The sequence below is a fragment of the Gammaproteobacteria bacterium genome (assembly GCA_015709615.1).
Lineage (GTDB): Bacteria > Pseudomonadota > Gammaproteobacteria > Burkholderiales > Nitrosomonadaceae > Nitrosomonas.
Genome location: CP054179.1, coordinates 1,604,027 through 1,661,697, shown reverse-complemented (window position 1 = coordinate 1,661,697; position 57,671 = coordinate 1,604,027). Strand labels below are relative to the sequence as shown.

General features: G+C 50.6%; 50 protein-coding genes and 1 pseudogene (2 of these 51 running past the window's edge). 32 read left to right on the top strand and 19 right to left on the bottom strand.

All coding sequences use genetic code 11. The features are described 5' to 3' along the window. A protein-coding gene (gene cphA / locus HRU77_08050; GenBank protein ID QOJ20651.1) for a cyanophycin synthetase crosses the window boundary here: on the top strand, positions 1-2,143 show its 3' portion. Its footprint begins 431 nt before the window's first position; the window shows 2,143 of its 2,574 coding nt (coding positions 432-2,574); its start codon lies beyond the left edge, outside the window; its stop codon occupies positions 2,141-2,143. Between the two features lie 263 nt (positions 2,144-2,406). Here cphA and zapD read toward each other — a convergent pair whose 3' ends face one another. The 5 genes from zapD to HRU77_08025 all read right to left on the bottom strand — a co-directional run bounded on the left by zapD (position 2,407) and on the right by HRU77_08025 (position 7,079). Beyond that, positions 2,407-3,162 carry a cell division protein ZapD gene (zapD, locus tag HRU77_08045; GenBank protein ID QOJ20650.1) on the bottom strand — a complete coding sequence of 252 codons (756 nt, stop codon included), beginning with the start codon at positions 3,160-3,162 and terminating at the stop codon, positions 2,407-2,409. Between the two features lie 97 nt (positions 3,163-3,259). Next, positions 3,260-3,880: a dephospho-CoA kinase gene (locus HRU77_08040; protein QOJ20649.1), complete on the bottom strand. Its 621-nt coding sequence runs from the start codon at positions 3,878-3,880 to the stop codon at positions 3,260-3,262. Between the two features lie 3 nt (positions 3,881-3,883). Next, a complete protein-coding gene (locus HRU77_08035) occupies positions 3,884-4,744 on the bottom strand; it encodes a prepilin peptidase (GenBank protein ID QOJ20648.1) in 861 nt (286 codons plus the stop codon). Between the two features lie 20 nt (positions 4,745-4,764). Continuing rightward, complete coding sequence (locus HRU77_08030) at positions 4,765-5,874, bottom strand: type II secretion system F family protein (protein ID QOJ22105.1); 1,110 nt, start codon at positions 5,872-5,874, stop codon at positions 4,765-4,767. 308 nt (positions 5,875-6,182) lie between these two features. Continuing rightward, a complete protein-coding gene (locus HRU77_08025; protein QOJ20647.1) occupies positions 6,183-7,079 on the bottom strand; it encodes an SDR family oxidoreductase in 897 nt (298 codons plus the stop codon). Between the two features lie 42 nt (positions 7,080-7,121). Between HRU77_08025 and HRU77_08020 the strand changes: the two genes are divergently transcribed. The 6 genes from HRU77_08020 (at position 7,122) to HRU77_07995 (ending at position 16,254) form a co-directional block, all read left to right on the top strand. Next, positions 7,122-8,168, top strand: coding sequence for a CDP-6-deoxy-delta-3,4-glucoseen reductase (locus tag HRU77_08020; protein QOJ20646.1), 1,047 nt, complete (start codon positions 7,122-7,124; stop codon positions 8,166-8,168). Positions 8,169-8,264: 96 nt separating this feature from the next. After that, a complete protein-coding gene (locus tag HRU77_08015; GenBank protein ID QOJ20645.1) occupies positions 8,265-10,727 on the top strand; it encodes a hypothetical protein in 2,463 nt (820 codons plus the stop codon). Positions 10,728-10,743: 16 nt separating this feature from the next. After that, the gene (locus tag HRU77_08010) at positions 10,744-13,740 is read left to right on the top strand and encodes a formate acetyltransferase (GenBank protein QOJ20644.1); all 2,997 of its coding nucleotides are present in this window, start codon (positions 10,744-10,746) and stop codon (positions 13,738-13,740) included. A gap of 2 nt (positions 13,741-13,742) precedes the next feature. Beyond that, on the top strand, positions 13,743-14,387 hold the full coding sequence (locus HRU77_08005; GenBank protein QOJ20643.1) for a hypothetical protein: 645 nt from the start codon (positions 13,743-13,745) through the stop codon (positions 14,385-14,387). Next, a complete protein-coding gene (locus tag HRU77_08000) occupies positions 14,384-15,136 on the top strand; it encodes a radical SAM protein (protein QOJ20642.1) in 753 nt (250 codons plus the stop codon). Before HRU77_08005 ends, HRU77_08000 begins: the two co-directional genes overlap by 4 nt. Before the next feature lie 23 nt (positions 15,137-15,159). Then, positions 15,160-16,254, top strand: a complete 1,095-nt coding sequence (locus HRU77_07995; GenBank protein QOJ20641.1) for a hypothetical protein — start codon at positions 15,160-15,162, stop codon at positions 16,252-16,254. Between the two features lie 33 nt (positions 16,255-16,287). On the opposite strand, the gene HRU77_07990 is transcribed toward HRU77_07995, so the two are convergent. After that, positions 16,288-16,791, bottom strand: a complete 504-nt coding sequence (locus HRU77_07990; GenBank protein QOJ20640.1) for a septal ring lytic transglycosylase RlpA family protein — start codon at positions 16,789-16,791, stop codon at positions 16,288-16,290. Positions 16,792-16,984: 193 nt separating this feature from the next. Between HRU77_07990 and speB the strand changes: the two genes are divergently transcribed. Beyond that, entirely contained in the window at positions 16,985-17,962 is a 978-nt protein-coding gene (gene speB, locus HRU77_07985; protein ID QOJ20639.1) for an agmatinase, read from the top strand. Between the two features lie 46 nt (positions 17,963-18,008). Here speB and HRU77_07980 read toward each other — a convergent pair whose 3' ends face one another. From HRU77_07980 to HRU77_07970, 3 genes are read right to left on the bottom strand one after another with little or no spacing between them, the layout of a single operon-like run. Beyond that, a complete protein-coding gene (locus tag HRU77_07980) occupies positions 18,009-19,301 on the bottom strand; it encodes a hypothetical protein (GenBank protein ID QOJ20638.1) in 1,293 nt (430 codons plus the stop codon). A 46-nt stretch (positions 19,302-19,347) separates the two neighbouring features. Beyond that, a complete protein-coding gene (locus HRU77_07975; GenBank protein ID QOJ20637.1) occupies positions 19,348-21,072 on the bottom strand; it encodes a hypothetical protein in 1,725 nt (574 codons plus the stop codon). Beyond that, complete coding sequence (locus tag HRU77_07970; protein QOJ20636.1) at positions 21,053-21,916, bottom strand: hypothetical protein; 864 nt, start codon at positions 21,914-21,916, stop codon at positions 21,053-21,055. The genes HRU77_07975 and HRU77_07970 overlap by 20 nt, the downstream gene beginning before the upstream one ends. A 211-nt stretch (positions 21,917-22,127) precedes the next feature. Here HRU77_07970 and HRU77_07965 point away from each other — a divergent pair, with 211 nt between their 5' ends. Together HRU77_07965 and HRU77_07960 are read left to right on the top strand one after the other, a co-directional pair. Next, on the top strand, positions 22,128-23,963 hold the full coding sequence (locus HRU77_07965) for a copper oxidase (GenBank protein QOJ20635.1): 1,836 nt from the start codon (positions 22,128-22,130) through the stop codon (positions 23,961-23,963). A 76-nt stretch (positions 23,964-24,039) separates the two neighbouring features. Continuing rightward, positions 24,040-24,690: a hypothetical protein gene (locus HRU77_07960; GenBank protein QOJ20634.1), complete on the top strand. Its 651-nt coding sequence runs from the start codon at positions 24,040-24,042 to the stop codon at positions 24,688-24,690. Between the two features lie 261 nt (positions 24,691-24,951). Here HRU77_07960 and HRU77_07955 read toward each other — a convergent pair. Both HRU77_07955 and HRU77_07950 read right to left on the bottom strand, forming a co-directional pair. Next, positions 24,952-25,271 (bottom strand): annotated as a pseudogene (locus HRU77_07955) (IS1595 family transposase). A gap of 93 nt (positions 25,272-25,364) precedes the next feature. After that, entirely contained in the window at positions 25,365-26,009 is a 645-nt protein-coding gene (locus HRU77_07950) for a PEP-CTERM sorting domain-containing protein (GenBank protein ID QOJ20633.1), read from the bottom strand. Between the two features lie 290 nt (positions 26,010-26,299). Between HRU77_07950 and cysK the strand changes: the two genes are divergently transcribed. Genes cysK through HRU77_07935 form a run of 3 tightly spaced genes read left to right on the top strand, consistent with a single transcriptional unit; the run spans position 26,300 to position 28,689 of the window. Further along, positions 26,300-27,280, top strand: a complete 981-nt coding sequence (gene cysK, locus HRU77_07945; GenBank protein QOJ20632.1) for a cysteine synthase A — start codon at positions 26,300-26,302, stop codon at positions 27,278-27,280. A 44-nt stretch (positions 27,281-27,324) separates the two neighbouring features. Further along, complete coding sequence (locus tag HRU77_07940) at positions 27,325-28,227, top strand: serine acetyltransferase (protein ID QOJ22104.1); 903 nt, start codon at positions 27,325-27,327, stop codon at positions 28,225-28,227. Positions 28,228-28,275: 48 nt separating this feature from the next. Beyond that, positions 28,276-28,689 (top strand): heme-binding protein, encoded by a 414-nt coding sequence (locus tag HRU77_07935; GenBank protein QOJ20631.1) that lies wholly within the window; start codon positions 28,276-28,278, stop codon positions 28,687-28,689. Positions 28,690-28,717: 28 nt separating this feature from the next. Here HRU77_07935 and HRU77_07930 read toward each other — a convergent pair whose 3' ends face one another. The 5 genes from HRU77_07930 to cysB form a co-directional block, all read right to left on the bottom strand. After that, entirely contained in the window at positions 28,718-29,212 is a 495-nt protein-coding gene (locus HRU77_07930) for a DUF2165 domain-containing protein (GenBank protein QOJ20630.1), read from the bottom strand. Between the two features lie 134 nt (positions 29,213-29,346). Then, positions 29,347-30,213 (bottom strand): Tim44 domain-containing protein, encoded by an 867-nt coding sequence (locus HRU77_07925; protein QOJ20629.1) that lies wholly within the window; start codon positions 30,211-30,213, stop codon positions 29,347-29,349. A 142-nt stretch (positions 30,214-30,355) separates the two neighbouring features. Next, on the bottom strand, positions 30,356-30,808 hold the full coding sequence (locus HRU77_07920; protein QOJ20628.1) for a DUF3293 domain-containing protein: 453 nt from the start codon (positions 30,806-30,808) through the stop codon (positions 30,356-30,358). Further along, a complete protein-coding gene (locus HRU77_07915) occupies positions 30,795-31,352 on the bottom strand; it encodes a cytochrome c (GenBank protein ID QOJ20627.1) in 558 nt (185 codons plus the stop codon). The genes HRU77_07920 and HRU77_07915 overlap by 14 nt, the downstream gene beginning before the upstream one ends. 86 nt (positions 31,353-31,438) lie before the next feature. After that, a complete protein-coding gene (cysB, locus tag HRU77_07910) occupies positions 31,439-32,389 on the bottom strand; it encodes an HTH-type transcriptional regulator CysB (protein QOJ20626.1) in 951 nt (316 codons plus the stop codon). Positions 32,390-32,827: 438 nt separating this feature from the next. Here cysB and HRU77_07905 point away from each other — a divergent pair, with 438 nt between their 5' ends. The 13 genes from HRU77_07905 to HRU77_07845 all read left to right on the top strand — a co-directional run bounded on the left by HRU77_07905 (position 32,828) and on the right by HRU77_07845 (position 47,551). Then, positions 32,828-33,058, top strand: coding sequence for a hypothetical protein (locus tag HRU77_07905; GenBank protein ID QOJ20625.1), 231 nt, complete (start codon positions 32,828-32,830; stop codon positions 33,056-33,058). Positions 33,059-33,107: 49 nt separating this feature from the next. Further along, on the top strand, positions 33,108-34,850 hold the full coding sequence (locus HRU77_07900; protein QOJ20624.1) for a nitrite/sulfite reductase: 1,743 nt from the start codon (positions 33,108-33,110) through the stop codon (positions 34,848-34,850). A 5-nt stretch (positions 34,851-34,855) separates the two neighbouring features. After that, positions 34,856-35,383: a DUF934 domain-containing protein gene (locus tag HRU77_07895; GenBank protein ID QOJ20623.1), complete on the top strand. Its 528-nt coding sequence runs from the start codon at positions 34,856-34,858 to the stop codon at positions 35,381-35,383. Next, a complete protein-coding gene (locus HRU77_07890) occupies positions 35,380-36,078 on the top strand; it encodes a phosphoadenylyl-sulfate reductase (GenBank protein QOJ20622.1) in 699 nt (232 codons plus the stop codon). The genes HRU77_07895 and HRU77_07890 overlap by 4 nt, the downstream gene beginning before the upstream one ends. 82 nt (positions 36,079-36,160) lie before the next feature. Next, on the top strand, positions 36,161-37,066 hold the full coding sequence (gene cysD / locus HRU77_07885) for a sulfate adenylyltransferase subunit CysD (GenBank protein ID QOJ20621.1): 906 nt from the start codon (positions 36,161-36,163) through the stop codon (positions 37,064-37,066). 109 nt (positions 37,067-37,175) lie between these two features. Beyond that, the gene (gene cysN, locus HRU77_07880) at positions 37,176-38,465 is read left to right on the top strand and encodes a sulfate adenylyltransferase subunit CysN (GenBank protein ID QOJ20620.1); all 1,290 of its coding nucleotides are present in this window, start codon (positions 37,176-37,178) and stop codon (positions 38,463-38,465) included. A 228-nt stretch (positions 38,466-38,693) separates the two neighbouring features. Beyond that, positions 38,694-39,134 (top strand): response regulator, encoded by a 441-nt coding sequence (locus HRU77_07875; GenBank protein QOJ20619.1) that lies wholly within the window; start codon positions 38,694-38,696, stop codon positions 39,132-39,134. A 58-nt stretch (positions 39,135-39,192) separates the two neighbouring features. Continuing rightward, the gene (locus tag HRU77_07870) at positions 39,193-40,407 is read left to right on the top strand and encodes an EAL domain-containing response regulator (protein ID QOJ20618.1); all 1,215 of its coding nucleotides are present in this window, start codon (positions 39,193-39,195) and stop codon (positions 40,405-40,407) included. Positions 40,408-40,508: 101 nt separating this feature from the next. Then, entirely contained in the window at positions 40,509-44,057 is a 3,549-nt protein-coding gene (locus HRU77_07865) for an FAD-dependent oxidoreductase (protein ID QOJ20617.1), read from the top strand. Positions 44,058-44,105: 48 nt separating this feature from the next. Continuing rightward, on the top strand, positions 44,106-44,438 hold the full coding sequence (locus tag HRU77_07860) for an Hpt domain-containing protein (protein ID QOJ22103.1): 333 nt from the start codon (positions 44,106-44,108) through the stop codon (positions 44,436-44,438). Positions 44,439-44,716: 278 nt separating this feature from the next. Then, positions 44,717-45,844 (top strand): Re/Si-specific NAD(P)(+) transhydrogenase subunit alpha, encoded by a 1,128-nt coding sequence (locus tag HRU77_07855; protein QOJ20616.1) that lies wholly within the window; start codon positions 44,717-44,719, stop codon positions 45,842-45,844. 15 nt (positions 45,845-45,859) lie between these two features. Further along, a complete protein-coding gene (locus HRU77_07850; protein QOJ20615.1) occupies positions 45,860-46,168 on the top strand; it encodes an NAD(P) transhydrogenase subunit alpha in 309 nt (102 codons plus the stop codon). Next, a complete protein-coding gene (locus HRU77_07845) occupies positions 46,169-47,551 on the top strand; it encodes an NAD(P)(+) transhydrogenase (Re/Si-specific) subunit beta (GenBank protein ID QOJ20614.1) in 1,383 nt (460 codons plus the stop codon). It begins immediately after the preceding gene. A gap of 86 nt (positions 47,552-47,637) precedes the next feature. On the opposite strand, the gene HRU77_07840 is transcribed toward HRU77_07845, so the two are convergent. Together HRU77_07840 and HRU77_07835 are read right to left on the bottom strand one after the other, a co-directional pair. After that, the gene (locus HRU77_07840; protein ID QOJ20613.1) at positions 47,638-49,152 is read right to left on the bottom strand and encodes an EAL domain-containing protein; all 1,515 of its coding nucleotides are present in this window, start codon (positions 49,150-49,152) and stop codon (positions 47,638-47,640) included. A gap of 91 nt (positions 49,153-49,243) precedes the next feature. After that, on the bottom strand, positions 49,244-50,287 hold the full coding sequence (locus HRU77_07835; protein QOJ20612.1) for a phosphoglycerate mutase: 1,044 nt from the start codon (positions 50,285-50,287) through the stop codon (positions 49,244-49,246). A gap of 257 nt (positions 50,288-50,544) precedes the next feature. Here HRU77_07835 and icd point away from each other — a divergent pair, with 257 nt between their 5' ends. Beyond that, positions 50,545-51,795, top strand: coding sequence for an NADP-dependent isocitrate dehydrogenase (gene icd / locus HRU77_07830; protein ID QOJ20611.1), 1,251 nt, complete (start codon positions 50,545-50,547; stop codon positions 51,793-51,795). A 98-nt stretch (positions 51,796-51,893) separates the two neighbouring features. On the opposite strand, the gene HRU77_07825 is transcribed toward icd, so the two are convergent. Beyond that, entirely contained in the window at positions 51,894-52,097 is a 204-nt protein-coding gene (locus HRU77_07825; protein ID QOJ20610.1) for a cold-shock protein, read from the bottom strand. Positions 52,098-52,386: 289 nt separating this feature from the next. Here HRU77_07825 and clpS point away from each other — a divergent pair, with 289 nt between their 5' ends. The 5 genes from clpS to ribD form a co-directional block, all read left to right on the top strand. Beyond that, complete coding sequence (gene clpS / locus HRU77_07820) at positions 52,387-52,695, top strand: ATP-dependent Clp protease adapter ClpS (protein ID QOJ20609.1); 309 nt, start codon at positions 52,387-52,389, stop codon at positions 52,693-52,695. Between the two features lies 1 nt (position 52,696). Further along, complete coding sequence (clpA, locus tag HRU77_07815) at positions 52,697-54,952, top strand: ATP-dependent Clp protease ATP-binding subunit ClpA (GenBank protein ID QOJ20608.1); 2,256 nt, start codon at positions 52,697-52,699, stop codon at positions 54,950-54,952. Positions 54,953-55,172: 220 nt separating this feature from the next. Then, complete coding sequence (locus tag HRU77_07810) at positions 55,173-56,420, top strand: serine hydroxymethyltransferase (protein ID QOJ20607.1); 1,248 nt, start codon at positions 55,173-55,175, stop codon at positions 56,418-56,420. A 65-nt stretch (positions 56,421-56,485) separates the two neighbouring features. Continuing rightward, on the top strand, positions 56,486-56,968 hold the full coding sequence (gene nrdR, locus HRU77_07805) for a transcriptional repressor NrdR (GenBank protein ID QOJ20606.1): 483 nt from the start codon (positions 56,486-56,488) through the stop codon (positions 56,966-56,968). A 77-nt stretch (positions 56,969-57,045) separates the two neighbouring features. Next, positions 57,046-57,671: the 5' portion of a bifunctional diaminohydroxyphosphoribosylaminopyrimidine deaminase/5-amino-6-(5-phosphoribosylamino)uracil reductase RibD gene (gene ribD / locus HRU77_07800; GenBank protein QOJ20605.1), read on the top strand. 466 nt of this gene lie beyond the right edge of the window; only the first 626 of its 1,092 coding nucleotides appear in the window; it begins with the start codon at positions 57,046-57,048; its stop codon lies beyond the right edge, outside the window.

Here is a 57,671-nt window from a genome sequence, read left to right as displayed (position 1 = left end):
AGATATCCGCTTGGGGCCGAGTACAGGGTCTATCGTTCAGGCGGCGATAGTGCGTGGTATTCCGTTTCGTCGCTTGACGGAAGGTAGTCTGGTGCAATTCGGCTGGGGCAGTAAACAGCGGCGTATTCGAGCATCTGAGAGCGATCGGACCAGCGCTGTTGCCGAATCGATCGTGCAAGACAAAGAATTAACGAAAACCTTGCTGCATGCAGCGGGTATACCGGTGCCTCAAGGCCGGGAAGTAACGAACGCCGATGATGCATGGGCGGCAGCCTGCGAAATTGGCGTTCCGGTCGTGATAAAACCGCAAGACAGTAATCAAGGTAAAGGGGTGACTGTCAATCTGATTACTGCCGAACAGGTAAAAGCGGCTTTTATGATCGCAGCTGAGATCAGCGATAACGTTTTAGTGGAACGTTATATTCCCGGGCATGATTATCGCTTGCTGGTCGTTGGCAATAAGCTGGTTGCCGCGGCACGGCGCGACCCTCCGCAAGTTATTGGTGACGGTGTGCATAGTATTTTTGAACTGGTGGAGCAAATCAATCGTGACCCGATGCGTGGCGAGGGGCATGTTTCTTCGTTGACAAAGATTCATCTGGATGAAATTTCTTTAGCGTACTTAGCGGCGCAAGGATTGACAGCCGAGTCGGTTCCCGTGAAAGGTATGCGCGTTGTATTGCGTAAAAATGCCAATTTATCAACGGGAGGCACAGCAACAGACGTGACCGATGATGTGCATCCCGAGCTGGCGGCGCGTGCGATTGCGGCTGCAAAAGTTGTGGGGCTGGATATCTGCGGTATCGATGTGGTCTGCGATAATGTTATGAACTCCCTGGAAGATCAGGGGGGGGGCATTATTGAAGTTAATGCGGCGCCCGGTTTGCGTATGCATTTGCAACCTTCGTATGGTAAAGGGCGCGCTGTGGGGGAAGCCATTATCGATTACATGTTTCCCCAAGGAGAAGATGCGCGTATTCCCGTGATAGCGGTTACCGGCACCAATGGTAAAACAACGACAACTCGTGTGATTGCCAACATTTTGCAAAAAGATCACAAACGTGTTGGTGTTGCTTGCACCGATGGCGTTTATGTCGACGGGCAGTGCATTGATACCGGCGATTGCAGTGGCCCGAAGAGCGCAAGGAACATCCTTTTCCATCCGGATGTCGATGCGGCCGTTTTAGAGACGGCGCGTGGCGGTCTGTTGCGTGAAGGTTTGGGGTTTGATCGCTGCCATGTTGCTGTCGTTACTAATATTGGCATGGGCGATCATCTCGGTATGGCCTATATCAATACGGCGGAAGAGTTAGCTGTGGTCAAGCGGGTTATTGTGCAAAATGTGACACCGGGCACCGGTTTTGCAGTGCTTAATGCGGCTGATCCGCTCGTGGCCAGCATGGCTGATCATTGCCCCGGTTCGGTCATATTCTTTGCCCATGACAAGCATCATCCGGTGCTGGCGATGCACCGCGCACAGCATAAACGTGTCATTTTTGTGGAATACGGTTGTATCGTCGCTGCTGGTGAAAGCGGCGAATACCGCATACCATTGAACGAAATCCCCTTGACCAAGAACGGCAGTATCAACTTTCAAATAGAAAATGTGATGGCTGCCATTGGCGCCGGCTGGGCGCTTGGTTTGGAATGGAAGGCGATTCATGCGGGTGTGTCAGGTTTTGTCAGCGATACACAAACGGCACCAGGCCGCTTCAATCTTTTCAATTATCGCAACGCTACCCTGATTGCCGATTACGGGCATAATCCAGATGCCATTCAGGCACTGGTTAGCGCTATTGATAATATTCCATCGAAAAAACGCTCCGTGGTTATTAGTGCGGCAGGCGACCGGCGTGATGAGGATATTCGTCAGCAGACCAGAATCCTGGGTGATGCGTTTGACGAAGTGGTGCTGTATCAGGATCAATGCCAGCGTGGCCGCGCCGATGGAGAAGTATTGACTTTATTGCGGGAAGGTTTGGGTAATGCCAAGCGCACGCAAAAAATTAGTGAAATAGTCGGCGAATCTATTGCGATTGATGCAGCGTTATCCAATTTGCAGGACGGTGAATTATGTCTTATTTTGGTTGATCAGGTTGAGCAATCGCTGGGGCAGATTAATAGCCGTATCGCATTAGGATAATCTCGCATATACTGACTATGACTGTTAATTTGCGCAGTCTGCCAAGCGAAGTCTTTCAATTTCAATAGTAAATGCGGGGCTGGTATGGCGGTGCAGCTTTTCAACGGTAGCTGCACCGATAAGTGCAAGTGTATTGCGATTTTTTGACGAACAGTCAGAATTCCGTGTACCCGGATTCGACAAGGTTATCGATCGTAACCATGAGAATTTTGTCATTTTCCTATTGAAAGAACGCTGCAAAAAAATGACATCTTCTCGTCATGCTATAAATTGCAAAAAGTGAGTTCAAATTTGACGTCACCTTCATAAACTTTATTTTTCTGATTGGTGTGCATCGGGATAAAACGGATATTGAGCGCGTATTTGTTGGCGCTGATCTCCGGAATACAAGGCAATTGATCACTCAAGTTAAGTCTTAACATATGGGCGGTATACTCCGATCCCGTTTGCTGGAAGATGCCTTGATTCGCGACGACCTGCTGGGTTCTGCCGCTTTTTCTCAATAAGTACAGCACAATTCCAAAAGCATTGCGGATGGGTTGAAATGGTGTCAGCCATTCGTCGAAGTCTCTGTGGCGATGCTCAGGATCCAAATTCAACCAGTAGTGATAGGATGGCAAATCAAATACACAGCAGCCACCCGGTATCGCAATGCGTTGTTTGATGGCCATTAGCCATTCGTTTTCACGCAAATGCTCCCCCACTTTTCCAGGAAAATCGAGCATCTCCCGGAAGGTGATCTTTATGTCATTGAGCACGCTATCCAGCACTGTTTCCGATACATCCGGATTCTTCCGCAACATTTCCAGTATTTGCTTTTGCCGCTCCAGCTCTTGCAATAAATCCGATTTAATATCCGCGCGACCGGTTATTTCAAGAACCTCAAAAAGTGCAATGAGGGAAGCATGATGTTCGGTAGCGGTATCTTTTGTAGAAAAGAAATCAATCTTATTAAACAGATCTTCAAGCCGGAGAAGGGTACGGATACGCTCATTTAGCGGGTGTTCATAACAAATCACAGTAGCTATGCATCCACAAGAGAAATTAGTGATATTGGAATCTTGCCGCCTAGATTATTTCATAAAAAAATTAATTTTCCCAAACAATTTCTTCCCGCTAGTTTGCGGCCTTGTCTCCGTCTTTAGAAAGCATCAGATACTGGTGATGTAGCTGAATGACCTGTACTTTCAGAAAATCGATGTCTCGGTCATTCAAAATCACATCATCGGCTTTCAGTAAGCGGTCTTTGCGCGAAATCTGCTGCGCCATGATCGCTTTCACTTGTTGTTCCGATAATTGACTGCGTGCCATGGTGCGTGAAATTTGTGTCCGCTCTTCACAATCAATGACCAAAATGCGCTGAACAATAGGATTGTAATCATTTGTTTCAAGTAATAATGGCACCACAAGGATGGCATAGGGAGAGCGGCTGTGTTCAATTTGCGCTATGGTTTCTTGCAGTATAAGCGGATGGAGAATCTTTTCCAGTTGATGCCGCGCACGGCTGTCCGAGAAGACCAGATTGCGCATTTTTTCTCTATCCAGAGCGCCGTCTGCCGTCAGGAATGCATTCCCGAATGAATTTTTGATTAAACTGATCGCTTGACCACCCGGCTGGGTTAATTGCCGGGCAATGACATCGGTATCGACTACGTCGATGCCTAATTCCGAGAACAGTTGGCTGGCGCTTGATTTTCCACAGCCGATTCCGCCGGTTAAGCCAACAATAAAAGTCATTGATTACAATAAGCCAAGATAGGTATGAATCAATTGCTCTCCCCAAAAGAGAGCGATAAGCGCGCCGCCGACCAGGTAAGGGCCAAATGGAATGGGAATATTTCTGTGCAGTTTGGCTGCGAGAATCAAACCGATACCGACAAGTGCGCCTACTAATGATGAGAGCAGGATAACGACGGGGAGCATGCTCCAGCCCAGCCATGCACCGATCGCGGCTAACAACTTAAAATCGCCGTATCCCATGCCTTCCTTACCGGTTATGAGTTTAAAACACCAGTAAATTGACCACAAGGAAAGGTAACCTACAATCGCACCGATGACCGCCGATTGAATATCGGTGAAACCCTGATTGATATTGATCAGCAGGCCGATCCAGAGCAATGGCAGCGTGATGTCATCCGGCAACAGTTGCGTATTCAGATCAATGACCGCCAAGGCGATGAGCGCCCAAACAAAAATCAATGCCGCAAGCGCCACAAAGCCGTAGCCGTAATGCCAGGCAACAAAACCGCTCATCAGAGCTGTTAAAGCTTCTATGATCGGATAGCGGGGGGAGATGCGCGCACGGCAATCGGAGCAACGTCCTCGAAGCATGAGATAGCTGATAACCGGAATATTTTCCCATGCGGTAATTTTGTGTCCGCAGTGGGGGCATGTTGAGCGCGGCGTAAAAAGATTGAATGGCGGCGACGCCTTGGCCGCTTCACCTTGAAGCTCCGCGCACTGCTGCAACCAGCTCCTTTTCATCATTTCGGGTAAGCGGTAAATCACAACATTCAGAAAGCTGCCGACCATCAAACCGAGTATAGTCACGCAGGATGCAAAGAAGACCGGTGAATCTTGCAATAAGGATAGGAATGACATGGTTCTTGAGGAAATTGAGTTTAACTGACAACCATACCCATTTTGAAGATCGGCAAGTACATCGCAACGACCATGCCGCCAATGAGGGTGCCCAATACCACCATGATAATGGGCTCCATCAGGCTCGAAAGCGCGGCTACCGCATCGTCTACCTCCGCTTCATAGAAATCGGCGATTTTACCGAGCATGGCATCGAGCGATCCGGCTTCTTCGCCGATCGCGACCATTTGGATCACCATGTTCGGAAATACACTGGTGCCTGCCATTGAAGACGTCAAGCTATTACCGGTGCTGACTTCCAGTTGTATACTCTTGGTCGCTTCGTAGTAGACAAAATTTCCCGCAGCACCGGCAACGGAATCCAATGATTCCACCAGCGGAACACCGGCCGCGAACATGGTCGAGAGTGTGCGCGACCAGCGGGCGATGGTGGCTTTGCGGATAACTTCACCGAAGATCGGCAATTTGAGTGCAAAACGATCCATGACGCGCTGCATGGGAATTGAGCGTTTCCAGGCATACAAAAAGGCATAAATTGCACCGCCCAGACCGCCGATAATCGCCCACCAATAGGCGACAAAGAAATCCGAGAGCTTCATTACGACCAATGTCGGCGCTGGCAATTCGGCGCCGAATCCTTCAAATAAATCTTTGAAAGCGGGGATAACAAAAATCATAATGACCGCGGTGATGATGAATGCAACGACAATAATCGAGATCGGGTAAAAAAGCGCGGATTTGATTTTTCCCTTAATCGCCTGAATTTTTTCTTTATATGTGGCCAGGCGATCGAGAATGCCGTCCAGAATACCGGCCGCTTCTCCGGCGCCAACGAGATTGCAGTACAGAGCGTCAAAATACAGTGGGTATTTGCGGAACGCATCCGTTAAATTGCTGCCCGTTTCCACGTCGGTTTTGATGTCCATGAGTAATTTGCTCAAGGCGCGGTTGCTGTGCCCTCTTGCCACGATATCAAAGGCCTGCAATAGCGGTACGCCGGATTTCATCATGGTTGCGAGCTGGCGGGTAAATAAAGTGACATCCTTGTCGGTTATCTTACCGCCGGATTCGGTTTTCTTGATTTTAGTGACTTTAATACCCTGGCGGCGTAATGTGGAAGTCACAATCACGGTTCCGGCGGCGCGCATTTCGCCTTTCAGTTGCTTGCCGGTTTTGTCCTTGCCTTCCCATGAATAATTGAACTCCTTTAATTTCTTGTCTGCCTGAGCGGTTACGGTTGCCATATTAACTCCTAAGGACCAGGGTTCTCAGAAAATCGATACATCAGAAAAACTGCGGAAGCTTAAATACCGCCGCAGTTATTGACGTCTAAACCCAAGTGATTGTTTTGAGATTGTGCGCAATAAACGGCACGGATTGGTATATTCTTAGTGTTAATTGGAGAAATTAAAGCCGTGTGGAGCACCATCGCGGGATTTCATAGATTGTTGGTTGGCGCTGCCGCAACGCCTTCGTATACCGTCGGGTATAGTAATTTGACGCGTAATTCTTTTTTCATTCTTAGGTTCTTGAGCTGCCTGGATTCTTTCATGAAAGACAACATACCCGGCGATATTTGCTCGTATGCCTGGTTTCGGGTGATGCGGGGCGGGCGTGGTAAGCCGAAATGATCCGCCACCAAGTCGAAATACTCTCCCATTTTCAGACGGGAGTCATCGCTTGTATGATAGATTCTGCCTGCTTTTGCGCGATGCAGGGCGGCTACGATGATGCGCGCCAGATCATCGGCATGAATATGGTTGGTATAACTATCCTCGCTATCCACTATGGCGGGGTGACCCTCATGCAGGCGTTTCAGCGGCAGTCTGTCCGCGGCATAGATACCGGGAACACGTAAAATGGTAATGGGAACGTGATTTCGTTTGCCCCAGCTTCGTATCTGCTTTTCAGCATCGACGCGCCGGATTGCCCGGTCATTTTGGGGATTGATCGGGCGGCTTTCATCAATTGATGCGCCGTGGCAGTCACCATAGACTCCGCTGGTACTGATGTAGACCAATCGTTGTGGTAAAATCGGCGCTTTGTTTTTAGTTCGCTTGGAGATTGCGGACAGTAGATGCGCGGTTCGATTGTCGCGTAATCCGTGGTTGGGTGGAGGTGCCAGATGCAGTATCAGCTGTGCGATTCCAGCGAGTTTTGCAAGGCTCTTTGGAGAATCTAAATTTCCGTAAACCGGGATAATGCCATGCGATCGTAAGCGACCGGCGCTATCTAAATTACGCAGCAGGCCGAGAATCCGGTAATGTGCTTGCAATAGCTTCGCCGTTCTTAGCGCAACATCACCGCAACCAACAATTAATAATGTTTCTTTCATAAAATCTGTCTCTAATTATCATATCTACTTGCTTGCCACTCAATGTCGCATCAAATCATTATTCAGCCCAGCGGGCATGCTTTCCGGGTAGAACCCGGAGAAACGATTCTTGAAGCGGCTTTACGCGAAGGATACTCACTACCGTATGGTTGCCGCAATGGTTCCTGCGGAATTTGCAAAGGAAAAATCATCCAGGGGACAGTACACTATGGCAACTATAGTGAAGAAACCTTGACTGAAGAAGAAAAACAAGTCGGTTACGCATTGTTTTGCTGTGCTTCTCCTCTGAGCGATGTTGTGATTGAATGCCATGAGATTGGCGCAACCAAGGATATTGAAATTAAAACGTTACCCTGTCGTGTGCAAAAACTCGAGCTTGTCGCTCCGGATGTCATGATTATTTCTCTCAAACTGCCAGCGAATCAACGGCTGCAATTTCTGGCGGGACAGTATATCGATATTTTGCTCAAAGAGGGTAAACGCCGCAGTTTTTCCCTGGCAAACGCACCGCATGATGACGAGTTATTGCAGTTGCATGTGCGGAATTATCCGGGCGGCGCGTTCACGGAACATGTGTTTACGCAGATGAAAGTTAAAGACATGCTGCGTTTTACGGGGCCGCTGGGTTCATTCTTCTTACGCGAAGCAGCGGATGACACGGCGATTATTTTCCTGGCAAGCGGTACAGGATTCGCGCCCATAAAAAGTATTCTGGAACATATTTTTTATCAAGAAAACAATCGAAACAACAAGAGAAAAATAACTCTCTATTGGGGCGCTCGCACAAAAGCGGATTTATATTTGATCGATTTGGCTGAAAGCTGGCAACAACAGCACGGCAATTTTACTTTTATCCCCGTACTGTCGGAGCCGTTGCCATCGGACAATTGGCATGGTCGAACGGGACTGGTGCATGAAGCCGTGATGCAAGATCATCAGAACTTGGAAAGGCACCAAATCTATGCTTGCGGCGTTCCCGTCATGGTTAAAGCCGCTTATCACGACTTTACCAGCTATCGCAATTTGCCCAAGGATGCTTTCTTTTCCGATGTGTTTACTCCTGCGACCAGTAATCCCCAAATTGTTTAGAAATCTTAGCTGCCAGGATGTACTATAAGAGTGATTCAATGAGTTGGCGGTAAGTCCGGTTAAGTAGTTTCGCTTAACATACAAAAGGGGGAATTCATGACAACCTTCTTGAGTACCAGAAATTTCACAGCCCGCTCGAGTGATGAGCGGCAATCCTTATCTAGTGCCCTGGACGCTATTCTTAAGAACGATTATCAGGGCGATTTCTTTGCATTGCTGGGCACGTACCAGCGCATTCTGGCGGATAATCATCAGCGCCAGCGCTGGCCGGAAATCCATAAAAAGCTCGATACCTTATTCAAATGCGGCGCAGCTGAGGTCATCAGCGGGCCGATGATCGGCATTCCCGTTTCCATCCGCGACAGCGATTATTTCAAGAAATCCGCTCAGTCGCTCGGCAAGGATCGATCCTTGATGGCCGATATCGAATGGATGGCGACCGCTTGGAATGCGACCTATGCCGACACCGGTTTGTGGATGGGAAAAACGTTCGAACCGGTAGCGCGCGGCACGGTGGCGAAGAAAACCGCCAATGATACGAAAACAATGAGCGGCTATGATCCGGCCACGGTGCGTATCGGCCGCAATTTTTTCCGTGAACCGCCCGATCCCAATGCGTTACAAGCGATCGGGCTGCCTGCGTTAACGCAGCTATGGAAGCTGAAAGACCGGCCGATGCGCCCGGATACGGCAGGATTTGATTGCGAATTGCGAACGGAAAATCTGGCCAAGGAAAAAGCGATTCCGTACAGTAAAACGGGTGGATATTTTCTCTGCAACATGGGCACTTCAGTGGTGCCGGAAATGAACGGCAAGAAAGTGTATCAGCTCAATTACCGCTGGCCCGGTCTCGGTCCGGTGTATCCCATGACGCGCCTGATCGATGAAATCGTCCGCATCGACGATGGTATTTATTTGGGCCAACTGGTGTTCGCCACGCACCATTACAGTTTGGGAACCTTCACTTTGCCGGATGGCCATGTCCTATCGATCGGCGACAGCTACCCGTACCGTTCGATGATCGACAATATCAAACGGATTTTCCCCGTGGGCTGGGTCGACGACAGCGATCCGTACGATTATCAGAATAACGGCTTTTTCCTGATGGTCGATCCGGCCTATGCCAAGGAATTTTATGCGGATAACGCATTTCCGCAGCTGCGTCCGCGTCCGGGTGAAATGGGCTACAACGAACTGGGTTATGCGCAAGCGGCAGCGATTTCAGGCGAGCCGGAAGCCGTGAAAACGGTAACGGCGGGTGTGCAGAGCTGGCCCGGAATCACTGATTGGGCCGAGGATTGGAAAAAAGATGCAGCGCTCCAGCGCAAATTCACCACGTTTATCCTGGAAGAGTCGCCTAAGCGTGCGGAAGATGGTGATGTGAGGCAAATGCGCCAAGAAGGCGAGTCGATTTTGCAGATGTTGCAACGGATCAGCGCGGAAATTTCCGCGCAGAGCAATCCGCAAGATAACCTGAAACATTTTGAGAAGCTCAATCGCCTGTTTCGTTGCGGCGTAGCGCCAACAGTAGAAAGCGGGTTGTTCCAGGGACATGGCGAGCGAGGTTACAACGTGCGCGTCGACAGCAAAGAAACTAAGGACTGGTATGGCGAAACAACACGCACCACCGGTTTTGATTACTATCACGGCGCGACGCTCAATTTGCATTGCGGCTTTGCCGAAACGTTTTGTCCCGATCCTGATACCAAGCCGGGCGACGAGCAGCTCTTTCCCGGCCGCCTTGCCGGTCTGGCGCTGGGGCACAGTACGCCCAATGTGCTCAACCTAGTATGGCACAGCATCGGCAAGTATATTTTCCCGTGGGCGGGAAAGTCGTATGAAAAAATCTCCGGCCGGAAATTGAGCATGCTGCTCGACGAGAGCGGCGATTTGGCCGAGCGCTATCCCGAGCGCGTTCACCAGCTCAAAACGCATATCGCCAGCGCGCCGCATTACGCTTTGGTGGAAAAAAACAAAGCGCATTATTGGGATGCGGAAGGTGTGTACGCTCAGCATTTGAAAAGCGGCGCCTGGGATCGCGGTATGTCCGATGGAGACAAGGCATTCTGGGAGAATGAGGCGGCGCAGCATTGGGTGGACGGCTGCAATATTCAGGATAAACGCATTGTCACCGCCGATGCGCTGATGCGGATCGCCGATATGAATTATCGCGTGCCGGATGCTTCATTGCAGGCGGTGTCGAAAAGCGGGCCATCACCATTCGCCAGGCAGGGTTACATTTTTCTTGGCGTGGATGACCGGGAATCTATTTTGCCAATGAATAACGGCAACGGGAGCAAGAAAAAAGTGTTTCAATTTCACTACCGCTTTCCAATGATCGGCGGTCCGGTTCCGATCGGTTTCTGTCTCGACGAGATCGTTGAGATCGCCGACGGCCTTTATCTGGGGCAACTGATTTATTCCACGGCGTTGGATAAACCGTTCCATTCATCGGTCGACCCTGCGGAATACCGCTACCAGTTGTTTGGTTATTTTTTGCTGCTCGATGATGCATGGCAGTATCACCGGCTGGCAATCGGATTGGATACCTTGAATTAATCAGCGTGGAGGAAAAATGATGAGTAATGACAAATTCAATCGCGGCGGCATCCGCATCGATCTAGAACAGGGCACTGCGGATACTTCAGCATTTAGCGGTAACATCGCCGTTTTTCCTATTCCCAATACCACGCCGGATAAGATCAAAACATTACGCGATCTGGCGCTGAGCGACATCCAGCTCGGCGACTTCCCGGTGGTGCAGGCGTGGCGCAATCAATTGTTCGATCCGGAATGGATTCCGGAAGTGTGCGATGAACTGCCGCGCTTATTGACCGAGTTTCTGCGTCAGCCCGAACATGCGGCGTTGCTGCCGGTAACGCGCCGCGCGCAAGCGTTGAAACACGTATTCAGCCACAAAACGCCGCTGGTGCGCAGCACCGACCTACTGCCGGGGCAAACCACCACCAGCTTTGTCGGCCCGGTGGTGTACATGGATATGAGCGGGTATTGCATTTGGCCGGAGCTGGAGACGCTGGCCAAACGCCCGCAGAATCCGTTCAAGATCAAGCCGGAAGTCGCCAAGCGGCTGAACGAAGAAATTTTTCCCTTCTGGCTGGAGCGGCGCACGGTGCAAGAGGCGGCGCGTTATAGTGCTTACGACACCGCGGATTACAAGAACGATCAGCGCGATGAAGTCGATGGCGGAATGTGCGAAGGCAAACCGTCCATCGACCCGCCGCTGAAAAAAAGCGCCGGTGAAACGCCCAAATGCCAGGAACTGTTTGAACGGGTGGCTTTTTACTTATCCGATAAAGCCACGGCCGTTTCCCATACCACACCGGATTTCGCCCGGGTGCTGCAATTCGGATTCAACGGACTGATTGCGCAACTGCAGAAAGATATCGCCGATGGTGTCGCCGATACGCCGCAAAAAATCGAATTTGCCCAAAGCGTCATTGCGGTATACGAGGGCGCCAAGATTTACGCCGGACATTTGGCCGAGGCCGCCGAAAAAGCCGGAAATAGCGAGCTGGCGGCGATCTGCCGCAAGGTGCCGGCAGAGCCTGCCAGTACCTTGGCGGAAGCGATTACCGTCGTCTGGATTTGCTACCACTTGCTGTTGCAGGAAAATACCAATTTCGGCCTCTCGCTGGGCCGGTTGGATCAGACGCTGAATGAATTCTATCTGCGCGACTGGCAGTCGCAACCGGACGAAGCGGCGAAAACGGCGTATACAAAACGGGCGGTCGAGTTGATGTGTCACTTCTTTTTGCGCTGCTCCGATCATGTGCCGCTGTCGCCGGAAAGCGCGGAGGTGCTGTTTGCCGGCAGCGGTTCGAACCAGGCATTAACCGTGGGCGGTACGCGTTGGGAAAATGGCCAGACGGTCGATGCAGTCAACGACATGACCTACATCATCCTGAAAGCGACGGAAATGCTGTCCATCCGCGATCCGAACGTACATGCCCGCTATCATAAGGATGTTCATCATCGCGCGCCGGATGGCACGCCTTTGGCGGCGCATGAGATTTCCCCTTATCTGAAACGCATTTGCCAGGTGAATCTGGTTACCCGCGCAACACCTGCGCTGCACGGCGATGCGCCGGTGATCCGCAGCATGGCGAATTATTATGCCAAACACGATCATGTTACGCCTGACGAAGCGTTGGCGGATGCGCATGATTACGCGTCGATCGGCTGTATCGAACAGAATGCCGACCATAAACATTACGGCCATACCGGCTCCACCTTGCTGGTGCTGCCGGCGGTGCTTGAGCTGGCGATGTTCGGCGGCAAGCACCGCAGCGACGGCGTTGGCAAGAACGATCCCAATTTGTTCTACGGCCAGCCGGATTACACGTCCCCGCCGTTGACGGCGATGACGTCGATGCAGGATTTCATCGCTAGCTTTCGCTTTCAGCTCGATGAAATGGCGCGGCATTGCGTGCAATTCAACAATTATCTCGGGCGCACGCTGGAAAAAGTCCGGCCTTCGCCACTGCTGTCGGGACTATTCGACGGGCCCACGAACAAACCGGGAGAAAGTGGCGCCAAATTCCGCGACGTTGCTTCCGGCGGCGCCAAATATAATTCTTCCGGGGTGGCCATTATCGGGCTTGCCGATGTGATCGATTCGTTTTGTGTCATCGATGCGCTGGTGTTCGGCGGCAAGATGTCGGCGCAGGAACTGATCGCAGTATTGGATGCGAATTTCGGCCGCAGCCCGTTGGCCGCTAATGAGGCGGAAGCGCACAATTTTGTCAAAAACTGGCTGGATCGTATCCGGCAGTTGGCAGGTGGTTCCGGCACGCATCCGGCAGCAATGACGCCACAGCGGCTGCAAGAGTGCATGCGCTTGATCCGCCTGGCGCCGAAGTATGGCGCCGGGGTCGATGAAACCCCCGGTGGTATTTACAACAATGCAATGGCGGTTAAGTACACGCGCTTACTGACTAAAATGATCCAGGAGGTTTTTTTCAAGTACCGCACGCATCGCGGCGGGCGCTACCTGACCGGTTATTGGAGCATGACCAACCACGCCGGTTTCGGCATGCTGAGCCGGGCTACGCCGAATGGCCGGGTCAATAGCGCGTCGTTCGCCAGCGGCATCACGCCGTGCCCCGGTATCGTCAAAGCCAACGGCGAGCCGGTGATGCTGCTGGATCATATGCTGTCGGTGGCCAGCGTCGACGCGGATACGGTGCAAAACGGCTACACCTATAATCTCAGTCTGACGCCGCGTGGCAAGGCGTATTTCGATGAAGATATCGAGCTTTTCGCTACGCATATGAAGACATTTATGGATCAGGACGGTGTGCTGGTTCAACTGTGCGTGACCTCGATCGAGGATTTCATCGCGGCAAACGCTGCCGCGACGGCGGCAAGCCGGGCCGGTGCGGGTGAAGCCGAGCAAAAAGCGCTGGCGCCGTACAAAGATCTGATGATCCGCGTGGCCGGTTACTCCGCTTACTATGTCACGTTGAGTCCGTTGATGCGGCAGGAAATTATCGATCGCGCCAATTTCGACATGAAAAGCGGCGTCGAACAGCACGCAACTACAGGAGCGTAGCCATGCACGCGACTATTCCCGCGTTACCGGACGGCATACACTATATTTTAAAATCCGGCATCCAGCTGGGTGAAACGGATGGCAGTCTGGACGGTCTGTTGGATCGCATGGAAGGCACGCTGCTGGCTACCGGCATGGCGGCGCTGATCAAACTGGGGTTCGGTTTCTTGATCAACCCTGGCTTGAGCGAATCCAAGGCGCGGAAAGCGCAGCATTTTTTCGACGATAATTTCGTTATGCGCGACCCCAATGCGCCGGGCGGTATTCGCTATTACCAGGGGAAAATCCTGATCCGCACGCGCAAACCGCAAGACGACGTGAATGTGCTGATTAAATTCTGTCCCGATCCGCAAGCGCTTTTTATTGAAACACCGTTCGGCAAGCAATTGAATCCGGTTGCCATCGTGACGACCGAAGCGCTCAGCGAAGCGGAAGCGGACCGGATCGAGCGCGATCCAAACGAAGTGGATTTGATAATCCGCTTTAAGGATACCCAGGCGATTTTGGGATTGGCCGGGCGTCCGAATGCGGATGTGGCGCAGTTGTTGATTGAGAATCTGGTGCAGATTACCGGTAACTTCGGGCATATGTTTAAGTTCGGCGCGATCGGCAAAAATGTTCAGGCGGCTGTGAAGGAATTTTTATGAGCAGCGAAAAGGGGCTGGTTTTCGACATCAAGCGCGATTGCAGCGAGGACGGCCCCGGTATCCGCACCACGGTTTTTCTCAAGGGCTGCCCGCTTTCCTGTGTTTGGTGCCAGAATCCTGAAGGCAGAGCGGTCAAGCCCGAAACCGATATTCATGGCAACCGGATCGGCACGTGGTACACGGTGGACGAACTGATGTACCGATTGCTGCAAGACAAACCGATTTTTACTGCAAGCGGTGGCGGTGTCACGTTGTCGGGTGGTGAAGCGACATTACAAATGGGTTTCGCCAGTCAGCTGTTGCAAGCTTTGAAACGCGAAGGTATCCATACGGCGATAGAAACCAGCGGGTTTTTCGATTATCAACGCTTCAAGGATGAAATGCTGCCATGGCTGGATTTGATTTATTTTGATATCAAATTGATGGATGAAGCAGCCAGCAAAGAATATTGCGGGCACTCGAGCAAGCGCATTCTGGATAATTTTTCCCGTTTACTTAAGGATGCGCAGATACCGGTGATTCCAAGAATTCCGCTGATTCCGGGAATAACAACGACCGAAGACAACCTCCGCGCCATCGCCGCATTTCTCGATCAACAGGGCGTCAAGTCGTGCGCGTTGATGCCCTACAATCCGCTGTGGAGCGATAAGCTGAAGAAACTGGGTTTGCCGGCGCGTTACGAGCATAAAGGGTTCATGACACCGGCGGAACAAAAAGCTTGCATCGGTTACTTCACGAAATCAGAATAATTCAAACGAGTAAAAGGACGATCATGCAAAAAGACTTTCATCATGCGACAACCTATGTGCTGGCACGATTGGCCGATTTCGATCACGCCGAGGCCGAGATCATTGCCTATGCTTCGCAGTATGTCGATGATGCGACTAATGCCGGTGTTGTTCACTTCACCGACGGTTCCATGTATGAACATATCAGCTCGGCGCATAAGACCCTCGATTACAAGAATTTTGACGAATTGGCCAATCATCAGGCGTGGCTGCCGTTTCATTTCTTGCCGGGCAATAATGACGCGAATGCTGGGCAGAATCCGCTGGATACCTTCATGGACAAAATCGTCTGCAAACCGGATAGCCCTATCGCCAGGGACATGGTGGCCGCGTGCATCAATAGCAAGAATAGTCCGCACGCTTTGCAGCGGCTCGGCATTACGCTGCATGTGTATGCCGATACCTGGTCGCATCAGGGGTTCGCCGGGGTTAATCACAAAAGCAACGATATCAGTAAGCTGAACGATGAAGACAATCCCGGTAATTATCTGGCAGCCCGGCTGAAGGATTATTTTGGCGACAAATTTGACGCGATTACCAGCAAGCTGATCGGCGATACGTTGCCGCTGGGTCACGGTGCCGCGCTTTCCTATCCGGATCGCCCTTATTTGAAATGGAGCTACAAAGATAGCAAAAAGAACAAAATCATCCGGGACAATGCGGCGATTTTTTTACAAGCGACGGAAAAAATGGTTATCGCCATGCGGCGTTTCCGGCTCGGGGACGCGAATGCCAGTGTTCCGGGGTTGCAGGCTACAGATAGAGCCAGAATCGAGGCGCTGTTCCGCAATATCAAGTACGACGAGGAGAGCGCCCGGCATCAAGCATGGTTGGAACGTATCGCAACCGGTTATTTCGATTTTCCGCCAGTCAATTTGACGTATATTGAAAAAGGCGTCGGCTCCTGGAAGCATGAAGCGCTGGGTACGATCAAAGTGACTGATGATAAGCGCGAGAGATTTGAATTCAGACCAAGTTTTTTGACCAGCAATTGGAAATTATTCCACGACGCGTTGCAGGTGCATCGCTTTTATGTGATCCATGAACTGTTGCCGCGCTACGGCATTTGCGCGGCGTAGCTGATCGGTCCCTTTCAGTATATTGCGGAAGCCTTATTTCTGGCTGATTTTCTCGTCGAGATGTTCGACCCTGACTCTGGCCACGCCGTGCAAGCCGATTTTTTTTGCCGCGCCGTGCGATAAATCGATAATTCTGCCTTTCTTGAACGGCCCGCGATCGTTGACCAGAACGTCGACATGACGGCCGTTTTGCAAATTGGTAACGCGGACACGCGATGGCAGCGGCAAGGTTTTATGCGCGGCGGTTAAGCCATGTGGAACGAAGCGCGTTCCCATGGCGGTGCGATTACCCGATTCCGAACCATACCACGAGGCATGGCCGACTTCCCGGTAGCCGGCGGCCGAGCGCATCGGGTAGTAGGTGACACCATTTATCTTGTAAGGTTTGTTGTAAGGCGCGGTGAGATTGGGGTAGCGTTGACTGCCCGTATCCGGTGAGCGCTGCGAAGTACCGGAAAACATCGAAGCACAACCGCTGATCAAACTGGCGGTTAATAACATCGCACCGATATGTTTGCGGTAGGTTGATTGTGACATAGTGTTTATCATTCACATGTTTCCAAAACACGGCTGATTATAGCTGACATTATCTATGATCCATGGCATGAGTCTATGTTCACACCGCAAAATCTTGAATCTGCATCGGCCGGTCATATTATCATCGCAAGCCGGTGCTGAAGTCGCAAGACTGCGCCATTGCACTCAACGACCAAGGAACAAGGACTGAACGATGACGGATCATGGCTCAATCAAAATTAACGGTGCGATAGCACGCGAGGATCTTCACGGCATGTTGCGCGAGCCGACTTTCTCGGGTGTGCTTTCCTTCATGCGGCGCATTTACAGCAAGGATATTACCGGAGCCGAACTGGTGATCAGCGGGGTGCCGCTCGATCTGGCGGTGTCTTACCGTTCCGGCGCGCGTTTCGGGCCGCAAGGAATCCGCTTGGCGTCGGCGGAAGTCGCGTCATTGAAGCCCTATCCGTGGGGTTTCGATCCGTTCGAGCAGCTCGCGGTGATCGATTTTGGCGATTGCTATCTCGATGTTCACAATCCGATGACGATCCATGAAGCGATTGCCGATCATGCCCGGCATATTCTGGCTTCGGGTGCGCGCATGCTGACATTCGGCGGTGATCACTACATCAGTTATCCGTTGTTGAAAGCGCATGCGGAAAAGTTTGGCGCGCCGCTTGCATTGATTCATTTCGATGCGCACAGCGATACTTGGCCGGATAACTCGCCCAGTTCGCTGAATCACGGTTCGATGTTTTATAAAGCCGTGCAAGATGGATTGATCGATCCCAAACATTCGGTACAAATCGGTATTCGTACCTGGAATGACGATTTCATGGGCATTCATGTCTTGGATGCCACCTGGGTACAGCGGCACGGTACCGATGCGGTGATCGCCGAAGTTGAACGTATCGTCGGCGATCGTCCGGCTTATTTCACCTTTGATATCGATTGCCTCGATCCGGCGTATGCGCCCGGCACCGGCACGCCGGTGTGCGGCGGACTGACTACTGCGCAAGCATTGGCGATCATTCGAGGTTTTACTGGAATTAATCTGATCGGCATGGATATCGTGGAAGTATCGCCGCCCTATGACCACAGCCAGATCACGGCGCTCGCCGCCGCGCATATCGCCTGCGATCTGATTTGCTTGCTGGCAAAGCGCAAAGCGGACGGATTGCTGCGAGTCTGAGCAAGCGGAGGCAAAGGACAAGGGCGGGCGAAAGGTTGCTGCGCGCTTAAAAAACATACCGCAGGTTAATGCCGCCACCCCAATCCGGACTGCGTTCCGCGAAACCTTTCAGGCCGTAAATATTCAACCGGAAATGGTTGCTGACGCTTTGCGAAAGATACACGGTCAGGTCTCTGCTCTCTTGCAACCGTACGGGCGATTGTCCCATGTTGTAACTTGTTCCCAATGTGATCGTGTCGGATAACCGGTAACCGGCGCCGGCAGCACCGTAAAATACGTTATGAAACGTTATATTGGATGGGTTGCCGAGTATCCGGTAGCCGAAAGTGGCGCTGAGCGTGAACTTGGCGATCATTTTGTATAAATCCCCTTGAACGGCGTAATCGACTTGACCGGTGCCCAATCGCTGACTGCTGCTGGCGGTGGGGATTTTTAACCGGGCCGTGATATCAAACGCAATGCCGCTAGGTGCGTGATTGATGAGGTTGTAGCTGAATGCGGTGACGATATCACCCAATCCGGACCGGGTCGAGTTGAAGAAGGAAGGGCCTCCGATAGGAATGCCGCTTACCAGGCCAAGTGCGCTTACTTTGCCTTGTCTGGATTTTTCAGCAGCGTCATCCGCGCCATGACCGCCGCCGCTGCTGTCGCCATCATCACTACTACCATCTCCACTTCCTCCGCTGCCGGAACCGCCATCGCCGCTGCCACCCCCGCTTCCGCCATGATCGTCGCCGCTGCCACCTCCGGAACCGCCGTGATCGTCACCGCCACTGTCGTCGCTGCCACCCCCGGAACCGCCGTGATCGTCACCGCCGCCGTCGTCGCTGCCGCCACCGGAGCCGCCATGATCGTCACCTCCGCCACCTTCGCCTGTGCCGCTTCCATCGCCTCCACCGGAACCTGAACCACCCCCGGAACCGGAGCCGCCTCCCGTACCTGAGCCGCCGCTGTCATCGGCTGCGATAATGCCCGGGCAATTAATGTTCTGGTCATCGCAAATAACGATACCGCCACCGGTAGAACCTCCACTGATGCTAGCGCCACCGTCAAAAAGGGTACCACGGCTGTCAATGGCGCCGATGCCGGGCCCGAGCACGTTACTGGGGCCGGTTATATTGAGGTAGGGAATGGTTATCCGGAAAGACGCCCGGTTTTTGTCGTAGCGCGCTGTGAAGGGGACATACCATATGTCCGTCGAGGTTGTGCCGCCATATCGGCCCGAAGTGAAATCAGCCGCGGTGCTGAAACTAAATCCGTTCGCGGATACTGCCTGGCTGGCGCAAGCCAGCAACAGGAACAGTATTGAATTGACCCGCTTGATTGATACTGAATGCATGATAATTTACGCGCTGATATTGAACTGATTTGATTACAAGTGTGATCTATCGATCGAAGTGGCGGTCATGATGTCCGCCGTGATCGCGCCCACTGTCAGGAATATCGATATCCCTGACAGTGTCCCGGTGGTCGGTGATTCTTTCCGGAGAATGCAGCTCCACCGGTTTTTCCGGTTTGTCGATGATTGCGTGGTCGGGAAGATTCTGCTCGCGAGGGTGTTGCGGTGTTTCCGCGTGATGATCACGCCCAGAGGAAACCGGGTGATCCAATTTTTGTTCGCTACCGAACGGAGCCGGCGCATCCCCGGACAGTACGTTAATTTCTGCAGCATGATCCTTGCCGGAGTGACTGCCGGTGTCTTTTATTGAATCACCCGTCACACTGAGGTCGCGCCCGCTGCCGGAATTATGGTCGCTTTTATCGCTTTGCGGTGTTGCAGTTTCGGGTTTACTGCCGGATGAGCTGCCCGAATGACCACCGCTTCCCGAAATATGCCCCCGGTCTTTACCTGAGTTGCCGTCAATCAACTCGCCGGATGTGCCGGAGTCATGCCCGTTGCCATGATTCTTGCCGCTTTTGTCGCTTTGCATTGTTTTAGCTTCGGGCTCACTGCCTGAGTTAATTTTTTGCTCCCGGATATTGTGGTCACTTTGATCATTGCCACTTCTTTCCTGCATTTGGATTTGCACCGGCCATTCGTCTTTTACTTCGATTTGCTCAGAACTGATGCGCTGATCAGCACCGGGACGGCCGCTGATCTGAATGCGTTGATCCGTTCGGAGATCGTTTCTGGTGGCACCAGCTATGGCGGTATTTGAATCCAGCGTGACGATCCGGTTATTCACATTTAATTCCTTGTCGCTGAGCGCATGGATATAGCCCTCGATCACGACATGATCAACGTTACCGATACTGTGACGAGTCGGCTCGGTTTGAACGTGTTGCGCTTGCAAATGCACGCCATCCCAGTGGCCGGTAACCGATACTTCCATGCCTTGGGTCAGTCCCGCCGGTACTAATTTTCCTTCCGGCTGGATGCGTGCGCCATTGATTTCGAATCCTTGCGGGCTGATTTTGGTGATATGGCCATTGAGGCTGGCTTCCGCGCGCGGCGGAATGATATCGATACGCGATGCGGCAATTGCGCCACCGGCAAACCGGTGGCCGCTGATTTGCACCCAGTCGCCGGTTTTTATGCCAGAGAGGTTGCCATGTTCGAGGGATTTTCCGATGCGCACGGTTTGACCCAAGACCTGCATTTCTCCTTTTTCCTCATCGAGGTTGCTGACCGGCCCGACTGCGGCATGCACCACCGCGATACTGCGTGCCGCTAGTTCCCGGTCTGCTCCGGTTGCGTGCGCCGCAATTACTTGCCCAACCGCGAGTTCGCGTGGTGTAGTGGCTCGGCCATCCACTGAGATGGCGGTATGCTGGTTGTAGTGAATTTCAATGCCGTTGACGCAGATACTGGCAAATCCGGTAATGGTGCCTATGATGCCGGTGCCGCCAATGCCGCCATCGTCGGCGGTATTGCCAGTTCCGCCGATGCCGCCTTGCGGGTGGCCAGTGCCACCGGTTCCACCGATGCCGGATTGGGCGAGATTGGCGGGATTGATCGCCGAAGCATGGGTATCGCAGTTATTTTTTGCGAATGCGCTGACGGTATAAAGAAATGTTAAAGCGAGAATACCTAGTTTCCAGAGGCCGTTTTGACTTATTGTTTTTATTAAGTTTGTTATCATGCGATCTTCAGGTGTCTTTTTTCTCATCGCTTTTTTCCGGCTCCGCCGCTTCGCTGTAATAATAAATGCCGAAGGTCATGCGCTGCCGGGGTTCGTTCTTTTGCGCATCGCTTTTTTCCAATTCCATGGCGATTTTATTGACGGCGAGCAGTGATTCCATGCCCAGTTGTTCGGATTTTTCAGCCAGTATTTTGATTGAACCGGCGCTTAATCCATCGTAGTAAACGCTGCGCTCCAGAAAAGGTTGATTTTGACCGAGCAGATTGCTGGTTGCGGCAGCCGCATGATCGTGCACGTTATGACTGAAATAAAAAACTTTTTCATCAAAGCCGTGCGCCGGAATGAATGCCGCCGTGTTGAGGCACACGCGATTTTCTTCATCGAAATGAGCGATGCCGAGCCGGAGCCATTCATCCAGCACAACGCGTGAGCGGATATCGCAGCTGACGCCGGCAACCAATCCTTCAAAAGAAATATCGCCGCCTTCTTTGGAAAACCGGGGCAATCGCTTGGGTTGATTGTTTTCATCCAGGTAACGGGGATCCGTGGTCCAGAGATTGACCAGTCGCACACCGAGCGATACCGCTTGCGGGATAGTTTCCGTATCCGTGCGGCAGTCATGGCGCAAGCGCTTGATGTCCTTGCGGTGTATGCCGGTGAGCAAGCTTAGGTGACTGTCGCTGGAGGATTTTCCTTCGATCTTGAAGTCGTTTTCCGCGACCTCGACGAATAAATCCTTCAGCATCTCGGCCAAGAACGGATAGGTAATTCCTTTGGCCAGCATCAACTTGATGAATGGGCGCAATACCCGGCGCAATGCGGTGATCAGCACCGGTGAGGAAGTGGAATTGGTTGAATGGACGCCATGCATGTGATTGTTTGTTGATCAATGAATGCCGATGCAATTGATTATGAGGAATTTTAACACATTGTGGGAAAATATCACACAGATTTGTTGACATGGGAATTTTTCCCACGTATAGTGTTTCTCGCGCGGGAAAATATCACACAAAGATTGCTTTCGAATGTAACGGATTTAATTGAGAGCGACTGTTTCAGAAAATCTAAAAGAGAGGCTTTATATGTTTGAGAAATCAATCGTCAGAAAAATAACAGGCGTCATCGCTTATTGCGCTGCCGTTTCGGCTTTGCCGGTAAACATGGTTTTTGCTGCCGGCAGTCAGGTCAATTTTGCGCTGACCGATATTCCAGGACGCTGGTTTGACACCGGATCGGCGATTGCGGGTAATCGCTCGATCGCCATCGCGGCGCCGGGTGTGCAAGTCAATTTTTCCGGTAATTCCAATACCGTGCATACCAGAACCAGCTTGATTTACCCAACTGGTGCAACCGGCATGCCGTTCAATACCGAGCCGAAGAAAGGCGGGGATAGCCTGACGCTGACCACGCCGGGATTGTATGTGTTCACATGCAGCATTCACCCGTACATGTTCGGCGCCGTGATTGTCGATGATCCAGCTACCGGCGGTCTCGATCTCGGATCTTCGCTCAGTTTGATCAACGGCATCACCGTTCCCAGCAGCAGCGATCTGGCGACGCGTTTGTTACGCACTTTTTTCATCGCGACCAATCCCGCCAACTGGCAGGATTATGCGAAAAATGCCCCGTGGCATATCACCTATCCGAACGTCGACGTGCGCGTGGATATCGGCGCCGTCAATTTGCCGGCCGTGCTGAATGCGCGCTACGGCAACGATATTCCGTTATCCGCATTGCAAAATCCGGCTACACCCGCGGTCGGTGAAATTTGGGCAGCCACGCAGTTTGAAATGACCGCGGGAAAAGAGAAACCGGGCACAGTATCTGCGGTCGACGGCAACACCTGGCGAGTCACGCGCAAGGTGGCGCTGCCTGCGATCAAAATGAACAATCCGCATAATATGTGGACGGATAGAAATCAGAATGTTATTTATGTGACACAATGGTTCGATAAAAAACTGACGGTCTATGATCGCAAAACCGGCGCGCTGATCCGTAACGTATCGGTCGGTGAAGCGCCCGCACATGTGATGACGCTGACTGACAACGATCGGATTCATATCACCAATAACGGCGATACGCGCACCGATTCCGTGATGGAGCTGAGTCCATTGGCCACCCAAGTGCTGCGCCGGGTGGATATCGGCCGCGGTAACGCGCATGCGCATTGGATGAGCCATGACGGCAAGACCATGGTGACGCCGAATGTGCTGAGCGGCGATACCACGCAATACAATTTCAGAACCAATACCATCGATGCGATTTTGCCGGTCAGCGGGCATTTCAGTCATCCGCTGGCCACCGGTATGATGCCGGATGCCAGTAAATATTACGTCGCCAATCTGCTGGACAGCACCATCACGGCGGTCGATATGGCGACGCATACCGTTATCAAGCACATCAACCTGATCGAACATTACAATCCTGTATCCGGCGCGATTTCCGGGCCTGTCGGCGCACTGCCGGTGCAAACCCCGGTTTCGCCGGACGGGAAAAACATGGTAACGGCGAATACCCTGACCGGTACCATCACCATCGTCGATACGCGCCCCGATTTGGCTACAACCGATGAAGTGGTCGCCATGCTGCCGTGCGATCCGGGTTGTCATGGCGTGCAATACGGCGCCAAGAAAGGCGGCGGTTATTATGCGTACGTGACCAGTAAATTTTCCAACCGGATGCTGGTCATCGATCCCGATCCCAATGGCGACGGCGACCCATCCGACGCGAAAATAGCCGGAAAAGTCGGACTCTTCGCTGCGAGCGCCACCGCGATGGACGACAGAATTGCGGCAAATCCGGGCATGGGCGGGCAAGGCATACTGCCTATTCCGCTGGTTTATAACGGCTGGGTGCAGAATCTGCCCACTGTATGGCGTAATCAACTAACCCCGGCACAGCAGGATCCCATTAAATAGCGGATTGGAAATGTTTTCCCGAAATATTTTAATTATTTAAATGTTGCACAGTACTTTTACTAACGAGGAGAAAAAAATGAGTTCAGGACATGACGATTCACATGATGATTCATCAACGCACGAGCGCAAAGCTTTTAAGTTCACAATCACGGGCGGCAAGGTAACGGCCGTATTTGAAATGGACGATGGCGTGCTGAAGCCGAAATCGATCGATGACGACGGCAGCGAAACCTACGCGGTGGATGGAACTCAAGTCGTGCGTACCGAGATCAAGCCCTTCGGCACGGAAATAACTCGCTATGCCGATGCGGACGGCGACGGCCTTTATTTGCGAGTGTCCGAGCAGTGGGTGAGTGCAACGGGGAGTCCGGATGACTGGAATCATTTCAGGTTCGAAGGCGCTCTTTCCTTTTCGCCGTCGGATGGTGACGATCATATTGCCGTCCGTGGCGGTGAAGATTGTTCCGGCGGACGTGGCGCCGATGATTTTGTCATCCGCGAAGCGGCGCATTTGCGCATTAGGGATTTCAACTCGTCAGAACATGATTCGCTGAAGTTCGATACCGGCTTGGGCTTAACCTCTGTGGATCATCTGAAGAGTTTTGTCACCGATGCGCATTACGAGGGCGCGGATCTCATCGTAAACTTTGGCTCCGATGTATCAATCACGCTGATAGGCGTACCGCCCGGCCAAATCAGCTGGGATGATGTCAGTGTGCTGAGCTAGCGCCAGCTCTTAATCCCCCCTTTCGTTTTATCGATTTTAGCTGTCAATCAAGCTTTCCAGAACCGGCGATAGCGTCGTTTTGGGAAGCTCGGGGGGATTATTTTCTAAAAATTTGCCGGTCTGTTCTTTTTAGAGTTCATCGATCAAGGAATTTAACATGAATACTTTACTCATTGGGGCTGTAGTAGATCAGGTTAAATCTGAGTCCAAAGTTTAAGTGTTTTTAGTTGTTGTTTAGGTGTTCCATAGTTGAATCTGAATATCCCCAACAACCTTCGTACAGACCTTACCGCCACGTTTCAATATGCCAAATACAGCAACCTTACCTGCAGCGCCTCGACCTCGCTTTCTCTTATGGATACTGCCAAAGTAGCTTTCATCTAACTCACCATGCCAGCAAAAATTTCGTGAGATTCCTGCTCCAAATGGTGAACAATCACTTCCCGTATTTTGCGATAAAACAGCATTGCACTATCGGGTTGTATCTCCAGTGTATCGGCTGCCGATCTTGCTGTAACCTCCAACACAAAATGTTCCGGCAGCTTTGATTGTGTTTTCTTTAATAATCTACAATGACTTATCTTCTCTCAATTAGCTTAGCATCTAAGCAAATCTACTACGACCCCATTTTTTAGTGTTATGCAAGTATGCTGCGAATGAGCATGCGTGCCTGTTTAGCTTGAGGCTAATTTATTTCTCTTCCGGTAAATGTGATAGCCCGGCAAAGCAAGCATACCAATACTCAATAGCATCAACATGGATGGCTCTGGAACCGGGGAAGCAGGAGATGAGAAGTTTCCTGTGCCATCTGTTTGAAGCCACCAAGTTCCAGTAAGTATTGAACCAAAAAATATAAGACCATCAGAAAAATAATTGTTATTGGGTACAAGGCTATCAATTCGAAGTACGGCATAATTTTCTGTAGAAATGCTTTTCATCACAATAAAATCACCACTTTTATTGGGACCTATATAGTTATCAGTGAAGTTAAAAATTGAGGCGTCTGTAATTTGAGAAATGTTCGATACTCCGGTAGCAAAAGCGACATCCGCGGAGTAATCACTAGGTACAAAAAAAAGACTCATGAGACTTTTACTGCTATAGAAGTAAGCCAAAGGATTCTCAACAGAAGGAGTTGAAACCCATGGAATAATCATATGATTATTTCCGTAATATATTAATATACCTCCTGGAGCACGAGCTTCGACATCATGATATGTTTTAATTGTGCCAGTAATAACCGCTGCTTGCGCTGATGAGATCAATAGCATTATTGCTAAAACAATCGTTGGTATATGAAATAATTTGCGGTTTTTCATTTTGATTCCTTACAATAACAATTAAGAAAAATGCATTGTATGGATAGGCTTTTACTTTTACAAAAATTTCACTGATTTTTTTGCCGTAGTGCAATTTCATAGTTTTTGTTATTTTTCCGCAAACAATCCAGTAATAATTCAATGACACTCTAGTTACTGTGTAACAGCACAGACTGGTGCAGGTTGTGCTTTCCGCCACGGAATGAATGCGCTATAGTGAAATTGTTGCGCTGGAGTAGTCTGGTTATGATGCGCGCGCAGTAGCGATCACATACAAAAAAGGGAAATTCATGGCAAATTGGTTTGAAGATAACTCACTATCGATTGGGCGTACCCCGCTGGTGCGTCTCAACCGGGTGACGGATGGCGCGGCGGCGCTGGTATTGGGAAAAATTGAAGGGCGCAATCCGGCGTATTCGGTCAAATGCCGTATTGGTGCGGCAATGATCGACGATGCCGCGCGCAAGGGCTTGCTCGGACCAGGAAAAGAAATTGTCGAGCCGACCAGCGGCAATACCGGGATCGCATTGGCATTTGTGGCAGCGGCACGGGGTATTCCGCTGACCTTGACGATGCCGGAAACGATGAGCGTGGAGCGGCGCAAGTTGCTGGTAGCGCTCGGTGCCAGATTGGTACTGACCGAAGGCGCGCGTGGCATGAATGGAGCTTTGGCGAAAGCGGAAGAAATCGTCGCTTCCGATCCGGGGCGCTATGTGTTGTTGCAGCAGTTCAAGAACCCAGCCAATCCCGCGATTCATGAAAAAACCACTGGTCCGGAAATCTGGAACGATACCGATGGCGCGGTCGATATTTTTGTCGCCGGCGTGGGAACGGGCGGCACGATTACCGGTGTTTCGCGTTATATCAAGCACACCAAAGGCAAGGCGATCACTTCCGTGGCGGTTGAGCCGTCGGCGAGTCCGGTGTTGTCGCAAAAGCGCGCGGGCGTGTCGCTGGCGCCCGGGCCGCATAAAATTCAGGGCATCGGCGCCGGTTTTGTACCGGATAATCTGGATCTGTCGCTGGTCGATGAAATCGAACAAGTCAGCAATGAAGAAGCGATACTGTATGCGCGCCGGCTGGCACGCGAAGAAGGCATTCTGGCCGGTATTTCCTGCGGTGCCGCAGTGGCGGCGGCGATGCGTTACGCCAAGCGGCCTGAGAATGCGGGGAAAACCATCGTGGTGATATTGCCGGATTCCGCCGAACGGTATTTGAGCAGTATTTTGTTTGAAGGCATGTTTGATCAGCAAGGTTTGGCGACAGAGTGAACACGAGCAAGAAAGTAAGAGATCTCCTGGTGCGCGGCACGCATTTGGATGTGGATAGCATTGTGGCCGAGCTGCGTGCGCAGCGGCTGGCGTCACTGGAAAGCCGTAACCGTCATGACCGTCCGCCCAGATTGCCGTCGCGCAGGATACTGGTGAGCGTTGCCGAGGGCCTGAGCGCGGCGATGTTTCCGAACCGCTTGGGTTCAGCGGAATTGGCGGACGAAGGGGTCGATCATTATGTCGGCCATATCTTGAATATGACCTTGCGCGAGCTGATGGTGCAAATTCAGCATGAATTGCACTATAACTCAGGTCTGGAGGCGCTCAGCGACGAAGATCGCGCGCAGTCGATCGCCATTACACAGTCATTTGCCAAATACTTACCGGAAATCCGGCGCTTGCTGGAGAGCGACATCAAAGCGGCGTATGAAGGCGATCCGGCGGCGCGCAATGTCGACGAGGTGCTGGTGTGTTACCCCGGCATCATGGCGATCATGCATTACCGGCTGGCGCATGTGCTGCACGGCTTGGGTGTGCCGCTGATCGCGCGCATGATTTCCGAAATCGCACATTCGGTAACGGGTATCGAAATTCATCCCGGGGCACAGATCGGCGGCAGTTTTTTTATCGATCATGGCACCGGCGTGGTGATCGGGGAAACCGCCATCATCGGGCAGAATGTCCGCTTGTATCAGGCAGTGACACTGGGGGCGAAACGTTTCCCGGTGGACGAGAACGGCGCCTTGGTGAAAGGCAATTTGCGCCACCCGATTGTCGAAGACGATGTGGTGATTTACGCCGGCGCTACGATCCTAGGGCGCATCACCATCGGGCGCGGATCGACGATCGGCGGCAATGTTTGGCTGACGCGCAGCGTGCCACCCGGCAGTAATATTTCGCAGGCGCAAATGCGCCAGGAAGTATTCGAACATGGTGCCGGGATTTGATGGCAACCGTTTCTGACTGGATACCCTATTTTCTGCGGAGAAATGACGATGACGACGAACAAATTACTGCTGACGCTCGATGATGCCAAGAAAATAGCCGCCGGCGCAGAGGCGGAAGCAAAACGGAATCAATGGCCGGTGGTCATCGCGATTGTCGATGACGGCGGCCATTTGCTTTATCTGCAGCGTCTGGATGAGGCGCAGTACGGCAGTGTCCAAGTAGCCATCGAGAAAGCGCGCGCCGCGATCGCCTTCCGCCGTCCGACCAAAATTTGGGAGAACAATATTGCCGAAGGCCGCCTGCACTATTTGGGCCTACCCGGTGCGTTGCCGGTCGAAGGCGGATTGCCGGTTGTGAGCGACCAACAATTCGTCGGCGCAATCGGTGTCAGCGGCGTGCGGTCTTTTCAGGACGCGCAGATTGCTCAAGCCGGGATCAATGCGTGGTTGTCCGGCGCTTGAGTCATTGTTCGCAAGAAAAACACCATCTTCAATTATTCTTCTCTTCGTCTGCTTGAACCAAGTGGATGAGAATTACCGCGATAATCATCACTAAACGGAATGCAGCTTGCTGCCCGTTGGCAACTTCCGATTGCCACATCGAAAACCATTCGCCGCCGATCGTCATGAATCCGGTGAACCATAATAAAAAGCCCAGTGTTAATCCGAGGATTGCTAGATCTTTTGCTCGATTGAAAGCGGCGGGGTCTTTGATATTTTTGTATAGACGAAAACCGCCCCACCAGCACAGTGCTGCGATGACAATTTCAGTGCCGATGATGAAGCCGTAAACTACATGATGAACAAACGGAGAATGAATGGCTCGCCATAATCCCCGGTTGCCGGGAAACGTGGTATCCATCATCAGCACATGCGCTACAAGCGTGAAATTGGAGTTGTAATCGGTGAGATTGCCGAAGGCCACTAGCGAAGCGTACAGTGCGAAAGCCAAGACCATGACAAGTTTTGATAATCTCGTGTGCATGGTGCCGATTAAAGTACGCCAGATATCAAGCGGAATTTACAAAAATGAATTCTATGGATAGTTTCCGGCCGGATCACAACGCTGGAAACGGGCGATCTGGCCGGATTTTGATTCTATGTTGCGTGCTGCAAAATTTATGAAACTTGCTGAATTCCAGCCAATAGCCAAGTGGCATTGGAATCTTTCAGATCTTTCTGTACATGCCAGATTTCATCAAAGGCTTCCGCTTCGCCATTCGGCAGTTCACGTAACTGGCCGGTGAAGCGTACGCTGGCGATAGCCATATCCGCGCTTGTTTCAACTTCCAGCAAATGGGCGTCTATGAACATGACTTCGGATTTTTGCTGCGCATCGCCTCTTTCTTGAATTTGTTGACTGATTTCCGCCAGCATTTCCGGTGTCGTGAAATCGCGGATTTCGTTGATATCGCCGCGGTCATGCGCAGCTTGCAAGCGGATAAACGAAGCTTTGGCGTTGCGGATAAAAGGCTCTACTTGGAAGTCCGCGGGGATGGCCGGTTGACGCTGCGTTGTTTCTGCTTCACCGGTGGCTGTTTCTGCAGTTGAGCTAAACGGTGGTGGAGTAAAGCGGTCTTGCGTGCCGGTGTTCATTCCGGAATATTGCATCGGAGCCGCGTGCTCTGCACTTTTGGGTTTGCGCAGCATGCGGATGATAAAGAAAACAACGCCGATCAGCAGCGCCAGAACCACAAAATCCATCATGTTAATGTTTTCAAACGCGCCGCCCATGAAGAGCGCAGCCAGCAAGCCGCCAGCCGCGAGACCGGCCAGCGCACCGCCCCACTTGCTGCCGCCCGCAGCCGCTGCTGCCGGTGCCGCCGGTGTGGAGGATGGTTTGTTGGGTGCTGCCTGCTGCTGATTGACTGATTGGCGTTGCGTGCCTACATTTTTGCCGCCACCCATACGTTTTGCTTCCGCATCAAAGGCGAGCAATCCGAAACTGAGAAAAGCCAAAGTCAGAAAGGTGAGTGTTTTCTTCATCGTTTTGTCTCCCAAACTGTTATTAAAAAAATGAGTATAGCATCGGGTTTGCATTATCAGCTACCCGGAATTTTTCGACCTTAAATGTTTTGAAAAATTTCAAAAGGCTTCTTGTTGCAACACCCCAAGCAATTTTTGCGATTCAATATAGCAAGACCAGACGAGGAATTGCGTCGCGGCCAATCCAGACGATCGCATTTTGGCGAAATTGCTGACCCAGTGATTTCGCGGTGTTTATATCGATTCCGGGAATAAAAAAACTTTTTTCCGTGGGCCATACGCCAGCCGGGTCGATATTCAAACCTTCAATGACCGGATAAGTATGGCGCATCAGGAATTTTCCAAGCGATGCATGTGCCGCTGAATTCTCCTCGTCGCTTAGTAACTCACTGTATGGATTATAGGCGCTGATGATTGCAGCGCATGATGGATGGGATGCAGCCAGAAGCTGCGCCAGCGGCGCCGAGTATTGATCGATTCGCAGCGTTATGGATTCAGCCGGGGTGCCGATCCGGTAATGCGCATCGGTGTAGTGTGCGATAAGTTGGGCGGAGATCGTTGGGGAAATCGAGTTTTCCCGATTAATGTTCGCCATGCTCGTGGTCGTGTGTATGAGCGTGGTCCTTGGCCGATTCGATGAGTTCCCGGTATTGCTCGGGTGTCATATGGCCCATTTCGAGGATGAAGGCGGCCATCGCCCAGATCGAATCGTCATCGTGACTGAGTCCCCAAGCTGGCATGGCAGTCATCTTTAAGCCGTTTTTTATTACCCAGAAGTATTGCCTGGCACGAGCTTGTTTTTCGGCTGGATCGATGACCGGCTGACGCTGATGAAATACCGGCGGCTGGGGATACAAACCGGCTGAGAGTTCGGTAGGTTTCAAGCCGGGTGCAAGATGACAGATCGGACACATGGCGTCGTAGTGAACAGCACCCTTTATTAACCGCTCTTCGCCATCCAAAGCAGGCACTTCCAGATTCCTGGCGCGCGCCTCGATGGAACTTTCACGCACCCACTCGATGATCTTTTCCGTGACGGCCCAATGCTTTTCGGTGGCCGCCATATTATAAGCGCCGGAACCGAGCGCAATGATGATCAGAACGAGTAATACCGAAAACAAACTCAGGATCGTTTTCATGACTTGACCTCATTGAGTGATTGAGCACTTGTTTGTTAGGCCGAACACAGCTGCACCGACCATCGTACTTTCAATTCCGGCGAGAATCAACTTGCATGCTCAAGATCGCCAGATTTGCCGCTTTCCAGTTTGGCTTGAATACTGGCATGATCGAGATGTGGCGCGAACATCTCAATAAAATCGAAAATATAGCTGCGTATGTAGCTGTTGCGGCTGATACCGATGCGTGTCGTGCTGGCTTCAAACAGATGGCTGGCGTCGATCGATCTCAAATTCTTGTCGCGTTTGGCATCAAAAGCCATGTTGGCCAGTATGCCGACACCCAGCCCCAATTCCACGTAGGTTTTGATCACATCAGAGTCGATTGCGGTTAATACTACATTAGGTTCCAAGCCACGGCTTGCGAATGCCTGATTGATTTTTGTACGGCCGGTGAAAGCGAAGTCGTAAGTGATGATGGGGTACTGATTAATCGCTTCCAGGGTGAGTTTTTTTAATTTCAACAGCGGGTGCTTAGGTGGAACGATGATGCACCGGTTCCATTGATAGCATGGCAACATGACAAGCTCCGGGTATTGTTCCAGCGCTTCGGTGGCGATACCGATATCCGCTTCTCCGGAAGAAACCAAAGTCGCAATCTGTGTAGGATTGCCTTGCCGCAAAATGAGTTTGACTTTCGGGTAGCGTGCGGTAAAGCGTTTGATTACCGGGGGTAATGAATAGCGTGCCTGGGTGTGAGTGGTTGCGATGGTTAACGTGCCGCTGGCTTCGTTGGTGAATTCCTGGGCGATTTTTTTGAGATTATCGGCATCGCGCAGCATCCTGACGGCGGTTTGTATGATCAATTGCCCGGGGGGGGTTATTTTCACAATCCGTTTGCCATTGCGCAGAAAGATATCGACACCGAGTTCTTGTTCGAGCAATTGGATTTGCTTGCTGATGGCAGGTTGAGAGGTGTGCAGATTCTTGGCTGCCTTGGATAAATTCATGTCCTGATTGGCGGTTTCGCATAAATAGCGAAGTTGCTGGAGTTTCATGGGTTATGCCTGCTAATAAAAAATGATTATATCTATCTAATATAATATTATTTTGATTTATAAATGGGTATTGTTATTATGCCGGGCAGTTAAAAAGGAAAAGTGCAGTTGTAAGATTTATTCTGTCAGGTTCTCTGATCAGTTTCATTTATCATACGCAGCAGGATTGATTGCCGCAGTAAGTTACAGGCGATTGCACCTGGGTTTTTTGATAAAATAACAAATTACACTACGCTTCAATAGTGATTATGTATTCAAAGGCGGTGAGATGCCGGTGACGACTGGTCAATATGATGGCAATGTGTTCAAAAAATTTTAATAAAAGCAGAGAAGCTGTTCGGTTCGCCAGATAAAGTCTGAGCGGCTGGGGTGGCGGATTACCGGATCATTGGCGGGTTCCGGCGATTTCCCATTAATGAAACAAGGACTGATTAATTAATGAGTACAAATATTGAGAATAAGCCAAAACAAGTGACCTGGTTTAATGGTTGCGGCGGACGGATTGGTATCGTGATCGGGGAAAGCGGCGAACATGCTTATATCGGCATGGCGCTAAGGCACGACGAAGATGATGATGTCGACCATATCATGAAGTATGGCGCTAAATTTCCATTGGATGCGGCATTATCGTTGCCGGTGTCGAAACGTTATACGCAGACGGAGTCTTAAAGATAGGAACCTTTGGGTATCTTTGAACAAATGGGCGGAGGAATTAACGATGTATCGCTACGATGAATATGATCAGCAGATTGTGGATGAACGTGTCAGACAGTATCGCGATCAGGTGCGCCGGCGTCTTTCCGGTGAATTGACCGAGGAAGAATTTTTGCCGTTGCGATTGCAAAACGGTTTGTATATGCAAATTCATGGGTATATGTTGCGAATCGCGGTGCCGTATGGCCTGATATCATCGCAGCAGATGCGCATGTTTGCACATATTGCGCGCAAGTACGATCGCGGCTACGGTCATTTCACGACGCGTCAGAACATTCAGTTCAACTGGTTGAAATTGCAGGATACACCGGATATTCTCGCCGATCTGGCGTCGGTGCAGATGCACGCTATTCAAACTTCCGGTAATTGCGTGCGTAACATCACCTCGGACGAATTTGCCGGCGTGGCGCGGGATGAAGTGGTCGATCCGCGTCCGTATGCCGAGATTCTGCGTCAATGGAGCACGTTTCATCCGGAATTCGCCTATTTGCCGCGTAAATTCAAGATCGCCATCAGCGGTGGACAGGAAGACCGTGCGGCTATCTATGCGCATGACATCGGCTTGGCGGTGACGAAAAATGCACAAGGCGAAGTTGGTTTCCGCGTGCTGGTCGGCGGCGGATTGGGGCGTACACCGATCATCGGTACTGAAATCTGTGAATTTGTGCCCTGGCAGCATATTTTGACGTATGTGGAATCGATTCTGCGGGTGTATAACCAATACGGCCGCCGTGACAACAAATACAAAGCGCGTATTAAGATTCTGGTCAAAGCCTTGGGAATTGATGAATTCAGGCGTCAGGTGGAGGCCGATTGGGCGGATTTGAAGGACGGTCCGGGGACGCTGACTAACGAGGAAGTCGATCGTGTCGCGTCGTTCTTTACCGATCCCGCGTACGAAACGTTGCTCGATCACGATTCGAAGCTGAATGAATTCAAGGCCGATAGCCGCTCATTCTCGCATTGGCTGCAACGCAATGTGAGGCCGCACCGGGTTCCCGGTTACGCGATTGTGGTTCTGTCCTTGAAAAAACCAGGCAATGCACCTGGCGATGCAACCGCCGAGCAAATGGATTTTGTTGCGGATTTGGCCGATCGTTACAGCTTCGGCGAGTTGCGTATCACGCATAAACAAAACCTGGTGCTGGCGGACGTGCGGCAAAAGGATTTGGTCAGTTTATGGCAGGAAGCTTCAGTGCAAGAATTAACCACACCGAATATAGGCATGCTGACGGATATTATCAGTTGCCCGGGTGCGGAATTCTGCACCTTGGCCAACGCGCGTTCGATTCCTTTGGCCAAGCTGATCGCCGAGCGTTTTGAGGATCTGGATTATCAATATGATATTGGCGAGATTACGCTGAACATCTCCGGTTGCGTCAATGCTTGCGGTCAACATCATATCGGCAATATCGGCATCACCGGCGTGGAAAAGAAAGATCACGACGAGTGGTATCAGGTGTCGATCGGTGGTGCGGAAGGCAATGACAGTTCGATCAGCAAAATTATCGGCCCGTCCTTCACTTTCCATCAAGTGCCGGAAGTGATTGAACGGCTGGTGCAAGTCTATTTGCGCGAGCGTACCGAAGCGGAACGCTTCATCGATACGGTGCGCCGTATCGGCCATGTGCCGTTCAAAGATCATGTGTATGCAACCGATTTTAATGTGCAGGAAGAAGAGGTTGCCGACAAGCATAGCGTAGCGCCTGCACACTATGACGTGCCGTACTACTCACCCAGGTTCTAGTCAATATGATTATCAAAAATAAAGCCATTGTTGCGGATGATTGGACGATGCTGCGGCTGCAAGAAAATGAGGCGGCTGAAAGCGTTCATGTTGCGACAGGGAAAGTGATCGTGCCGTTGAAAGTATGGCAAGCACAACACGATGTGTTGCAGCAGCGCAAGGAAATCGGCGTATGGCTGGCGAGCGATGAGCGTCCCGAGGAATTGAAAGAGGATATAAAAAAATTCGCTGTGATTGCAGTGGATTTTCCCAAGTTTTCGGATGGCCGCGGTTATTCGATTGCTTTCAATCTGCGCGCGCGCCTGGGTTATACCGGAGAATTGCGTGCGATTGGCGACGTATTGCGCGATCAGTTGTTCTATATGCAGCGTGTCGGTTTTGATGCCTTCGCGCCACGTCCGGACCGGAAAATTGAAGACGCACTCAAAGGATTGAGCGATTTTTCCGAAGTGTATCAAACTTCTTTTGATCCGAAACTGCCGCTTTTCCGGCGCGTGCAACGCAAAGGAAGTCAGGCGGAAAACAGTCAATGAGCGGCTTGCAGCAAAAAATTGAGCAGGTTGTTGCGGTTCTGACCGAAACAATTCGCGACTTTTCGCCGGTTGCGTTTGCCAACAGCCTGGGTGCCGAGGATATGGTGTTGACCGATATCATCGACCGCCATCAGCTCGCGATCGAAATGTTCAGTCTGGATACCGGGCGCTTGCCGCAAGAAACCTATGATTTGATGCAGACCGTGCGAGAGCGCTACAAAACGCCGTTGCGTATCTATTTTCCTAATGTCAAACAGGTTGAGGTCTATGTCGCCGAGCACGGTGTCAACGGGTTTTATGACAGTATCGAGTTGCGCAAGGCCTGCTGCCATATCCGCAAAGTCGAGCCGTTGCGCCGCGCCTTGCAGGGCAAACGCGCGTGGGTGACCGGCATCAGAAGCGAACAAGCGTCGACGCGTTCAAATTTGAAGGTGTCGGCTTACGATATGGACAATCGCATGCAGAAAGTGAATCCGTTGCTGGATTGGTCCAATGCGGAAGTCTGGGAATATCTCAAGCACTATGATGTGCCTTATAACAAGCTGCATGACAAATTTTATCCCAGCATCGGTTGCGCGCCCTGCACCCGTGCCATTACGCCAGGGGAAGATATCCGCTCCGGGCGCTGGTGGTGGGAAGCTCCGGAAACCAAAGAGTGCGGACTGCATACCAGTAAGGTTGTGCCTATTAAGTAGCGCGGCCTATCCAGCAAATATTTCTTGCAAGAACCTTAGCCGGTTTGGAATTTACTTAACCTAGTTTGTTGAGAGAAAGAAAATGAGTAACCATCTCTTTACCCATTTGGATGCGCTGGAAAGCGAAGCCATCCATATCATGCGTGAAGTGGCGGCGGAATGTGCCAATCCCGTTTTGCTGTTTTCCGGCGGTAAGGATTCGATCGTTTTGTTGCGTCTGGCTGAGAAGGCTTTCCGCCCCGGCCGCTTCCCGTTTCCGCTGATGCATATCGATACCGAACACAACTTTCCCGAGGTCATCGCGTTCCGCGATCATCGCGCGCAAGAATTGGGCGAGCGGCTGATCGTGCGCAGCATGGAAGATTCGATCAAAAAGGGCCGCGTGGTACTGCGTTCCGAAACGCAGAGCCGTAATGCTTTTCAATCGGTGACGCTGCTGGACGCGATTGCGGAATTCAAATTCGATGCTTGTATCGGCGGGGCGCGCCGTGATGAAGAAAAAGCGCGCGCCAAGGAGCGGATTTTTTCTTTCCGTGATGAGTTCGGGCAATGGGACCCCAAGAATCAGCGTCCGGAATTATGGGATATTTATAACACCCGTACGCATCCTGGAGAGAATATCCGGGTATTCCCGATCAGCAACTGGACGGAACTAGATGTCTGGGAATATATCGCACGCGAGAAACTGGAAGTGCCCGAGATTTATTTTGCCCATTCGCGCGAGGTGATCCGCCGCCCCGCCGGCCTACTGCCGGTCTCTCATCTAGTGCAACCGCAGGCTGGAGAAAAAACCGAGCATATCACGGTGCGTTTCCGCACCGTGGGTGACATGAGCTGCACCTGTCCGGTGGAATCAGCTGCGGCTACTGTCGATGAGATCATTGCGGAAACGGCAATGACGCGGATTACCGAACGCGGCGCGACGCGCATGGACGATCAGACATCGGACGCATCGATGGAGCTGCGCAAGAAAGAGGGCTATTTCTAGGCAATAGCTGCGTCAGTAGTGTGGCACAGACTCATCCAAGTTGCGTGTGTGCAGGCAATTAATTCTTACAAATTTTTTATGGTATTAGCCATTTCCAGAAGGTTTTCAAATGTCGGCGATTGAAAAGATTTCACTTGATCAAACCGGATTGTTGCGTTTTATTACCGCCGGGAGCGTGGATGACGGCAAGAGCACGCTGATTGGCCGCTTACTGCACGACTCAAAGTCTATTTTTGAAGATCAGCTGGCGTCTATTACCAATACGACGCGTAAACGCGGCGCGGAAGGCGTCGATTTATCCTTGCTGACCGACGGCTTGCAAGCGGAACGGGAGCAAGGGATTACCATCGATGTGGCCTACCGCTATTTTGCCACGCCCAAACGAAAGTTCATCATCGCCGATACCCCCGGGCACGAACAATACACCCGCAACATGGTGACCGGCGCATCGACGGCGAATCTGGCAATCATTCTGATCGATGCGCGCAAGGGCGTGCTGACGCAATCGCGCCGTCATGCCTATCTGGCCAGTTTGGTCGGGATTCCGCATCTGGTGGTGGCGGTCAACAAAATGGATCTGGTGGATTATTCACAAGCGGTTTTCGAAAAAATTTGCAGCGACTTCAACGCGTTTTCCGGGAAACTCAACCTTCATAATGTCGTTTATATCCCGATGTCGGCGCTGAATGGCGACATGGTGGTAGAACGCGGCGATCATCTGAATTGGTACCAAGGCTCCGCCCTGATGGATTTGCTCGAAACGGTATCGATTGAGGATGACATCAACCGCGAGGATTTCCGTTTCCCGGTGCAATGGGTGTGCCGTCCGCAAACGAAGGAATTGCATGATTTTCGCGGTTACATGGGGCGCATTGAATCAGGCTCTGTGCGGACAGGCGATGCCGTCACCGTGCTGCCGTCCGGCCTGAGTTCGCGTATCAAGGAAATTCTCGTATACGAGGGGGCGGTTGCAGAGGCGTTTGCGCCGCAATCGGTTACGCTGACCATTGAAGATCATCTGGATATTTCCCGCGGCGATATGCTGGTGAAGACCGGCGATACCCCGCAAGTCACCAAAGCGTTCGACGCGATGCTGTGCTGGCTCTCCGAGCAACCGCTCGATCTGAACCGGAAATATCTGGTTAAACAGACCACGCGCATGGTTAAAGCCGCTATCGGGCGGATCGATTATCGTGTTGATGTCAATACATTGAGCGAGGAAGCTGCGAGTACGCTAAAAATGAACGATATCGCGCGCGTCGGCCTGAAAGTGCATCAACCGCTGATTTGCGACAACTATGCGCGCAACCGTTCCACCGGCTGTTTTATCGTCATTGATGAAAGCACTAACAATACCGTGGCTGCCGGAATGATTTTGCCTGCCGGGGAAGCAGCATAAACCGGTGAAGGAGGAAGAGCGCTGTTTTGGCCTGACTGATAACAAGACTGGGTTTGAATTTAATATTGCCGTGAGTATACTCTGAGGATTTCCGTTAAGCGCAGTGTGAATGCATTGTGTCTCCTTGCATCCTGTCAAGGATGCGATTAAATTCACGGATACGGGTAAAATACCGGCTGGTGTGTATCCGGCACAGCGGTGTCAAAAATATTAAATCAGACTGACAGTATGAATCTAATAAAAGAACAAGATCGGAAATTAAAAGGATTTACTGTGCTGGTGGTGGAAGATAATGAGCTGAACCAGCAAGTTGCCAAAGGTTTGCTGGAATACAACGGGGCTACCGTGGCCCTTGCCAATCATGGCAAGGAGGCATTGGATATGTTGAGCCGGTCATCGTTTGATTGCGTCTTGATGGACATCCAGATGCCGGTTATGGATGGTTTGGAAGCGGCGCGCTTGATTCGCGCCAATCCGCAATGGCCGGATATGCTGATTATTGCAGTGACGGCCAATGCCGATCAACACCACAAAGATTTATGCCAGAACGCGGGAATGAATGATTTTCTGGCGAAACCGATTGATCCGGAACGATTAGTCAGTACGCTCTTGAAATGGTTGACGCCGGAATCCGGTGCGGCAGACTCAAAGCCCAGCACAAAAAAATAACATTGAATGTTTTTTTATTAATCGATCAACGGGATTTGATTCAGCGTTAACTCATTCGATGGATAAAGAAAAGCCGTTACGTGTGCTGGTGATCGATGATGACAAGTTCATGCTTGAATTTGTTAGTCATTTGCTGAGAGATCTGGGTGTCAGTGAGGTATTGGTGGCCGAGGACGGCAAGGCCGGCTTATTTGTTCTGTCCGCGCAAGTAACAGCGATCGACTTGCTGATTTGCGACATCGAGATGCCGGGTATGGACGGCGTCGAGTTTTTGCGCAACATTGCGGATCAATACTATAGCGGCAGGATTGTGTTGTTTTCCGGCGTTGATCCCGACTTGCTCAAAGCAACGGAGCGCTTGGCCACCGCGCGTGGGCTGAATGTCATCGGCACATTGGCGAAACCGGTAACGGTAGATTCGCTGGCAGCGATTCTGGAGCAGTTGGCGGAGCCGGTTTCGCGGCACGTGGACGTTGCCCGGATGCGGCAAATCTTTGCGGTGGAAGAAATCAAGCAAGCCTTGGTGGACAATCAGATCGATTTGTTTTATCAGCCTAAGGTTGCGGTTTCCAGCGGCTATGTAACTAGCGTCGAATGCCTGGCGCGCTGGCGCCACGCGCAATATGGCTATGTTTCTCCGGATAATTTCATACCGGTCATCGAGCAGAGCGGATTGATCAACGATTTTACCCGCACTGTGTTAAGAAAAGCCGCGCAGCAATTGGATTTGTGGCTGCAACAAGGATTGGATTTAAAAGTTTCTGTTAACGTCTCGATGGAAAATCTGGATCGGTTTAATTTGCCGGAGATTTATGAATCGGCGGTGCGCGAATGTAATGTTCCGATTGACCGGGTGACGCTGGAAATTACCGAGAGCAAGCTGGGAAAAGATTTTGCACAAACCCTCGATATTCTGACACGAATACGACTGAAAGGATTCGGATTGGCTATCGATGATTTTGGCACCGGCTATTCTTCGATGGAAACGCTGAAGCATATGCCCTTTACCGAACTCAAAGTCGACCGGATCTTTGCCCATGGTGCGGCGGAAGATCCGGCTGCCCGGGCGATATTGGAGTCGAGCATCAAACTGGGTAAGGTCTTTGGCTTGAATGTGGTGGTGGAAGGCGTCGAGGTGGAGGCAGATTACGCATTGGCGGTAGCGCTCGGGTGTGATGAAATTCAAGGGTTTTTGATTGCAAAACCGATGTCGGCCAGCGAATTTATTGAGTGGTTATCGGATTATGAGAAAACAAATAATGGGCGATTTTAATTAGCCGGCGATTAGCATGGAAAGTATGTGTTGACTGAAGTGCCGTCAGCAGATCTATTGCCGGATGGAATGAAATAATAAAAGATTGAATTATTGAGATTATGGAAAAAATGGATGCGACATTGCCTACGCAACAAGGAACAATAACAGCTTCAGCAAATTTTAACTTCAACTTTACGATCGCCGATTTTTATCGCCGCAGCGGTTTGGTTAAATTGGATCAAGTATTTTTGGATTTTCTTCGCACCGGGGATGAAGCGTTATATAAAAAACTCGAACAGGCACGCGCGCATCCCGACGATTTGCAGCCCAAAGACGAATCCGCATTATTGATTGATATCGCTCCTTGGCTGGAAGACTTCATTGCCCGGCTATTCAATATCGAAGCCGAAGTTCAGCAATTGGCGGCGCAACATCACGAACTGGCGCCACTGTATTTTTGTAAACGGCAATTTGTGCAACGCCGCGCCAAAGGGAAAGTGAGCGACGAAGCATTGGCGGCCATCGACGGTTTGGCGCTGGAGAAGGAGCTGGAAAAAGAATTTGGTGAGACATTCTCGGAGCTTGTTTTTGCAACTAATGTTGCCCGGTGGATGGATGCGGAAGCGGAAAACGAGGCTCGTTTGAACAAGGCGCTGCACTATGCCGCCTGGGCATTGCGCACACCGGCCGGCCAGCAGCATACGCAGCAAGGCATTCTATTCAAGACGCCCGCCAAACTGGATTTTCAGCACTTGCTGTCATTGCACACGGACGAATCGGCGGGTTTTCCGTTGCATAGCCTTGAGCACTTGCGCGAGCGCAACGGTTTTGCATTGACCGATGAAGGCACGGATCTGATGGGGGCGCTCGACGAAGCCAATTATTGCATTTGGTGCCACGAGCAAGGCAAGGATTCCTGCTCGAAAGGCTTTAAACAAAAAACCAAAACCCCGGACGAGCCGGTAACCTTCAAGAAAAGCGAGTTGGGCGCGCTGTTGGCAGGTTGTCCGCTGGAAGAACGCATTTCCGAGTTTCATAAACTGAAAACGCAAGGCGTTGCGGTAGGAAGCCTGGCGATGATCGTGCTGGACAATCCGATGTGCGCCGGTACCGGTCATCGTATCTGCAACGATTGCATGAAATCGTGCATTTATCAGAAGCAGGATCCGGTCGATATTCCGCAAGCCGAAACCCGCACATTGAAAGATGTGCTGGCGCTGCCGTGGGGTTTTGAAATTTATAGCCTGTTGACCCGCTGGAACCCGCTTAATTTGCGCCGTCCGGTGCCGAAAGCGGCATCCGGCCGCAAGGTTCTGGTGGTCGGCATGGGACCGGCCGGCTATACGCTGGCGCATCATTTGATGAACGAAGGACATACCGTGGTCGGTATCGACGGCCTTAAGATTGAGCCGCTGCCGGAGGATATTTCCGGGGTCGATGCGCGCGGCGAGCGCGTCCCGTTCAAGGCGATCCGTGCCGCCAGTTTCTTGGAAGAAAATCTGGACGAGCGCATGCCGGGCGGTTTTGGCGGTGTTGCCGAATACGGCATTACGGTGCGCTGGAATAAAAACTTTTTGAAGCTGATCCGCTTGCTGCTTGAACGCAGAGAGGAATTTGCCTTGTTCGGCGGTGTGCGTTTCGGCGGCACCTTAACCACTGACGACGCATTCGCGCTGGGATTCGATCACGTCGCACTGGCAGCGGGCGCCGGACGTCCCACGGTGCTCAACATGCCGAACGGTTTGGCGCGCGGCGTGCGTGCGGCATCGGATTTTCTGATGGGGCTGCAATTGACGGGCGCCGCGCAAAGCGATTCGATCGCCAACATGCAGCTGCGCTTACCGGTGGTGGTGATCGGTGGCGGCTTAACCGCCATCGATACGGCAACCGAAGCGCTGGCGTATTATCCGGTGCAAGTGGAGAAATTCCTGAAACGCTATGAAATTCTCGCAGCTGTGCAAGGCGAGGCCGCAATCCGGGATATTTGGGATGAGGAAGAAAAGATCATTGCCGACGAATTCCTGAGCCATGCGCGCGCCATCCGCGCCGAACGGCAGGCCGCGGAACAGGAGGGACGGGCGGCGAATATCATCGGTTTGCTGCAATCCTGGGGGGGCGCAACGATTGCGTATCGCAAGCGCCTGATCGACAGTCCTTCCTATACATTGAATCATGAAGAAGTTGAAAAAGCACTGGAAGAAGGCATTTGGTTCGCCGAAGGCATGACGCCGGTGCGGGTCGATGTCGATGTTTGGGGGCATACGCAATCGGTGCGCTTTGCCGTGCAAAAACGCGATGAAACCGGAGAGTGGCACGATGCCGGCGAAGTGCAATTAGCGGCGCGCGCCTTGCTGGTGGCGGCCGGCACGCAACCGAATACAGTGCTGGCGCGCGAAGACGATAAAACCTATCAACTCGACGGCCGTTACTTCAATGCCTGCGATGAGGAAGGTAATCCGGTCAAGCCGGTGTACGCCAATCCCAAACCGGATTATCCGGCAGTCCTGCTGAGCCGCTACAAGGATGCGCAAGACGGCCGTTTTATCAGTTTCTTTGGTGATTTGCACCCGTCGTTCTCGGGTAACGTGGTCAAGGCCATGTCGAGCGCGAAACAAGGTTATCCGGTAGTCAGTCGCGTGCTGGAGCGGATTAAGCCGGCATCCAGCGAATCCACGCAGCAATTTTTTACCGGGATGAACCGGCAATTGCGGCCGATCGTGCATAAAGTGGAAAGACTGGCGCCGAATATTATTGAAGTGGTTGTTCATGCGCCCATGGCGGCGGAACATTTCCAGCCCGGCCAGTTTTACCGCTTCCAGAATTTTGCCACGCATGCTCCGGTCAGCAATGATACCCGGCTGGCGATGGAAGGCTTGGCATTGACCGGCGCGTCGGTGGATCTCAAGCAAGGCCTGGTTTCTCTGATTGTGCTGGAAATGGGCGGCTCTTCCAATCTGTGCGCTACGCTGAAACCGGGCGAACCGGTCATTTTGATGGGGCCAACCGGCACACCGACGGAAATTCCATCCCATGAAACCGTGGTGTTGGTCGGCGGCGGTTTGGGTAACGCTGTGTTGTTCTCTATCGGCGCCGCTGCGCGTGCGGCCGGATCCAAAGTACTGTATTTCGCCGGCTATAAAAAACTGGTGGATCGTTACAAAGTGGCTGAAATCGAGGCGGCTGCCGATATCGTGGTGTGGTGTTGCGACGAAGCGCCCGGATTCACGCCTACTCGTCCGCAAGACAAAAGCTTTACCGGAAACATCGTGCAAGCCATGGTAGCGTATGCCAGCGGTGAGTTGGGCGAACAGCCGGTCGCATTGGCGGATGCCGAGCATATCATTGCCATCGGTTCCGATCGTATGATGGCGGCTGTCGGGGTGGCGCGCCACAATCAGTTAAAGCCGTATCTAAAAGCGGATCATTTTGCCATCGGCTCGATCAACTCACCGATGCAGTGCATGATGAAGGAAATTTGCGCGCAATGTTTGCAACCGCATGAAGATCCGGAAACCGGCAAGATTACTTACGTATTCTCCTGCTACAATCAAGATCAGCCATTGGATCAAGTCGACTTCCCCGGATTGGCAATGCGTTTGCGCCAGAATACCGTGCAAGAGAAGTTGACCAGCCGTTGGATTGATCGTTGTTTAAAAGTCGGAGTATGAAACGAAGTGGAAAATGGATCGTTTCCAGATGAGTCGTTACCGGTCGATATGGCCGTCATGTATCGGATGTTTCATAACAATCCGGCACTGGTGCGTAAATTCTGCTTCAAATTCATTGAAGTGGCCGCTGATACGGTAGTGGAAATGAAAGGGGCGCAAGCCGGGAAAGATTTATTGGCGCTAGGCCGCTTGGGCCACAAATTGAAATCGTCCGCCAGAACGATCGGCGCTTCAGGTTTTGCCGATTTATGCGAAGCGCTGGAAAAAGCCGGTACCGATAATAACTGGCCCGAGGCGGAATCGTTGATGACCGAGATTCCTCTTTTGCTGGAGCGGATTACACAGCAGTTGGAGAGCGAATTCAGCAAAATGAGCGAGTAAGCGTCATGGTGGACCGCTTGTTTTGATGACAGCTCAAGAATAAGCATTGCGTAACCGAGCGGCGGACTTTACCAGTCCGTTACGCTACGTGTTCATGTGTTGTCATTATCACTACAAAAATGCGGGCGAATCGCCAGAGAACCAGCTCGCCTCAAGTTTTTCCTGATGCAATTAATGCATTGCAAGGAAATTGATTTATAATCCGCAATTCATTAAAAAATTAAGCACAATTTTAGTTTTTAGTTGCCAGCAGGCTGGCAAGAAAAGGGAGATCATCAATGCATATAGGCATACCAGCAGAAATTCGCGGTGGAGAAACGCGTGTAGCCGCTACACCGGAGACCGTGAAAAAATATACTGCCAAGGGTGTTCATAAAGTTTCAGTGCAGACGGGTGCCGGCGCAGGCGCCAGCATACCGGATTCGGCCTATCAGGAGGCCGGTGCGACTATCGTCACGGATGTGGCTGAATTGTACGCGCAAGCACAGATTGTACTCAAAGTGCGTGGCCCTGAACCGGGCGAACTGGTCATGATACGCAAGGATGCGATATTGTTGGGTTTATTGTCACCGCATCATAAGGAAAGTGTCGATGCGCTGACGCAGCATGGGCTGACCGCATTTGCGATGGAGAAACTGCCGCGCATTTCGCGGGCGCAGAATATGGATGTTTTGTCATCGCAGGCCAACATTGCGGGTTATAAAGCCGTGATTATGGCGGCCAATGTCTATCAAAGATTCTTTCCCATGCTGATGACCGCAGCGGGTACTGTCAAGGCCGCGCGGGTTCTGATTTTGGGTGCCGGCGTTGCCGGCTTGCAAGCGATTGCGACAGCGAAAAGGCTGGGTGCCGTGGTGGAAGCTTTTGATGTGCGTCCGGCGGTGAAAGAACAGGTCGAAAGCTTGGGGGCCAAGTTTGTGGAAGTGCCGCTCAGCGACGAAGAAAAAGCCAAAGCAGAAACTGCGGGCGGCTATGCGACCGAGATGTCGGACGATTACAAACGCCGCCAAGGTGAATTGGTGCACGAGCGTGCGATCGCGGCCGATATCATCATCACCACTGCATTAATCCCCGGACGTCCGGCGCCTGTCCTGATCAAGGAAGAAACCGTGCAAGCGATGAAACCGGGTTCGGTCATCGTTGATATGGCAGTGGAAGCTGGCGGCAATTGCCCGTTGTCTGAGTTGAACAAAACAGTCGTCAAACATGGCGTGCATCTGATCGGCATTGCGAATCTGCCCGGTTTGGTGGCAGCGGACGCCAGCACTTTGTACGCGCGCAACCTGATGAATTTTCTGAATCTGATGCTTGATCCGGCTAGCGGTGAATTAAAAATAGATCGTGCGGATGAGATCATTGCGGGAACATTACTGTGCGGCGGCGGAGAAATCGCCGCTAAGGCATAATTTAAAGGAGTAATCATGATTGGTGAAGTCGATCCGGTGATTGTCAATTTAACGGTCTTCGTGCTGGCAATTTTTGTCGGCTACCATGTGGTGTGGAACGTCACACCGGCGTTGCATACCCCGCTCATGTCGGTAACCAACGCTATTTCCGGCATTATCTTGGTCGGTGCCATGCTGGCGGCCGGTCCTGCGGAAACCGACTGGGGTGTCTGGCTGGGTGCCGCAGCGGTCACACTGGCAGCGATTAATGTGTTCGGAGGGTTTCTGGTGAGTCAACGCATGCTGGAAATGTTCAAGAAAAAAGATAAAAAAGGAAATGCCTAAATGTCAGCAAATATGGTAGCACTTGCATATTTAGTCGCTTCGGTATTCTTCATACTGGCGCTGAAAGGTCTCAGCTCACCCGAGTCTGCGCGCCGCGGCAACCTGTTCGGCATGATCGGCATGGCGATTGCGGTTGCCACAACGCTGACGCTGACTCAGAACTGGATTTTGATTTTAAGTTGTATCGCCGTGGGTGGTGTGATCGGCGCCATCGTTGCACAACGCGTGCAAATGACCGCGATGCCAGAGCTGGTTGCATTCATGCACTCCTTGGTGGGGTTGGCGGCGGTTTTTATCGCGATTGCCGCAGTCAATAATCCGGTTTCGTTCGGATTGCCCGAGGTATTGCCCGCGGGTAGTAAACTGGAGCTGTTCCTTGGTACCTTTATCGGCGCCATGACATGGTCGGGTTCCGTTATCGCATTTTTGAAGTTGTCCGGCCGCATGAGCGGCACGCCGATTGTGTTTGCTGGCCAGCATGCGCTGAATTTAATTTTGGCGCTGGTGATGGTCGGTTTCGGTTTATGGTTTTTCTTCAGTGAAATTACCAACTGGAATGCGTTTATCGCCATGACCGCCATCGCTTTTGTATTGGGATTTTTGATCATCATCCCAATCGGTGGTGCGGATATGCCGGTGGTGATTTCCATGTTGAACTCGTATTCCGGGTGGGCGGCAGCCGGTATCGGCTTCTCGTTGGGCAATCCAATGCTGATCATTGCCGGATCGTTGGTCGGCAGTTCCGGTGCGATTCTCTCGTATATTATGTGTAAAGCGATGAATCGTCCGTTCTTGTCGGTGATCTTGGGCGGGTTCGGCAGCGATGGCGGTACTGCGGCAGTGGATAGCGGGGTGGTGCAGAAAACCTACCGCAGCGGCAGTGCGGATGATGCGGCGTTCTTGATGGGAAATGCCGACAGCGTGATTATCGTGCCGGGTTATGGATTGGCGGTTGCCAGAGCACAACATGCGGTTAAGGAATTAGCCGAAAAGTTGCACGAGAAAGGAGTGAATGTCCGTTTTGCCATCCATCCTGTTGCCGGGCGTATGCCGGGTCATATGAACGTGTTGCTGGCGGAAGCCGAGATTCCCTACGAGCAAGTTCAGGAAATGGAGGAGATCAACAGCGATTTCTCGAATACCGATGTGGTTTTGGTGTTGGGTGCGAATGATGTGGTGAACCCGGCAGCCAATGTTCCCGGCAGTCCAATTTACGGCATGCCGATATTGGATGCGCATAAAGCGCGTACGGTAATGGTGGTCAAACGCAGTATGGCTGTAGGCTATGCCGGGCTTGATAATGATCTGTTCTATATGGATAAAACGATGATGATATTCGGCGATGCCAAAAAGGTCGTTGAGAGTATGGTCAAAGCCTTGTGATGTAAAGAATTTAAGATCTGAAAAAAGGCGCAATTATTGAGTTAATTGCGCCTTTTTTATTTCTATTTATAGATGCGTAAAAAGTACTAACTGATAGATTCAAGATCATTGAATGGATGCGGTTTGGCAATACCGAATCCTTGCGCGAAATCCACTCCGATTTCCTGCAGCTTTGCAGTGATGTCATCCGTTTCAACCATCTCAGCAATTGTTTGGATTCCCGCTTCATGAGCGAATTGATTAATATTTTTTATTTTAACCAATTCATCTTCATCGCGAAGAATATTGCAGACGATGCCTCCATCGATTTTTACGTAATCAACTTTTATTTTATTGAGCAGACTGAATGATTCGAGGCTCTCGCTGAAACTGCACAGTGACACCAGGCATCCGAGTTCACGGACCTTGTTGGCAAACGCGCTGGTATCAGCGGAATTGGCTTCTGCATCGGCGATTTCGATTTCAAAACAAAGGCCGGAAGCAGGAGCGCCCGTTCTTTTTAATAAACCTTGAATAAAACCGGGAAAAGCCTGATCACTTAAAGTATCTTTGGCAACATTCAAATAGAATACCGGATTGGCTTTCGAGTGAGTCGATAACCACTGGACGATGTGATTAATTATCCAGCGATCCAGTTTCGGCATCATTTTGAATTGATCAACCAGCGGCAGAAACGAGCCTGGCGGCATCAGATTATTTTCTTCTTCGTGCATACGGATCAGAATCTCATAGTGCGAAGAAGAGGCGGCGGTAGGTTTGACAGGGAGGATTTTTTGGCAATATAGATTAAATTCACCACTTTCGATTGCCTGCGCAATGCGAGTTGCTGTAACGCTCGGTTTTGATGTCTGTGTGCCGGATTGAAGGGTTGCATCGTTTTTATTCTCTATTGCTCTGGATTTCTTCGCTTCCGGTTTGGGAACATTTTCTATTTTCGTATTTTTTGTAGCAGAGGCGCGGTTTTTTTCCTGTGCTCGAGGCGTGTGCAACGTATAGAAGCCGATCGCCTTTCCCTTACTATCCAGATGCGGCAGGTATTGTTCCGTGAAAAGATAAGGAAAGCCTTTGGTTGACTTAAGTACGCGTTCGTTATGGATGGTTTTTCCGGACATGATTTCTTCAATCCGGTTTTGAATGTCGGAGAAAAATTCTTCAGTGGAGAATTCTTTCAGAAACCGGCCGTCGATTTGATCCGGTTTTAATCCGAACCAGCGGCGGAATATCCGGTTGTGGTAGCGGCAGCGCAGATCGGTATTGAAATAAGCCAGCATGACCGGAATATTTTCATCGATGAACTGTGATTTTATTTTATTCTCGGCGGCGGTTTTCTCAGCCCATAACCGGTGTTTAATCTCGTTTCCTAGTCTTTCCTTGCTGATAGCGAGTTGATCGGAAAGATTCCGGGTATGTTTCTCTGCGCGTACTATCTGTATGATTGTGATCAGCATTGTGAAAATTAGCGAGAACCACAATACGGCTCGCCAATGCGGCGCGATTGCGCCGTTAAAATAAGCGTCAGCTATCAGGATGGCAGCGAGAGTCAACGCAATACAAATTGCTGAATAGGACTTAACGCTATCAAATAAAGGAGTTTTTTGCATGATAATTCCTTATTTCGGAGAGCTGAGATTCATGATGGTGATTGGGGTATGTGCGGAGATGGCGCCGTTAAAATGTTCATTTTGATTTAGGCTAGTGTTTTTCGCTGTAAACGGAAAGGGGTTTGGTAATAAGCCAGAATTTCCATAGGTTTGAACGAGTAAGCGTAAAATTTCGCGTTGAAGTTTCATCGAGTGCTGTAATCGTCAATTGATTGATTTTTCCTTGCTTAAGCGCTGTATGTAACGGAGAAAACCAGTCTTTTTCCATCGCTGTAAGTGTTTCGCGCCAGCCATAAGCATTCCTGTATTTGGCTTTTCCCCGAAGTAAATCCAATACTACAAGATGATCACCTTGCGGTTGAGTCATCAGCCATTCATCGGCGTTCGCCGGTAGCTTTGCATATTGGGTGTTACTGATCAACGTTAATGTGTGGACAAAATCATCATCACTCCATACTTGCGTATAAGGCGACCGAATCGATTGCGGCAATTTTCCGCCTCCCCACAACCAAACGCTATTAATGCTTAATTCGCCGCGCGATTCGCGCGCCAGATTGATTGGGTGTTCATGCAACAACATCTGAATTTCATTGAAGATTTTATGCCATATAATGCTATCAATACCGGATGGCAGGAAATTATTGATGTTTTTGCATGTGACCTGCCCCAGCGTATATGTCCGCATATCCGGTATTTTCGATAACCGCAGATACCACCGGTCAGGTCGTAACGGTAAGAGCATGCAATCGTAGTCAGCAAGATTATGATTTAGAGCTTGTGTCAATTCCTTAGCTTCCTCTTCAGTGATCCGGAAAGCTTGGCTATCAGCTAACATGATGTGATTCTGTTCAATGCGGAGATGGACAGGATCGGCACGTATCCAGAAATCTTTATTTGCTGTTGCTAAGTCAGGGGCATCTATGTGCAACATAATCGCTGCAATAGGCCAATCATTTTGCTGCTGCGCGATATTAAACTGCCGGCACAGCCAGATTTCCATTTCTTGTGCCGGACTGGTTGTCAAAACACTCTTTGACAACAGTGCTTCCAGGTGATGAACAGGTAATTCATGATAAATATTGATCTGTGCTGCATCAGGCCAGAACAAATTGGGTATGAGGATGTTTAAATTCATTATAGAAGAATTGCTTATGGCTATTTTAAATTTTCTGATTAGAACAGGATCGGCATTGGTGAAGGATGCAGTCTCTATTGTGTCTATCGTGGAAAGGCATCCTGTTTGTACGTATAATGCTTAGCTAGTTTAAGCCCATTCAAGAGTAAAAGGTTTTTTCTTGTAATGCGGTTGAGTGGTACGGTTGAATAGTTTTTGCAAGAAATCACCTGTTGCTTGGACTTATTATAAATTGTATTTGAATACTTGGAGATGCCATGTATCAGCATATAAAGATACCCCGTGATGGTGAAAAAATTCAGATCGGTCAAGATAATTCACTGAAAGTGCCTGATAATCCAATCATTCCATTTATCGAAGGGGATGGTATTGGTATCGATATCACTCCGGTAATGCGCAAAGTTGTAGATTCGGCGGTAGAGAAAGCATACGGAGGAAAACGTAAGATTTCTTGGGTGGAAATCTATGCGGGTGAGAAAGCCACGCAAATTTATGGATCCGATGTGTGGTTGCCGGAAGAAACTTTGCAAGCTGCAAGAGAATTTGTAGTTTCCATTAAAGGTCCGCTCACAACCCCGGTGGGGGGCGGGGTCCGCTCGATTAATGTAGCATTGCGTCAGCAGCTGGATCTATACATCTGTTTGCGGCCTGTGCGCTATTTTAGTGGTGTGCCTAGTCCGGTAAAGAATCCGGAAAAAACGGATATGATCATTTTCCGGGAAAATTCCGAAGATATTTATGCCGGCATCGAATGGGAAGCAGAATCTGAAGCTGCCAAAAAAGTAATCAATTTCTTGGTTAAAGATATGGGAGTAACGAGCATACGTTTTCCTCAAACCTCTGGTATTGGCATCAAGCCTGTTTCAAGAGAAGGCACGGAACGTTTTGTACGCAAAGCTATTCAGTACGCGATAGACAATAAGCGCCGGTCCGTGACACTGGTGCATAAGGGCAATATCATGAAATTTACAGAAGGGGCATTTAAGAAATGGAGCTATGCAGTAGCTGCCAAGGAATTTGGAGCAGAGCTGCTGGATGGCGGTCCATGGATGAAATTGCCGCCGGAAAAAGGCGGAATTATTATCAAGGATGTGATCGCGGATGCCTTTCTGCAACAAATTTTATTACGCCCGGAAGAATATGATGTGGTGGCTACTTTAAATCTGAATGGCGACTATATTTCTGACGCACTGGCTGCCCAAGTTGGGGGGATCGGTATTGCGCCAGGAGCTAATCTGAGCGACTCCGTCGCAATCTTTGAAGCAACCCATGGCACAGCACCTAAGTACGCAGGGAAAGATCAGGTCAATCCCGGTTCGATTATATTATCTGCCGAGATGATGCTGCGGCATTTAGGCTGGGTGGAAGCGGCTGATATGATGATCAAGGCGATGGAAACTACTATTCAGAATAAGACAGTCACTTATGATTTCGCACGATTAATGCCAGGCGCTAGGCAGGTTTCGTGCTCTGCTTTCGGCGACGAGATGATTAACTATTTAAGCTGAAGATAAAAAATGCCTCTTCTGTTGTAGGAAGAGGCATTTTGCCATCAGGTTAAAACCTTATTATTGTCAATAAGTCCTAAACCAGTATTTTATAAAAGTTAAGTGGATTGGATATTAGAGGCTTGTTTTCCTTTCGGTCCTTGAGTGACATCAAAACTCACTTTTTGACCTTCTTTAAGGGTTTTAAATCCAGACATATTGATTGCTGAAAAGTGCGCGAATAAATCTTCACTGCCATCATCTGGAGTAATAAAACCAAAACCTTTGGAATCGTTGAACCATTTTACTGTACCTGTTGCCATTTCTACTTCCTATATAAAAACTGGGCCGGAAACCCTAATACTATTTGAATTTCAAGACTATTGACGGATAAAACTTGTGCCGCTGAAACTTGAAGTCAAACGCCATTTGCTGTTTTACGCAAATCCAGGGTTAAAGTCAAGAGGTTACAGGGTATTTGTATACCCGAGTTAGGTAATTATCTTAAGAAACTTGAAAATTTTGTCGTAATCGTCAAATATGTCACTACTGCGATGAAGTATTTTTGTACTAATTATTATTTATAATTGGAATCAAATAGGAAAAAGAAAGATGACGGAGAGTAATTCAGAAGCCGTTATACTTGCAGAAGAGAGGGTAAAGCAAAAACCGCCTCCCCTGTATAAAATATTACTATTGAATGATGATTTTACACCGATGGAGTTTGTGATTGAGGTATTGAAGCTATTTTTTTCTATGAATCAGGAGCAAGCAACGCGAATAATGTTAAAGGTGCATACGGAGGGAGTTGGAGTGTGCGGCGTATACCCTAGTGATATTGCAAGTACAAAGGTTAAGCAAGTGGTCGAATTTGCAAGAAAGAATCAGCATCCACTAAGGTGTGTAATGGAGGAAAACTGAGATGATCGCACCCGATTTAGAAGTCAGTTTGCATATGGCGTTTGTGGAGTCCAGACAGAAGCGCTATGAATTCATTACAGTAGAGCATTTGCTGCTGGCAATGCTGGATAACGCAAGCGCTGCGGAAGTATTGAATGCCTGTTTGGTTGATATCGAAGAATTGCGATCAGTATTGCTCGACCACATTGCACGTCATACCCCGGTGATTAAAGGTAATGAAGATGTCGATACACAGCCGACATTAGGTTTTCAGCGCGTCATTCAGCGCGCCATATTGCATGTCCAGTCATCGGGAAAGAAGGAAGTGACGGGGGCTAATGTATTGGTGTCAATATTTGGTGAGAAGGATTCCCACGCTGTTTATTTTTTACATCAAAGGGGCGTGACACGTCTGGATGTGGTGAATTATATTTCACATAATATCCGAAAGATGCCGCAGGAAAATGATGCTAAACCTGGAAATGAAGGGGATGCCGAGCATGAATCGAATTCCGGCGGATTGCTCGAAAGTTACACGATAAATCTCAATCACTTGGCGCTCATTAATAAGATTGATCCATTAGTTGGTCGTGAAAAGGAAATTGAGCGTGTCATTCAGACATTGTGCAGACGGCGTAAAAATAACCCTTTATTGGTAGGCGAGGCTGGTGTGGGTAAAACGGCAATTGCGGAAGGCTTGGCAAAACGTATCGTTGAAAAGGATGTACCCGACCTCCTTTTAAAGCACCAGATTTATTCGCTTGATATGGGAGCCTTATTGGCGGGCACCAAGTATCGCGGAGATTTCGAGCAGCGTTTAAAAACGTTGCTAAAACAGCTGACTGATAATGCAAACGCTATTTTGTTCATAGACGAAATTCATACACTGATTGGCGCGGGTGCGGCTTCTGGCGGGGTATTGGATGCGTCGAATTTGCTGAAACCGGTTTTAAGTTCAGGTCAATTGCGATGTATTGGTGCTACAACTTTTAGTGAGTATCGCGGAATTTTTGAGAAAGATCATGCATTATCAAGACGGTTCCAGAAAATCGAAGTTAATGAGCCCAGTGTTGATGAAACTGTAGCCATCTTGCGCGGACTGAAATCGCGTTATGAACAGCACCACATGGTTAAATATACTGCCAGCGCGTTGGTTTCCGCTGCAGAACTTTCCGAGCGCTATATAAATGATCGGCATTTGCCGGACAAAGCCATCGACGTGCTTGATGAAGCAGGCGCGGCTCAGCGCTTGTTGCCGAAATCGAAGAAACGCAAGATCATTGGTAAAAGTGAAATAGAAACTGTGGTAGCGAAGATTGCGCGAATTCCACCGCAAAATATCTCGACAAACGATCGCAATCGATTGAAAACATTGGGGCGTGATATGAAAGCAGTTGTTTTTGGGCAAGATAATGCCATTAATGCATTGACAGCCGCGATCAAAATGGCACGAAGCGGATTAGGCAATCCGCGGAAACCGGTGGGCTCTTTCCTTTTTTCGGGGCCAACCGGTGTTGGGAAAACCGAAGTCGCGCGACAACTAGCCTATGCCCTGGGTATTCATTTGCATCGCTTTGATATGTCCGAATACATGGAACGTCACGCAGTGTCTCGCTTAATCGGCGCTCCGCCAGGGTATGTCGGATACGATCAGGGTGGGTTGTTGACAGAAGCTGTAATCAAGCACCCTTATTCGGTTTTATTATTAGATGAAATCGAGAAAGCGCATACCGATATTTTCAACATCCTGTTGCAAGTCATGGATTATGGCACATTGACGGATAATAATGGCCGGAAAGCGGACTTCCGCAATGTCATCATCATTATGACTACGAATGCAGGTGCCGAATCCTTGACGAAGTCTTCAATCGGATTCACTCAAGTGAAATCATCAGGCGATGAGCTGGCCGATATCAAAAAACTTTTTACACCGGAGTTTCGCAACCGGCTTGATGCCATTATTTCGTTCGCTCCGCTCGATCAAGACATTATTTTGCAGGTGACCGATAAATTCTTAATCCAACTGGAAACTCAGTTGCACGAGAAGAAAGTGGAGGCAAGCTTTACGGAAAAACTTCGTAAGTATCTTGCGAAACATGGTTTCGATCCTCTTATGGGGGCTCGCCCAATGGAGCGGCTTATTCAAGATACCATCCGTAGCGCATTGGCGGATGAATTGCTGTTTGGACAATTGGTCAATGGTGGTAAGGTAACCGTTGATATTGATGATAATGATAAAGTACTCCTGGTTTTTGAAGAAGAAGCTGTGATCATTTGATTAATAAACTCTCATTCTGCGATAGAGTGAACAGTTTCCTAAAACATCCAATACGAATCACCTGCAAGTAAAGCAAGTAAAATAAGGGAGGCTCGATAAAAATAGAGCTTCCCTTATTTTTTACTCCATTAACTTGAGATCACCTATCAGCGTTTCTTCAGGTAATGGTAATATACAAATTTTCTCGGTTCTCAAAAAATTTCAAAGGATTGGTATCACCATGTTTTCGCAGAAGCATACAATAGAAAATGTCGACCCAGAATTATGGCAGGCGATTAAAGGCGAGATGCAGCGCCAAGAGGAATATATTGAACTGATTGCATCGGAGAACTACGCAAGTCCTGCGGTCATGCAGGCTCAAGGCTCGGTTCTAACCAACAAATACGCGGAGGGTTATCCGTTCAAACGCTATTACGGCGGCTGTATGTTCGCGGATCAGGTTGAGCAGCTAGCGATCGACCGCTTAAAAGCGCTTTTCGGTGCTGAATATGTCAACGTGCAACCGCATTCCGGTTCGCAAGCCAATGCGGCCGTCTATCTATCGGTGTTAAAGCCGGGTGACACGCTGCTGGGCATGTCGCTAGCGCATGGAGGCCATTTGACACACGGTTCCAGCGTGAGCATGAGTGGAAAGATTTTTAATTCCATTTCGTATGGCTTGCACCCGGAAACTGAAATTCTGGATTATGACGAAGTGGAGCGATTGGCGCATGAGCACAAACCGAAAATGATTGTTGCAGGTGCTTCGTCTTATGCGCGAGTCATTGATTGGAAGCGTTTCCGCAAAATTGCCGATGCGGTGGGTGCCTACTTGTTCGTCGACATGGCGCATTATGCCGGATTGGTGGCCGCCGGTTTTTATCCTAACCCGGTTGGTATCGCAGATTTTGTAACGAGCACGACGCATAAAACCCTGCGCGGTCCGCGCGGCGGTATTATCATGGCTAAGCCGGAACATGAGAAGACGCTGAACTCCGCCATTTTTCCGCAAACCCAGGGCGGTCCTCTGATGCATGTCATTGCTGCAAAAGCGGTGGCGTTTAAGGAAGCGGCCAGTAAGGAGTTCAAGGATTATCAGGAGCAAGTCATCGAGAATGCGCGCGTCATGGCGAAAGTGCTGACCAATCGCGGTTTGCGTATTGTTTCCGGACAGACGGACTGTCACATGTTTCTGGTTGATCTGCGGGCGATGAATCTGACCGGTAAGCAAGCGGAAGCATCGCTGGAACATGCGCATATCACGGTTAACAAAAACGCGATTCCGAACGATCCGCAGAAACCGTTCGTAACCAGCGGCATTCGTGTCGGTTCACCGGCGATAACCACGAGAGGTTTCAAAGAGCTGGAAGCAGAGCATTTGGCTAATTTGATCGCCGATGTCTTGGCGGCGCCGGAAGACGCAGCAGTTTTGTCCCGTGTGGCTGACGAGGCGAAAAAACTGTGCACGAAATTTCCGGTTTATGGATAAACCGCATTGGCCTGAACAGAATGAATAACCGTCTGTTCAGGTTGTTAATGTGCGTTTAGCTGTATATGAAATGTCCTTTTTGTAATGCAGATGACACCAATGTCATTGATTCACGCGTCAGCGAAGACGGCCACAAGATTCGCCGCCGCCGCCGTTGTTCTGCTTGCGATAAGCGTTTTACGACATACGAAACGGTCGAATTACGTTTGCCGCAAGTGGTAAAGCACGACGGCAGCCGTACGGAATTTGACCGAAATAAATTGTTGACAGGTTTCAAACGGGCGCTGCATAAGCGCCCCGTTCCTACCAGTTATGTCGATGCCGCGATTGACCGGATTGTGCAAAAATTTTTAGCCATGGGCGAGCGCGAGGTAACTTCGCGCAGCATTGGTGAGAGTGTGATGGAAGAGCTTTATAAACTCGATAAGGTTGCCTACATCCGTTTTGCATCGGTTTATAAAAGCTTCCAGGATGTGGATGATTTTCGTGATGCGATCAAGGAAGTGCAAAAACCGCATCAGCCATTGCCATCCAAGAAAGTGTCCTGAAGCAATCAGATGATCATCGGCGCGCGCTCTTCTGTCAGCGCTATCAACCCAATCATTCCGTAGCAATAACAGCCTGGATGTTTTCCGCTGCCGATCACGCATTCATGTCACACGCCCTGCAGTTGGCCGAGAAAGGACTTTATAGTACAGCACCCAATCCGCGCGTCGGCTGTGTAATCGTCCGCGATGAGCAGATTGTGGGCAGCGGCTGGCACGAGAAAACCGGGCAGCCGCATGCGGAAATTAATGCCTTGGTTGCTGCGGGAGCGGCAGTGCGCGGTGCGACGGCATATGTCACATTGGAGCCCTGCAGTCATCATGGGCGCACACCGCCTTGCGCCGATGCGTTGATCGCGGCAGGTATCGCGCGGGTTGTGGTTGCGATGGAAGATCCCAATCCGCTGGTGTCGGGGCGCGGATGTGCCTTACTGCAACAGGCGGGTATCAGTGTTCAGACCGGATTGTTGCAAGCCGAGGCGCGTACGCTGAATGCCGGTTTTATCTCCCGCATGACGCGCACGAAGCCTTGGGTGCGGCTAAAAATAGCGGCAAGCCTGGATGGCAAGACCGCGTTGAACAACGGCGCCAGTCAATGGATTACCGGTGAGGCCGCGCGGCAGGATGGGCATCGCTGGCGTGCGCGTTCATGCGCTGTCATGACCGGTATCGGCACAGTAGAATTCGATAATCCGCAATTAACCGT

Coding starts and splice junctions, on each gene's coding strand:
- HRU77_08040 (QOJ20649.1), bottom strand. CDS start 3,880: ATGACTTTTATTGTTGGCTTAACCGGCGGAATCGGCTGTGGAAAATCA.
- HRU77_08035 (QOJ20648.1), bottom strand. CDS start 4,744: ATGTCATTCCTATCCTTATTGCAAGATTCACCGGTCTTCTTTGCATCC.
- HRU77_08025 (QOJ20647.1), bottom strand. CDS start 7,079: ATGAAAGAAACATTATTAATTGTTGGTTGCGGTGATGTTGCGCTAAGA.
- HRU77_08020 (QOJ20646.1), top strand. CDS start 7,122: ATGTCGCATCAAATCATTATTCAGCCCAGCGGGCATGCTTTCCGGGTA.
- HRU77_08015 (QOJ20645.1), top strand. CDS start 8,265: ATGACAACCTTCTTGAGTACCAGAAATTTCACAGCCCGCTCGAGTGAT.
- HRU77_08010 (QOJ20644.1), top strand. CDS start 10,744: ATGATGAGTAATGACAAATTCAATCGCGGCGGCATCCGCATCGATCTA.
- HRU77_08005 (QOJ20643.1), top strand. CDS start 13,743: ATGCACGCGACTATTCCCGCGTTACCGGACGGCATACACTATATTTTA.
- HRU77_08000 (QOJ20642.1), top strand. CDS start 14,384: ATGAGCAGCGAAAAGGGGCTGGTTTTCGACATCAAGCGCGATTGCAGC.
- HRU77_07995 (QOJ20641.1), top strand. CDS start 15,160: ATGCAAAAAGACTTTCATCATGCGACAACCTATGTGCTGGCACGATTG.
- HRU77_07990 (QOJ20640.1), bottom strand. CDS start 16,791: ATGTCACAATCAACCTACCGCAAACATATCGGTGCGATGTTATTAACC.
- speB (QOJ20639.1), top strand. CDS start 16,985: ATGACGGATCATGGCTCAATCAAAATTAACGGTGCGATAGCACGCGAG.
- HRU77_07980 (QOJ20638.1), bottom strand. CDS start 19,301: ATGCATTCAGTATCAATCAAGCGGGTCAATTCAATACTGTTCCTGTTG.
- HRU77_07975 (QOJ20637.1), bottom strand. CDS start 21,072: ATGAGAAAAAAGACACCTGAAGATCGCATGATAACAAACTTAATAAAA.
- HRU77_07970 (QOJ20636.1), bottom strand. CDS start 21,916: ATGCATGGCGTCCATTCAACCAATTCCACTTCCTCACCGGTGCTGATC.
- HRU77_07965 (QOJ20635.1), top strand. CDS start 22,128: ATGTTTGAGAAATCAATCGTCAGAAAAATAACAGGCGTCATCGCTTAT.
- HRU77_07960 (QOJ20634.1), top strand. CDS start 24,040: ATGAGTTCAGGACATGACGATTCACATGATGATTCATCAACGCACGAG.
- HRU77_07950 (QOJ20633.1), bottom strand. CDS start 26,009: ATGAAAAACCGCAAATTATTTCATATACCAACGATTGTTTTAGCAATA.
- cysK (QOJ20632.1), top strand. CDS start 26,300: ATGGCAAATTGGTTTGAAGATAACTCACTATCGATTGGGCGTACCCCG.
- HRU77_07935 (QOJ20631.1), top strand. CDS start 28,276: ATGACGACGAACAAATTACTGCTGACGCTCGATGATGCCAAGAAAATA.
- HRU77_07930 (QOJ20630.1), bottom strand. CDS start 29,212: ATGCACACGAGATTATCAAAACTTGTCATGGTCTTGGCTTTCGCACTG.
- HRU77_07925 (QOJ20629.1), bottom strand. CDS start 30,213: ATGAAGAAAACACTCACCTTTCTGACTTTGGCTTTTCTCAGTTTCGGA.
- HRU77_07920 (QOJ20628.1), bottom strand. CDS start 30,808: ATGGCGAACATTAATCGGGAAAACTCGATTTCCCCAACGATCTCCGCC.
- HRU77_07915 (QOJ20627.1), bottom strand. CDS start 31,352: ATGAAAACGATCCTGAGTTTGTTTTCGGTATTACTCGTTCTGATCATC.
- cysB (QOJ20626.1), bottom strand. CDS start 32,389: ATGAAACTCCAGCAACTTCGCTATTTATGCGAAACCGCCAATCAGGAC.
- HRU77_07905 (QOJ20625.1), top strand. CDS start 32,828: ATGAGTACAAATATTGAGAATAAGCCAAAACAAGTGACCTGGTTTAAT.
- HRU77_07900 (QOJ20624.1), top strand. CDS start 33,108: ATGTATCGCTACGATGAATATGATCAGCAGATTGTGGATGAACGTGTC.
- HRU77_07895 (QOJ20623.1), top strand. CDS start 34,856: ATGATTATCAAAAATAAAGCCATTGTTGCGGATGATTGGACGATGCTG.
- HRU77_07890 (QOJ20622.1), top strand. CDS start 35,380: ATGAGCGGCTTGCAGCAAAAAATTGAGCAGGTTGTTGCGGTTCTGACC.
- cysD (QOJ20621.1), top strand. CDS start 36,161: ATGAGTAACCATCTCTTTACCCATTTGGATGCGCTGGAAAGCGAAGCC.
- cysN (QOJ20620.1), top strand. CDS start 37,176: ATGTCGGCGATTGAAAAGATTTCACTTGATCAAACCGGATTGTTGCGT.
- HRU77_07875 (QOJ20619.1), top strand. CDS start 38,694: ATGAATCTAATAAAAGAACAAGATCGGAAATTAAAAGGATTTACTGTG.
- HRU77_07870 (QOJ20618.1), top strand. CDS start 39,193: ATGGATAAAGAAAAGCCGTTACGTGTGCTGGTGATCGATGATGACAAG.
- HRU77_07865 (QOJ20617.1), top strand. CDS start 40,509: ATGGAAAAAATGGATGCGACATTGCCTACGCAACAAGGAACAATAACA.
- HRU77_07860 (QOJ22103.1), top strand. CDS start 44,106: ATGGCCGTCATGTATCGGATGTTTCATAACAATCCGGCACTGGTGCGT.
- HRU77_07855 (QOJ20616.1), top strand. CDS start 44,717: ATGCATATAGGCATACCAGCAGAAATTCGCGGTGGAGAAACGCGTGTA.
- HRU77_07850 (QOJ20615.1), top strand. CDS start 45,860: ATGATTGGTGAAGTCGATCCGGTGATTGTCAATTTAACGGTCTTCGTG.
- HRU77_07845 (QOJ20614.1), top strand. CDS start 46,169: ATGTCAGCAAATATGGTAGCACTTGCATATTTAGTCGCTTCGGTATTC.
- HRU77_07840 (QOJ20613.1), bottom strand. CDS start 49,152: ATGCAAAAAACTCCTTTATTTGATAGCGTTAAGTCCTATTCAGCAATT.
- HRU77_07835 (QOJ20612.1), bottom strand. CDS start 50,287: ATGAATTTAAACATCCTCATACCCAATTTGTTCTGGCCTGATGCAGCA.
- icd (QOJ20611.1), top strand. CDS start 50,545: ATGTATCAGCATATAAAGATACCCCGTGATGGTGAAAAAATTCAGATC.
- HRU77_07825 (QOJ20610.1), bottom strand. CDS start 52,097: ATGGCAACAGGTACAGTAAAATGGTTCAACGATTCCAAAGGTTTTGGT.
- clpS (QOJ20609.1), top strand. CDS start 52,387: ATGACGGAGAGTAATTCAGAAGCCGTTATACTTGCAGAAGAGAGGGTA.
- clpA (QOJ20608.1), top strand. CDS start 52,697: ATGATCGCACCCGATTTAGAAGTCAGTTTGCATATGGCGTTTGTGGAG.
- HRU77_07810 (QOJ20607.1), top strand. CDS start 55,173: ATGTTTTCGCAGAAGCATACAATAGAAAATGTCGACCCAGAATTATGG.
- nrdR (QOJ20606.1), top strand. CDS start 56,486: ATGAAATGTCCTTTTTGTAATGCAGATGACACCAATGTCATTGATTCA.